The organism is Amycolatopsis sp. NPDC003865 (assembly GCF_053605345.1).
In genome coordinates this window covers 1-57,671 of the sequence record NZ_JBSGJA010000013.1, presented here as the reverse complement: position 1 = coordinate 57,671, position 57,671 = coordinate 1, and the positions used below count along the sequence as shown (strand labels likewise).

The window sequence follows — 57,671 nt, the reverse complement described above, 5'->3', positions numbered from 1 at the left end:
CTCGTTCGAGAGCGCCGCGGGGAGCCACTTCGTGAGCGGCGCTCTCGAATCCGAACGCTGATCGCGGACAGGCGAGAGCGGTGCTCTCGAAATTGGCGGTGCTCGCCTGTGATCGGAGAGCGGCGCTCTCGACAGAGAGCACCGCTGCCGCTGGCGGGAGAGAGCGGTGCTCTTGGCTGTGAGCGGCGGCCGCTGGCGGGGAAGAGCGGTGCTCTCGACCGTGAGCACGGGCCGCGAGCGGGGAAGAGCGGTACTCTTGGCTGTGAGCGGCGGCCGCTGGCGGGAGAGAGAGCGGTGCTCTTGGCTGCGAGCACCTCACGCGAAGGTGCGGGAGCGGTGCTCTCGTGCGAGAGCGTCGCTCACCCCTTTGTCGCCCCGCCGGTCAACCCCTTCACGAACTGCTTCTGCAGCGCCAGGTAGAAGATCAGCACCGGCAGCGTCGCCAAGAACATCAACGCGAACACGCTGCCCAGATCGGCCTGGTACTGGCCGATCGACCGGTAGATCCCCGTCGTGATCGTGGTGCCCTGGCTCGGGCCGAGGATGATCAGCGGGTCGATGAAGTCGTTCCAGATCCACACTCCCAAGAAGATCAGCACCGACGCCGTCGCCGGGCGCAGGAGCGGGAACACCACCCGCCAGAACACCTGCGTGCGGCTCGCGCTGTCGAGCAGGGCCGCCTCCTCCAGCTCCACCGGCACCCCGCGGATGAACCCCGTGAACACGAACACGCCGAACGGCACGTAGTACCCGACGTTGAACAGCACCAGCCCCTGCAGCGTCGCCATCAGGTGCGTCACCCGCAGGACGTCGGTGATCGGGATCAGGATCACCTGCGGGGGGATCATCAGCCCGGCCAGCAGCACCAGCGTCAGAACCTTCGTCCACCGCTTGCCCGAGCGCGCCAGGTAGTGGCCGAGCATCGCCGACAGCACCGTCAGCACCAGGATCGACAGCACCGTCACCACGACGCTGTTGGCCAGGCTGACCCAGAACAGGCCGTCGGGGCGGGTCAGCACGGCGTGGAGGTTGGCCAGCGTGGGCGGCAGCGGCAGCGCCGCCGGCTCCTTCGCGATCAGGTCGCCTTGCTTGAAGACGTTGGCCAGCACCAGGTAGAGCGGCACGAAGAACACCGCGCCGACCAGCAACGCGACCGCCGGCCGCAGCCACGACCGGGTCACAGGTCCACCTCCCGGCGGCGCAGGAAGCCGAGCACGACCGTCGTCACGACCGCGACGATCACCAGCATCAGCACCGCCATCGCCGACGCGTAGCCGACGTGGTTCGAGTCGAAGCCGGTCTGCAGGACGTCGAACGCGATCGTCGCCGTCGCCCCGGACCCGGGGCCGCCGTTGGTGATCACCTTGACGTAGTCGTAGGTCTTGAACGCCGAAATCAGCAGCACGACCGTGGTGATCGTCAACGACGGTGCCAGCAGCGGCCACGTGACGGCCCGGAACCGCCGCAGCGGCCCGGCGCCGTCGATCTCGGCCGCCTCCAGCAGCTCCGGCGGCACGCCCTGCAGCCCGGCGAGGTAGACGACGACGCAGAACCCGAGCATCTGCCAGCACACGATCGACGCCACCGAGTACGGCGCGACGTCCGGATCGGACAGCCAGCCCGGCGGGTGCGCCACCCTCAGCGCGCGGAGCAGGGTGTTCAGCGGCCCCTGGTCGTCGAGCAGCCGCGACCACACGATCGAGACGACGACCGAGCTGAGGATCACCGGCGTGAAGAACACGCTGCGCAAAGCGTTGTACAGCCAGCCTTTCCGGTCCAGCAGCAGCGCGACGCCGAGACCCAGCACGTTCGGCACGACGACCACGATCAGCGTCAGGATCGTCGTGACCTTCAGCGCGGTGAGGAACTGCTCGTCGGCGAAGAGCAGCCGGTAGTTGTCGAGGCCGGTGAACTTCACCGGCGGGTTGAACGGGTTGTAGTTCGTGAGGCTGTACCCGAAGCTGATCAGGATCGGCGCCAGCACGAAGCACAGGTAGACGAGCACCCCCGGGGCACCGAACGAGGCGAAGTGCCAGACCCGCGGCAGGATCGGCTTGCGCCGCCGGCGGTGCGCGGGGGAGCGGCGTGCCCTCGGCGGCGCGGGCGGGGAGACGACGGCGGCCAAGGTCGTCAGCCCGCCTTCGCCCACTCGGTGTCCAGGAAAGCGCACGCGTCGGCCACGGACTTGCGGCCGGTGATGACGTCCTGGGCAGCCTGGTCGACCTTGTCCTTCATGCCGGGCAGCAGCCCGTCGTCGGCGGTCTCCCAGCGGAACGCGTGCACCACGGCGTTCTTCTCGACGGCTCGGGTGTAGAGGTCGTAACCGGCCTTGAAGGTCGGGCCGACGTCCGCGGGCGGGGTGTAGCCCTTGATCGCCGGGAACAGGCCGTCGGCCTTGACCGACGCGTCGAGCTGGTCCTTGTCCAGCTGGAAGCCGAGCGCGAACTTCTTGGCGGCGTCGAGGTTCGCGGCCTTGGCGCTGACGATCATGCCGCCGCCGGTGTAGGCGGGGACGACGAGCTTGCCGTCCTCGGTGGGGAAGTCGAACACGCCGATTTCGAAGTCGTGCTTCTTGCTGTCGGCGTTGGCGGCGAACCAGTTGCCCATCGGGTACATCGCGCTCTTGCCGTCGAGGAAGGCCTGCTCGGTCGCCGCGTAGTCGCGCGACACGCTCGTCTTGTCCACGTACCCCTTCGACGCGAGGTCGGCCAGCTTGGCGAACGCCTTCTGGAAAGCGGGATCGGCGAACTTGACCTTGTCCTGCCGCCGCTGCGTCAGCCAGTCCGGCATCGTGTTGTAGACCTCGGTGCTGACCAGCCCGGAAAGGATCATCGACGACGGGAAGCCGTCCTTGCCGCCGCCGATGGTGAACGGCGCGTAGCCCTTGTCCTTGAGCTTGCCGGCGTCGGCGACGAGTTCGTCCCACGTCTTCGGTGCTGCCGCGATGCCCGCGTCGGCGAACATCTTCTTGTTGTAGTAGATCGGCGGGATGGTCTGGGTGTTCGCCGGCAGCTGGTAGTACTTGCCGCGGACCGGGTTGGCCTCGGGGAACTGGAAGTCCTCGAGCTCCGCGGGCGTCCAGGCGTAGAGGTTGCCCGCCTCGGCGAAGCCCGCCGAGTCGACGGCGATCATCACGTCCGGGAACTGGCCGGACTGCAGGAGCTGCTTCGCGTACGACGTCCGGCCGTCCGCGGTCGGCGCGACGAGCTTCTTGACCTTGATCCCCGGGTTCTTGTCGGTGACGCGCTTGATGGCCGCGTCCCAGTAGGCCGGGGTGAGGTTCGGGGTTTCGAAGGTCAGGAAGGTGATCTCCGCGTCGCCGCCGCTGCCGGTGTTCGAGCCGACCGAGCACGCGCTCACCGCCAGGAGCGCCGCTGCCCCCAACGCCAGGAACCTTCTCATCGAGCCTCCCACCATATGTGATGTATGACGCATTTGATCTGACGTCTGACGGGCTGTCAAGCGCGATATGCGCGCGAAAGCGTCGATGGATGGCCGATAGATCCGATCTCTATCGTGAGATTCGGCTCAGCCGGATCACCGTGCTCGCGAAGTCGCCGGTCGGCAGGGTGAGCGGCAGCCCGTGGGCGAGCAGAACGGCTCCGCGGTGGACCGTCCCGGCCGCCGAATCGAGGTACCGGTCAGCGGGATCCAGGCCCTCGAGACGCAGCGGGCGCTCCGGCGCGGCGAAGTGCGCGGCCTGGCGGTAGGCGAAGACGACCACGCGGTCTTCGTGGACGTACTGCAGCGCGGTGACGCCGTCGTCGACCGGCGGCCGCAACCGGTGCAGCGCGCCGTGCTGGACCACCGGCCGGATGTCCTGGTACAGCGCGATCAGCTCGCGGGCGAGCGCGAGGTCGTCCTCGGGCCACCGCACGATGTCGCCGCCGATGCCGAGCACACCGGCCATGGCGACGTGGAACCGGAACCGCAGTGGCACCGATCGCCCGGTGACGAAGCTGGGGTTGTCGGTGACCCACGCCGACATCGCGCCCGCCGGGTAGAGCTGGCTGTAGCCGTGCTGGATCCGCAGCCGGTCGAGCGCGTCGGTGTTGTCCGACGTCCAGACCTGGTCGGTGCGCGACAGCATGCCGAGGTCGATCCGCCCGCCCCCGCCGCTGCACGCTTCGATCCGGAGCCCGGGGTGGTCGGCGCGCAACCGGTCCACGAGGGCGTAGACAGCGCGCGTGTGCTCGACCCACAGACGGTCCGGGTCGGCGTCACCCGGCCAGCCCGCCTCGCTGAACGGGCGGTTCATGTCCCACTTGAGGAAGTCGACGCCGTGGTCGCCGACGAGCCGGTCGAGCCACTCGTGGGCCCACGCGGCGACGTCCGGCCGGGCGAAGTTGAGCACGAGCTGGTGGCGCAGCTCCGACCGGCGCCGGTGCGGGTGGTGCAGCACCCAGTCCGGGTGCGCGCGGTAGAGGTCGCTGTCGGGGTTGACCATTTCGGGCTCGACCCAGATGCCGAACCGCATACCGAGTCCGTGCACGGCGTCGACCAGGGGCTTGAGGCCGTCGGGGAAGCGCGCGCGGTTGACGTGCCAGTCGCCGAGCCCGGCGTGGTCGCCGGTCCGGGCGCCGAACCAGCCGTCGTCCATGACGAACAGCTCGACACCCAGCGCCGCGGCCTGCTCGGCGAGGGCGCGCTGCCCTCTCTCGGAGACGTCGAAACCCGTTGCCTCCCAAGAGTTGTAGAGCACCGGGCGCAGCTCACGGCCGTGCTCGAGGACGCCGTCGCGGACGTAGGCGTGCCAGGCGCGGCTGGCGGCGCCGAAGCCTCCGGCGGTGTAGAGGCCGGCCATCACCGGCGTGGTCAAGGGCTTGCCCGGGCCGACCCGGTGCACGACGCCGTCCTGGCCGAAGCCGCCGCTGATCGTCAGGCGTCCGGTCGACGACCGCGTGGTGGTCAGCCGCCACGAGCCGCTCCAGGCGAGCGCGACGCCGTAGACCTCGCCGTGGCCTTCGGTGGCGGTGCCGTCGTCGGCCATGACCCACGGGTTGGCGTGGTGCCCGGTGATCCCGCGGCGGCTCGCGAAGACCGTCTCGCCGTGCGCCGCGGGGGTGCGGTGCAATTGGGTTTCCGCCGCCCAGCGGCCACTGACGTGGCTGAGGCGGTAGTCGTCGCGGAGCGGGAGGCACCAGGTCGCCGAGTCGGCGCGGACGACTTCGACGGCCGTGTCCGCGGTGAGTTCGGTCCAGCGTTCGAGGACGCCGGCCGCCAGGCGGTAGTGGAGGGCGATCCGGAGGGGGTAGTGGCGGTCGGTGAAGCGGAGTTCGAGGTGGTCGCCCGAGATCTCGTGCGTGTCGTAGCGCCATTCGAGGGCCCGCGTGCCGTCTTCGAAGCGGACTTGCAGCGCGGGGGTCCAGTAGCGGGTGCCGCCGTCGGCGGCCAGTTCGTCCCGGCCTTCGCCGGGGTCGTTGAACCCGTCCCACCACGGCAGCGTTCCGGTGACGAGCTCCTCGACGGCGTCCGCGGGGAGGGCGGGGCCCCAGTAGAGGTGGGTCGGGACGTCGTCCTCGTTCAGGCGCAGGGCGTAGGTGCTCGACTCGCCGGTGAGCGCCCACGCGCGGTGACGTTCGAGGTAGCTGATCTCGCCCATGCGGGACATCCTGGCGCCGGGGGGACCGGCGGCCAAGAGTTGTTCCGCTCATCGGTGAATTCGGCCGTTCGGGTGGCCTTGGCCCCCGGCATTGCTGTGTTCGGGCGGCCGCCGTGACAATGGGTGATGGGAGGGTCGGCCACGAAAACGGTGGTCGTCCGTGAGGGGAGATCACCATGGTGGTCAGCGGAAGGAAAATCGCGGCACTGGCGGGACCGGAGGCGGTACCTCGGATCATCCGCCCGTCCGTGCACGATCTCATCGACGCCCGCCGGGAATCGGCCGAGCGATTCGCGATGGTGCGCGAGCAGTACGAAGCGGGCCAGGGAAAGATCGAGGACGACTGTTTCGCGCTCAATTTCGCCGCGGCGCTTCTGCTCGTCGTCGAAACCGAGGGGCAATCGGACCGCGACGCGAAGAAGGTCTACAAACTGCGGCTCGTCTACGACCCGGGCGAGGCCACCCCGGACGTCGACGACGTGTTCCGGTCGGCCCGCCGGGTGGAACGGAAGTACTCGGTGCTGCTCGACGGCCGGGCGCAGGAGATCCTGGCCAGGGGCCTCTACACGGCGGTCGCGGCGCTGCTGACCGTGCTCGACGCGATGGTCGAGTCCGACCAGAAACGCCAGCGCGTGGCCGCCGCCGTCCTTTCGGCCCGGAAGGAAATCCGCCAGATCGAGCAGAACGCCCGTGAGGCGGCGCTCGACCGGGCGCTCGTCCGCTACCTCGGCGGGCTCGCACTCGGGGTGCTGGCGGCCGCCGCCGTCGCCGTCGGGGTGTCGTTGCTGCCGCTGCCGTCCGGAATCCGTTCGGAACTGGTCATCTGCGTGGTGTCCGGGGCCATCGGGGCGATTCTCAGCGTCATGACGCGCACGGCGAACCGGGAAAGGGTGCGCGTGAGCCTCGACCAGAGCTGGCTCGTGATCGCTCTTTCCGGGTGTTTCCGGCTGATCATCGGCGCGGTTTTCGGGGCGGCGATGCTGGTGCTCGTCCGCGCCGGGTTGCTGCCGATCGCCGTTCCGGAACCGGGCCAGCAAGTGACGTTGTTCTTCGCCGGTCTGGCGTTCCTGGCGGGGTTCAGCGAACGCCGGGCGCAGGACACGATCGTCCGCACCCTGCCCGGCGCCGTCGAGCAGAACGTGACCGAACCGGCGCGGGGCAAGGAGGACTGAACTCAGGGGCGGTCGGTCAGGTAGCCGCCCATGGTCGTGAAGTATTCGGTCGCCGCGAAGTCGGTCCCGTCGGCCGTGCGGACGCGCTCCACCACCAGACCGGGGGACTGGCCGCGCCGCGCGTCCGGCCCGGCCACGATCACCACGCCGTCGCCTTCGCGGATGAAGATGCGGCCCGGCGTGCCTCCGTAGTGACCTCGGGACACCGAAGCCTTCAGGATCCGCAGCCGCTCGCCGCGGTGGTAGGTGAACGCGTTCGGGTACGGGTCCGGCAGTGCGCGGACGAAACGCTCGATGTCCGACGGCGGCGAGGTCCAGTCGATGAGGCTGTCGCGCGCCGCGCGCTTGTGGAAGAAGCTCGCTTTCGAGCGGTCCTGGGGTACCGGCGTGTAGCCGGTCTCGATCTTCGCGATGGCTTCGGCGGTGATCGGCGCGATCAGGTCCACCGTGCGGTGGAACAGGTCCGTCGTGGTGTCGGCCGGCCCGACCGGGATCGCGCGCTGCAGGACGATGGCGCCCGCGTCCAGCTCGCCGTCCATCATGTGGGCGGTGACGCCGACCTCCGGCTCGCCGTTGATCATCGCCCAGATCAGCGGCGAGAAGCCCGCGTAGGACGGCAGCAGCGAGTCGTGGATGTTCAGCGTGCCGTGGCGCGGCAGCTCGAAGATCTCCGGGGGCAGCCACGTGCGCCAGTTGTTGGCCACGATGAGGTCGAGGTCCGCGGTCTTGAGCTCGGCCAGCAGCTCGGCGTCGTCCGGGCGGGTGCGCAGCAGCACGGGGATGCCGTTGGCCTCGGCGAGGTCGGCGACGGAGTCCGCCCAGATCCGCTCGTAGGCGTGGTCGCTCTTCGGGTGCGTGACCACGAGGGCGACCTCGTGGCCGGCGTCGATGAGCGCCTGCAGGGTCCGGTGCCCCCAGGTCTGGTAGCCGAACATCGCCACGCGCATTCGAGAGTGCCCTTTCGTGATCGGGGGACGAACATCACCACGAACGTACTAGGCGAGGCTCGCCTAAGTTAGGTTAGGGTTCCCTGAACCGTACCGGAGCGCGCGAGGGAGCAACATGAGTGCAGAGGTCCCGATCTACGACATCGTCGGCGTGGGCTTCGGACCGTCGAACCTGGCCCTCGCGATCGCCCTCGCCGAGCACAACGCCGGCGCCGCGGAGCCGGTGACCGCGCACTTCCTCGAGCGGCAGCCGCGCTTCGGCTGGCACCGCGGCATGCTGATCGACACCGCGACCATGCAGGTGTCGTTCCTGAAGGACCTGGTTACCATGCGGAACCCGACCAGCGAGTTCAGCTTCCTGAACTACCTGCACGCGGCGGGCAGGCTGGTCGACTTCATCAACCACAAGAACCTCTTCCCGCTGCGCGTCGAGTTCCACGACTACTTCGAGTGGGCGGCCGCGAAGGTCGACGACGTCGTTTCCTACGGCACCGAGGTCGTCGCCGTGAAGCCGGTGTACGACGGCGCCGAGGTCGCCTACTTCGACGTCGAGGCCTCGGACGGCTCGTCCCTGCGCGCCCGGAACCTCGTCGTCGGCACGGGTTTGCGGCCCCAGCTGCCCGATGGCGTCACCGCGGGCGACCGGGTCTGGCACAACAGCGAGCTGCTGTTCCGCGTGGACGCCCTGCGCGGCACCTCGCCCCGGCGGTTCGTCGTCGTGGGCGCCGGGCAGAGCGCGGCCGAGGTGGCCGCGCTGCTGCACGAGGAGTTCCCGCGCGCCGAGGTGTGCGCGGTGTTCGCGCGCTACGGCTACAGCCCGGCCGACGACAGCTCGTTCGCGAACCGGATCTTCGACCCCGAGGCCGTCGACCAGTTCTACGCCGCGGGCGAGCCGGTCAAGGACCGCCTGATGCGCTACCACGGCGCGACGAACTACTCGGCCGTCGACGTCGCCCTGATCGACGAGCTCTACCGCCGGGTCTACCGCGAAAAGGTCCTCGGAGTCGAAAGGTTGCGGCTGTTCAACGTCTCGCGGCCGGTCGGGGTGACGCCGTCGGGCACGGTGACGATCGAGTCCCTGACGACCGGCGCGCAGACGGTGCTGGAGGCCGACGCGGTCGTGTACGCGACGGGCTACCGGCCCGCGGACCCGACGCCGCTGCTGGGTGAGCTCGGCGCGCGCTTCCTGCGCGACGAGTCCGGCCGCCTGCGCGTCGAGCGCGACTACCGGCTCACGACGGACGCGCCCCTGCGCGGCGGGATCTACCTGCAGGGCGGCACCGAGCACACGCACGGCATCACGTCGTCGCTGCTGTCGAACACCGCCGTGCGGGTGGGGGAGATCCTGCGGTCCATTGTGGACCGGCGCGTGGTCGCCGAGCCCGCGGGGGAGTACGCGGTCAGCGCGCGCTGAGCTGCTCGCGCAGGATGTCGCCGTGGCCGGCGTGCCGGGCGAAGTCCTCGATCAGCAGCAGGTGGACGAACCTGAGGTTCACCTCGCCGAGGACCTCGTGGGTCCACGTGTCGTCGAGACCGAAGCCGGCGGCGATTTCGCGGGACCGCGCGCTCGCCCGCTCGAAGTCGGCGATCACGTCGGCGAGCGTTTCGCGCTCGCTGACGACGAAACTGGCGTCGCCGGGGGTGGTGGGGCCGTGGCACTCGGACTCGGCCAGCCCGAGCAGGAAGAGCTGGAACCACCGGCGCTCGGCCATGGCGGCGTGCTTGACCAGGCCGATCGGCGTGGTCAGCGACGTGACCAGCCGCGCCCGGGCGGCGGACTCGGAAAGGCCGCGCGCGGTGTCGATCACCGCGCGCCGGTTGCGGTCCATCGTCGCCTCCAGCAGGCGGCGTTCGGGTCCGGTGGTGGTTTCGGGCAGCACGAACACAAGGATCAGCTCCAGAAGTGGGGTGGTGGCCGGACGGACCTCGGGACGGCACGAGGCGGGCCACGCCCAGGATAGCGCTAGTCGGCCGGCGCCGGGTGGTGGCGGCTGATCGGGATCACCATCGGCGTCCCGCTCACCGGGTCCGGGGTCACCTGGCAGCGGACGTCGAACACCTCGTCGACCAGCTCCTCGGTGATCACCTCCACCGGCTTGCCCGACGCCACGATCCGGCCGGCCTTCATCGCGATCACGTGGTCGGCGTAGCGGCAGGCCTGCGGCAGGTCGTGCAGCACCATGACCACCGTCCGGCCTTCGCCGCGGTTGAGGTCCACCACGAGGTCCAGCACGTCGATCTGGTGGGCCAGGTCGAGGTACGTCGTCGGCTCGTCCAGCAGCAGCACCGGCGTGCCCTGCGCGACCGCCATCGCGATCCACGCGCGCTGCCGCTGGCCGCCGGAGAGCTCGTCGACCGGGCGGTCGGCCAGGTCGGTCATCGAAGTCGCCGCCAGCGCGGCGTGCACCGCTCCTTCGTCCGATGTGGACCACTGGCGCCACCAGCTCTGGTGCGGGGCGCGGCCGCGGCCGACGAGGTCGGCCACCGTCATGCCCTCGGGCGCCACCGGGGACTGCGGCAGGATGCCGAGCCGCTGGGCGACCTGGCGCGTCGGCAGGTCGTGGATCGAGCGGCCGTCCAGGTAGACCCCGCCCGACTTCGGCGTGAGCAGCCGTGCGAGGGTGCGCAGCAGCGTCGACTTCCCGCACGCGTTGGGCCCGACGATCGCGGTGATCTGCTCCGCGGGGACGTCGAGGTCGAGGCCGTCGATGACGACCCGGTCGTCGTAGGCGACGCGCAGGTCCTGCACTTTGAGAGTCATGTCAGCCTCCGGAACCGGATCGGTTGGTCCTGGCCAGCAGCCAGAGCAGCAGCGGCGCGCCGAGCACGCCGGTCACGATGCCGACCGGCAGCGCCGACGCGGTCAGCGAACGGGCGAGGATGTCGCTGCCCAGCACCACGACCGCGCCGGTGAGCGCGGAGGCCGTGATCGGCGGTGACGACAGCCGGGCGAGCCGTTGCGCGATCTGCGGTGCGGTCAGCGCGACGAACGAGACCGGGCCCGCCGACGCCGTCGCGAACGCCACCAGGCCGGCGCCCGCCAGCAGCAGGCCGAGCCGCACCGGCTGGACGGGTGTGCCGAGCCCGGCGGCCACGTCGTCGCCGAGCAGCAGCGTCTGCATCCACCGCGACAGCGCCAGCACCAGCGGGAAGAGCACCAGCAGTGCGAAGAACAGCGGCACCACGTGTTCCCAGCCGCGGTTGGCGAGGTTGCCGACCAGCCAGCCGATCGACGCCTGCGCCTCGGTGATCTGCGCCTTGCTCAGCAGGTAGTCGGTGAGGCTGGTGCACATCGCGAAGATCCCGATGCCCACCAGCAGGATCCGGTAGCCGGTCGTGCCGCGCCGCCACGCGAGCCCGTACACCAGCAGCGCCGTGAGCAGGCCGCCGAGGAGGCCGAGCGTGGTGGTGCCGAGCCCGCCGCCGAAGCCGAACGCGATGCCCGCGACGACGAAGGTGGCCGCGCCCGCGTTGATGCCGATCATGTCCGGACTGGCCAGCGGATTGCGCGTGATGGTCTGGAAGACCGCGCCGGACGCGCCGAACGCGAACCCGGCCAGCAGTCCGGTGAGCGCCCGCGGCAACCGCAGTTCCTGGACGATGTAACCGTTTCCGCTGTCACCGCCGCCGAAGAGGCCGGAGAGCACGTCGGACACGCTCATCGGGACGTCCCCGATCGTCATGCCCACGCAGAAGAGCGCGAACGCGAGCACCGCGAGGACGACCGAGACGAGCAGCAGCCGGGGCCGGAAGCGGCCGGACACCGGGCCGGCGCGGAAGGTGACCCGGTCACGCCGGATCTGCAGCAGGCTCACGTCACGACTCCACGAGCTTGCGGCGGCGGACCAGGTGGATGAAGAACGGCGCCCCGAGGAACGCGACGATCACACCCGCGCGGATTTCGCCCGGCCGCGCCATGACGCGGCCGAGGATGTCGGCGGCGAGCAGCAGGCAAGGGGCGAGCACGGCGGTGTAGGGCAGCAGCCAGCGGTGGTCCGGGCCGAGCACGAACCGCACCGCGTGCGGCACGATCAGGCCGAGGAACACGATCGGGCCGGCGACGGCGACGGCCGCGCCGGTGAGCAGGGTGATCGCGAGCGCGCCGCGCAGCCGCAGCGGGCCGAGCCTGCGCCCGAGCGCGATCGCGACGTCGTCGCCGAGGGCGAGGCTGTTCAGCGCCGGCCCGCTCGCGATCGCCAGCACCACGCCGACCACGAGGAACGGCAGGACCTGCAGCAACGCCGTCGCGTCGACGCCGGAAAGCGAGCCGGCGGACCAGAAGCGGTAGCGGTTGAGCGCCACCGGGTCCGACAGCACCATCGCGCTGGTGAAGGAAGAGAGCAACGCCGTGACGGCGGCACCGGCGAGCGCCAGCTTGACCGGGCTCGACCCGGCCCGGCCGCGCGTGCCGAGGTAGTAGACGACGGCCGTCGCGGCGAGTGCGCCGGCGAAGGCGAACCAGATGGAGCCGTACAGCGAGCCGACGCCCAGCACGGTGATCGAGAACACGATGGCGAACGCGGCCCCGGCGCTGACGCCGAGCAACCCCGGATCGGCGAGGGGATTGCGGGTCAGCGCCTGCATCACCGTGCCGGCCAGGCCGAGGCCGGCCCCCACGAGCACCGCCAGGAAGGTCCGCGGCATCCGGACACTGTGGATGATCACGGCGTCCGCGGAGCCGTCGTCGTGCAGGAGCACCTGCCAGACCGCGCCGAACGAGATCTCCTTCGACCCCAGCCAGATGCTCAGCAGGCACAGGAAGACCAGCAGGGCGAAGGCGGCCAGCAGACCGAGGGCGCGGCCCGTGTGTGGCGGGCGTCGCGTGAGAGCGATCCCTCCGGGGTCTGTTCGCACCGCACCTCCGACTGGTACTGATTTAGGTAAGGCTAACCGATGGTACAGCAGTGCACTCTCACCCTCGGTTTGTTAGGTTGCCCTAAGTCCGCGTCCCGCCCGGGGCGTCTTGAGCAGCGGGAGGCTGGTCTACCGGTGAGCAACGGTGACGCTGTGCAGCAGGTGGCGGAGCTGGGATTCTGGCGTGACCGCCTCGCCTCGGCACCGAAGGAGCTCGCGCTGCCGGCCGACCGGCAGCACCTCGCTTCGCCGGTGCTGGCCCGGCTCTCGCGACCGTTGCCCGCGACCGACGAGCTGACCCTGCTGGCCGCGTTCGCCGTGCTGCTGTCCCGGTATGCGGGAACCGCCGACGTCGTGCTCGGCATCGGTTCGCTGGTTCCGCTGCGGGTCGACCTGGGTGGCTCGCCCGGTTTCGCCGACGTCGTCGCGCGCGTACGTGACGCACGGGAGGAAGCGCTGGCGCACGAGGTTCCGTTCGCCGACCTGGTGGCCGCGCTCGAGCCCGAGCCCGGCCGTGGGGGATCGGTGCTCGTCAACGTCGGCTTCGGCGCCGAGACGGACCTCCCGCTCGACCTGAACCTGATCGAGGGCGGTGTGCGCTACCGCGCCGACGTGTTCGACGAGTCCACTGTGGACCGCATGCTGGCGCACCTGGAACGCCTGCTGGCCCACGCTTCGGTGGATCCGCGGTGTCCCGTCGCGCGGCTGAGCCTGATGGCGGAGCCGGAGCTGCACCGGATCCTCGAAGAGTGGAACGACACCGGCCTCGCACCGCCGCTGTCCACCCTGCCGGAGCTGTTCTCCGCCCGCGTCCGGGAGGCTCCGGACGCGGTGGCGCTCGTCTTCGAGGACCGGGAACTGACCTACGCGGAGCTGGACGCGCGGGCGAACCGGCTCGCGCACGTCCTCATCGGACGCGGCGCCGGACCCGAGCGCGTCGTCGCACTCGCCGTGCCGCGGTCCCCGGACATGATCGTCGCCGAGCTGGCCGTCCTCAAGGCCGGCGCCGCGTACCTGCCGCTGGACCCGGACTACCCGGCCGAACGGATCGGGTTCATGGTCGGCGACGCCCGGCCGGTGTGCGTGCTGACCACCGGTGACCTGGCGGAGCACTTCGAAAGTCCGGTCCTGCTCGAGGAACTCGACCTCGCGGCGGCACCCGAAACGGACCCGGGCGCCGAGATCGTCCCGGCGAACGCGGCCTACGTCATCTACACCTCGGGTTCCACCGGGCGGCCCAAGGGTGTCGTGGTGTCCCACGCCGGGGTCGCGAAGCTCGTCGCGACGCAGGCGCGGCGGTTCGGGGTGGGCCCGCACAGCCGGGTGCTGCAGTTCGCCTCGCCCAGCTTCGACGTCGCGTTCTGGGACCTGTGCCTCGGTCTGCTGTCGGGCGGGCGCCTGGTGGTCGTGCCCGCCGAGCGCCGGGTGCCCGGACCGGAACTCGCCGAGTACGCCCACACCCACGGCGTCGACTTCATGATCCTGCCGCCCGCCCTGCTCGCCGAGTTCCCCGAGGACTGCGACCTCCCGCGCGACAGCGTGCTGCTGGCGGGCACCGAGCGCGTGTCGCCGGAGCTCGTCCGGCGGTGGGCGCCGGGCCGCCGGATGTTCAACGCCTACGGCCCGACCGAAGCCACGACCAACTCGACGCTCGGGCTGTGCGACCAGGAGATCGCACCCGGCTCGGCCGTGCCGATCGGCGTCCCGGACCCGGGGACGCGCGCGTACGTTCTCGATGCGTCGCTCGCGCCCGTCCCGGTCGGTGTCGCGGGCGAGCTGTACCTGGCCGGTTCGGGCCTCGCGCGCGGCTATCTCGGCCGGCCCGGCCTGACGTCGGAACGGTTCGTGGCGGACCCGTTCGGCGACGGTGGCCGGCTCTATCGCACGGGTGACCTGGTGAAGTGGTTGCCGGACGGGCGGCTGGTGTTCCTGGGGCGCGCCGACGACCAGGTCAAGATCCGCGGCTACCGCATCGAACCGGGCGAGATCGAGTCGGTGCTCGACGAGCACCCGCGCGTGGGCCAGTCGGTCGTCGTCGCCGACGACGGCCGGCTCGTCGCCTACGCCGTGCCCCTGCCCGACCGCGACCAGGCGGCCGAGCAGGGCCACGTCGAGGAGTGGCACGCCGTCCACGAAGAGATGCTGGCCGGCTCCACCGGCATCGAAGAGAACTTCGCGGGCTGGAACTCCAGCTACGACGGCTCCGACCTCCCCCTGGAAGAGATGCGGGAGTGGCACGCGGCGACGATCGAGCGGATCCGTTCCCTCGCGCCGAAACGGGTGCTGGAGATCGGCGTCGGGAGCGGGCTCATCCTCTCGCGGATCGCCCCGGACGCCGAAACGTATTGGGGCGTCGACCTTTCCGAGAGCGCGATCGAGAACGTCCGGCGCGAGGTCGCCGCGACGTCCTACGCCGGCCGGGTGCACCTCGCCGCCCGCCCCGCCCACGACCTGGGCGAGCTGCCGGCCGAGCCGTTCGACACCGTGATCGTCAACTCGGTCGCGCAGTACTTCCCGAGCGCCGACTACCTCACCGAGGTCGTCCGGACCGCGGCCGGCCTGCTGGCCCCCGGCGGGACGATCTTCCTCGGCGACATCCGCAACCTCCGTTCGCTGCGCGCGTTCCGCACCGCTGTCGAGCTGCGCCACGGCCGCGCCGACGTGGCGGGAGTCGACCAGGCGATCGCGCGCGAGGGCGAGCTGGTGCTCGACCCGGACTTCTTCCCGGCCCTCGCCCGCGGTCTCGACGGCCTCGGCGACGTCGACCTGTGGGTGAAGCGCGGCCACGCGCACAACGAACTGACCCGGCACCGCTACGACGTCGTCCTGCGCAAGGCGCCGAAGCCGGAGCCGGTCGACGAGCAGGTCGTCGCGTTCGGCGATCTCGGCGCGGTGGAACGGTTCCTGGCCGCCGAGACGCCGGACCGGCTGCGGGTCACCGGCATCCCGGACGCGCGGCTGTCCGGCGAGCTGGCGGCGGCGCGCGCCCTCGACGAAGGGGATGCCGAGGCGGCACTGGCTGCACTCGACCGACGCGACGGCGTCGAACCGGAGGATCTGCACCGGCTCGGCGACACCGCCGGTTACCGGGTCGCGGTGACCTGGGCCGCCGAGGGTGGCTTGCTGGAGGCCGTCTTCTCGAGGGGGGAGGACGGCCCGGCCTACCGCCCCGGGCGGCAGTCGGGCACCCCGGCGTCCTACGCCAACAACCCGGCGGCGCGGCGGGACACCGGCGCGCTGGTGGCGTCGCTGCGGGCGTACGTGCGCGACCGGCTGCCGCTGTACATGGTGCCCTCGGCGTTCGTCGTGCTCGACAAGCTGCCGGTGCTGGCTTCGGGCAAGCTCGACCGGAAGGCCCTGCCGCGGCCCGAGCGGTTCGCCGCCGGACCGGGTCGCGCGCCGCGCAATCCCGTCGAACAGCTGCTGTGCGAGCTGTTCGCCGACGTCCTCGGCGTGCCGCAGGTGGGTCCGGACGACGACTTCTTCGCCCTCGGCGGGCACTCGCTGCTCGCGACCCGGCTGATCCAGCGCATCCGCGCGGCCGCCGGCGCCGAGGTGCCGGTGCGGGCGGTGTTCGACGCGCCGAGCCCGGCCGCGCTCGCCGACCTCCTCGCCGGCCCGGTGACCGGCACCGAACGGCGGCCGCTCACCCGCGTCGCCGACCGGCCCGAGCGGCTCCCGCTGTCGTTCGCGCAGCAGCGGCTGTGGTTCCTGCACGGCTTGGAAGGCGGCTCGGCGACCTACAATGTCCCGCTCGTGATGCGGCTGGCCGGTGAGCTGGATGTCGAGGCGCTGCGGACGGCGCTGCACGACGTCCTCGGCCGGCACGAGGCCCTGCGGACGGTCTTCCCGACCGCCGACGGCGTGCCGTACCAGGAGATCCTGGCCGAAGCGACGGTCGAGCTGACCGTCCGCGAGGTTCCCGGGTCCGCAGTGGACGATGTGGTGGACGGCCTGGTCCGCGGGGTGTTCGATCTCGGCGCCGGCGTCCCGGTGCGGGCGGCGCTGCTGACCGTCGACCCGCGGCGGCACGTGCTCGTCCTGGTCGTGCACCACATCGCCGCCGACGGCTGGTCGCTCACCCCGCTCTGGCGGGACATCGCCACGGCCTACCGCGCCCGGCTCCGCGGTGGTCGTCCACAGTGGACGCCACTGCCCGTGCAGTACGCGGACTACACGCTCTGGCAACGAGAACTCCTGGAAGCCGAAGAGGCCGCGCAGCTCGACTACTGGCGCCGCGCCCTCGACGGCCTGCCCGAGCGCATTCCGCTGCCGCTGGACCGGCCGCACCCGGCGGTGTCCGCCTACCGCGGCGGGTTCTTCACCTTCGCCTGGGACGCCGGCCTGCAGGCCGGGCTGACCGACCTGGCCCGCGCGTGCGGCGCGAGCCCGTTCATGGTCGTGCACGCCGGCCTGACCGCGCTGCTGTCCCGGCTCGGCGGCGGAACCGACATCCCGATCGGCACGCCGATCGCCGGCCGGACCGACCCCGCGCTGGACGACCTCGTCGGGTTCTTCGTCAACACCCTCGTCCTGCGCGTCAGCACCGGCGGCGATCCCTCGTTCCGCGACCTCGTGGCGCGCGTGCGCGACCGCAGCCTCGACGCCTACGCCCACCAGGACGTCCCGTTCGAGCGCCTGGTCGAGGCGCTGAACCCGGCGCGGTCGCTCGCGCACCACCCGCTGTTCCAGACCATGCTCGCCTGGCAGAACACCCCCGGCGCCGGGGTCGAGCTGCCCGGGCTGACGGTCACCGAGCGGCCCGTCGGCACCGGCACCGCCAAGTTCGACCTCTGGTTCTCCTTCACCGAGCGCGCCGACGGAATCCACGGGCAGGCCGAGTTCAACGCCGAGGTCTTCGACCGCGCCACCGTGACCGGCCTGCTCGACCGCCTCGAAGTCCTGCTGCGCCAGGTCGTCGCCACCCCGGACCGCCGCCTGGGCGCGCTGGACGTGCTCACCCCGGCCGACCGCGACGGGCTCGAAAAGGCCTGGTCCGGCGCGGTCGGAGACGTCCCCGCGGTCACCGTGCCCGAGCTGTTCGCCGCCCAGGTGGCGAAGACGCCGGACGCGACGGCGCTCGTCTTCGAGGACGAAAAGCTGACGTACGCGGAGCTGGACGCGGTCTCGAACCGCCTCGCCCGGGCGCTGGCCGAGCGGGGCGCCGGGCCCGAGCGAGTCGTCGCGCTGGCGCTGCCGCGCTCGACGCACCTGGTCACGGCCATCCTCGCCGTGCTCAAGACCGGCGCGGCCTACCTGCCGCTCGACCCGGGCTACCCGGCCGAGCGCCTCGCGTTCATGCTCGAAGACTCGGCGCCGGCACTGGTCGTGGCCACCGCCGACGACCTGCCACCGCTCGACGGGGTATCGGACGCGCCGCTCGACGTCGTGCTCCGGCCGGAGAACCCGGCGTACGTCATCTACACGTCCGGTTCGACGGGCCGGCCCAAGGGCGTCGTCGTGCCGCACGAGGGCATCGTCAACCGGCTGCTCTGGATGCAGGACGAGTACGGCCTGACCGGCGACGACCGGGTCCTGCAGAAGACGCCGTCGAGCTTCGACGTCTCCGTGTGGGAGTTCCTCTGGCCGCTCGTCACGGGCGCGACCGAGGTCGTGGCCCGCCCCGGCGGCCACCAGGATCCCGCCTACCTCGCCCGGCTGATCCGGGACCGCGGGATCACGACCGTCCACTTCGTCCCCTCGATGCTCCAGGTCTTCCTGCAGGAGCCCGCGGCGCGGGAATGCACGAGCCTGCGCCGCGTCCTGTGCAGCGGGGAAGCGCTCCCGCTCGACGCCGTCACCCGGTTCGGCCAGGTCCTCGACGCCGAGCTGCACAACCTCTACGGCCCGACCGAAGCGTCGGTCGACGTCACCTCCTGGCGGACGTCCACCGAGGACACGAGTGTCCCGATCGGACGTCCGGTGTGGAACACGCGGACCTACGTGCTCGACGCCGCCTTACGGCCGGTGCCGCCGGGCTCCGCGGGGGAGCTGTACCTCGCCGGCGTCCAGCTGGCCCGGGGCTACCTCGGGCGACCGGGACTCAGCGCGGAGCGGTTCGTCGCCGACCCGTTCGGCGCGCCGGGGGCCCGGATGTACCGCACCGGCGACCTGGCCCGGTTCCGCCCCGACGGCGTCCTCGAGTTCCTGGGACGCGGCGACGAACAGATCAAGATCCGCGGTTTCCGCATCGAGCCGGGGGAGATCGCGGCCACCCTCGCCGCGCACGAAGACGTGGCCCACGCCGTCGTCGTCGCACGGGAGGACCGGCCGGGCGACGTCCGCCTCGTCGGGTACGTCGTGCCCGCCGACACCGCGGCCACGGCGGACGAGCCGGCGCAGGTCGGCGAGTGGCGCGAGCTGTACGACTCGATGTACGCGGCCACCGACGACGAGTTCGAGGGCTGGAACTCCAGCTACACCGGCGAACCGATCCCGCGGGCCGAGATGCGGGAGTGGCGGGACGCGATCGTCACGCGCCTGCGCGGCCTGAACCCGCGCCGCGTGCTGGAGATCGGCGTCGGCACCGGCCTGCTGCTGACCGAGCTGGCTCCGGGCTGCGAGGCCTACTGGGGCACGGACTTCTCCGCCGAGGTGATCGCGTCGCTGGGCCGCCGGGTCGAGGCCGACCCCGCGCTCGCCGATCGCGTGCGGCTGCGCACCGGCGACGCCGCCGATCTGTCCGGCCTGCCGTCCGGATTCTTCGACACCGTCGTGCTCAACTCCGTCGTCCAGTACTTCCCGAGTGGGACGTACTTGCTGGAGGTGCTGCGCGGAGCCCTCGAGCTGCTCGCTCCGGGCGGGTCGCTGTTCGTCGGCGACGTCCGCGACCTCCGCCAGGTCCGCGCCTTCCACACCGCGGTCGTCGCAGCGCGCGGCGGCGACGTCGAGCAACACCTTCTGCGGGAAAAGGAACTCCTCGTCGCACCCGAGTTCTTCGCCGGGCTCCCCGGGGTCACCGCGGACATCCGGGTCAAGCGCGGCCGGGCGGTCAACGAGCTGACCCAGTACCGCTACGACGTGGTCCTGCGCCCCGGCTCCGCCGCGGCGCCCGAGGTCCCCACGTTCGTCTGGGGCACGGATCTGTCCACGGTGGACGAGGTGGCCGGCCCCAGCCGGATCGAACGCGTCCCGAACGGCCGGACCGCGCCGGGCGGGGTGGACCCCGAAGACTGGTACGCGTTCGGGGACGCGCACGGCTACCGCACGGTCGTCACGTGGTCCGCCTCCGGCGACGGCTCGGTGGACGTCCTCTTCACGACCGGGGACCCCGCCGGCGCCTTCCGGCCCGGCACCGGCCCGCTGCTGTCCTACACCGGCAACCCCGGCCGCTTCCGCCGGATCAGCACGCTCACCGCGGACCTGCGGACCCTCGCGGCCGGCCGGCTGCCCGACCACATGGTGCCCTCGGCGATCGTCGTCCTCGACGCCCTCCCGGTGACCGCCAACGGCAAGCTCGACCGCCGCGCCCTGCCCTCGCCCGACCCGGTCGCGCCGACCTCGGAACGCGAGCCGCGCACCCCGGTGGAACGGCGGCTGTGCGAGCTGTTCGCCGATGTCCTGGGCCTGCCGCGGGTCGGCCCGGACGACAGCTTCTTCACCCTCGGCGGCCATTCGCTGCTGGCCACGCGGCTGATCGCCCGCATCCGCACGACGCTGGACGCCGAGCTGGAAGTCCGTTCGGTGTTCGAGACGCCGACCCCCGCGGGCCTGGCCGTGCTGGTGGGCGCGGGCACCGGCGCGGCGCGGCCGCCGCTCGTCCCGGTGGAGCGCCCGGAGCCGGTGCCGCTGTCCGGCGCGCAGCGGCGGCTGTGGTTCCTGCACCACCTCGAAGGCCCGTCGGCCACCTACAACGTCCCGCTGGTCATGCGCCTGGAAGGCGCGGTCGACGTCGGGGCGCTGCGCACCGCACTGTCCGATGTGGTCGCCCGCCACGAGACCCTGCGGACGCGGTTCCCGCAGCGCGACGGCGTGCCCTACCAGGACGTCCTCCCGGCCGGCGAGGTCGGCCTGCCCGTGCACGAGGTCACCGACCTCGACGCCGAGCTGACCCGGCTCGTCCGCGGCTCGTTCGACCTCGAGCGCGAAGCGCCGATGCGCGCCGAGCTGCTGCGGCTCGGCGAGCGCGAGCACGTCCTGGCGCTGGTGTTCCACCACATCGCCTCCGACGGCTGGTCGATGGCCCCGCTGTGGCGGGACATCGCCACCGCCTACGCCGCCCGCCGCGCCGGCAAGCCTCCACAGTGGACGCCGCTGCCGGTGCAGTACGCGGACTACACGCTGTGGCAACGAGATCTGCTCGGCAGCGAGGACGACCCGGACAGCGTCCTCGGCACGCAGCTGGACTACTGGCGCGACACCCTCGACGGTCTGCCCGACCGCATCGAGCTGCCGCTGGACCGGCCGCACCCGGCGACCGCGACCTTCCGCGGCGAGCTGCACACCTTCACCTGGGACGCGCGGCTGCACGCCCGCCTCGCCGAGCTGGCCCGCGAGTCCGGCGCGAGCGTGTTCATGGTCGTGCACGCGGCGCTCGCCGCCCTGCTCACCCGGCTCGGCGCGGGGACCGACGTCCCGATCGGCTCGCCCATCGCCGGCCGCACCGACGCCGCGCTCGACGACCTCGTCGGGTTCTTCGTCAACACCCTCGTCCTGCGCGTCGACACCGGCGGCGAGCCGACGTTCCGCGACCTCGTCGCCCGCGTCCGCGAACGCAACCTCGACGCCTACGCCCACCAGGACGTCCCGTTCGAGCGCCTGGTGGAGGTGCTCAACCCGGCGCGTTCGCTGTCCTACCACCCGCTGTTCCAGGTGATGATCGCCGGCCAGAACAACGCTCGCGCCGAAGTCACGCTGCCCGGCCTCACCGTCACCGAGATCCCGGTGACCACCGGGACGTCGAAGTTCGACCTGGCGATCTCGCTCACCGAACGCGAGGCCGGGATCGCCGGCGTGCTGGAGTTCAACGCCGACGTCTTCGACCACGCGGGCGCGGACGCGATCCTGCGCCGCCTCGAAGTGCTGCTGCGCGCGGCGCTCGCCGAGCCGGACCGCCCGGTCGGCGCCCTCGACCTCCTCACCGGCGACGAGCGCGACCGGGTGCTGACCGAGTGGGCGGGCTCGCTCGAACCGGCGGGCACCGAGACGTTCCCCGGCCTGTTCGCGCGCCGCGTGGCCGAAGCGCCCGACGCCGTGGCGCTCGTCTACGAGGACGTCGAGCTGACCTACGCCGAGGTGAACGCCCGCGCGAACCGCCTCGCGCACCTGCTGCGCGACCGGGGTGCCGGGCCGGAGCGCGTGGTCGCGCTGGCCGTGCCGCGCTCGGTCGGCATGATCGTGGCCGAGCTGGCCGTGCTCAAGGCCGGGGCCGCCTACCTGCCGGTCGACGTCGACTACCCCGGCGACCGCATCGCCTACATGATCGAGGACGCGCGCCCGGTCTGCGTCGTGACGACCCGGGAGATCGCGGCCAAGCTCCCCGCGGACGTTCCCCGCGTGCTCTTGGACGAAGCGGACCTCGACGCGCTGTCCACCACGGACCCGGACGTCGCGGTCAGGCCGGAGAACGCGGCCTACGTGATCTACACGTCCGGCTCGTCCGGGCGGCCCAAGGGCGTCGTGCTCCAGCACTCGGGCGTCGCCAAGCTCGTGGCCACCCAGGTCGAGCGGTTCGGGATCGGCCCGCACAGCCGGGTGCTGCAGTTCGCGTCGCCGAGCTTCGACGTCGCCTTCTGGGACCTCTGCCTCGGCCTGCTCTCCGGCGGCCGGCTGGTCGTCGTCCCGGCCGAGCGGCGCGTCGCCGGGCCCGCGCTGAGCGAGTACGCGCACCGGCACGGCGTCGACTTCATGATCCTCCCGCCCGCGCTGCTCGACGCCATGCCGGCGGACTGCGACCTCCCGCGCGACAGCGTGCTGCTGGCCGGCACCGAGCGCGTGTCGCCGGAACTGATCAAGCGGTGGGCGCCCGGGCGGCGGATGTTCAACGCCTACGGCCCCACCGAGGCGACCACCAACTCCACGCTCGGCGAGAGCGACCCCGTCGAGCTGGCGGACGCGACGGTCGTCCCGATCGGCATCCCCGACCCCGGGACCCGGGCGTACGTGCTCGACGCCGGGCTGCGGCCGGTCCCGCCCGGCGTGGTGGGGGAGCTGTACCTGGCCGGGTCGGGCCTCGCGCGCGGCTATCTCGGCCGGCCCGGCCTGACGTCGGAACGGTTCGTGGCGGACCCGTTCGGCGACGGTGGCCGGCTCTACCGCACCGGTGACCTGGTGAAGTGGCTGCCGGACGGGCGGCTGGTGTTCCTGGGCCGCGCCGACGACCAGGTCAAGATCCGCGGCTACCGCATCGAACCGGGCGAGATCGAGACCGTCATCGCCGAGCACCCGGCGGTCGGCCGGTCCGTGGTGATCGCCCAGGACGGGCGGCTCGTCGCCTACGCCGTCCCGGCGGCGAGCCGCGACGAAGCCGCGGAGCTCGACCACGTCGGCGAGTGGCGCGAGCTGCACGAGAACGTGTTCACCGAAGCGGCTTCCGGCGGGCTGGAGGAGAACTTCACCGGCTGGAACTCCAGCTACGACGGTTCCGAGATCCCCCTCGACGAGATGCGCGAGTGGCACGCGGCGACGATCGACCGGATCCGGTCGCTCCGGCCGGAGCGGGTGCTGGAAATCGGGGTCGGCAGCGGCCTGATCCTGTCCCGGATCGCGCCGGACGCCGAGGAGTACTGGGGCGTCGACCTTTCCGAGAAGGCGATCGCCAACCTGCGGCGCGAACTCGCCTCGACGTCGTACGCGGCCAAGGTCCACCTCGCCGCCCGCCCGGCGCACGACCTCGGCGAACTGCCGCCCGAGCCGTTCGACACCGTGATCGTCAACTCGGTGGCGCAGTACTTCCCGAGCGTCGAGTACCTCGCCGAAGTGATCCGGACCGCCGCGGCCCACGTCCGCCCGGGTGGCGCGATCTTCCTCGGCGACATCCGGAACCTGCGTTCGCTGCGGGCGTTCCGGACCGCGACCGAGCTGCGCCACGGCCGGCGCGACCAGGCCGCGGTCGACCAGGCGATCGCCCGCGAGGGCGAGCTCGTGCTGGACCCGGACTTCTTCGCGGCGCTGGCCCGTGAGCTCGATGGCTTCGGTGATGTGGACCTCCGGATGAAGCGCGGCCACGCGCACAACGAGCTGACCCGGCACCGGTACGACGTCGTCCTGCGGAAGGCGCCCCAGCCGGCCGCGGTCGCGGAAACGGTCGTCCCGTTCACCTCGCTCGACGAGCTGGTGGCGCTGCTGGCCGAGCCGCCCGCCCGGCTCCGGGTCACCGGGGTGCCGGACGCGCGGCTGTCCGGTGAGCTGGCCGCCGTCGCGGCGCTCGCCGAGGGCGACGCCGACGCCGCACTGGCCGCTTTGGCCGCCGAGCCGTCCGGGGTGGACCTCGAGAAGCTGCACGACCTCGGCTACGGCGGTTACGCGGCACCGGCGCGGCAAGGCTTCCTGGAGGTCGTGTTCACCACCGGCAAGCCGACCCGCATCCACCGCGCCCGTCCGGCGCGAGCCGCACTGGCCGCGCTGGGCAACCACCCGGCCGGGCAGCGGGACACCGGCGCCCTGGTCTCGGCCCTGCGCGCCCACGTCCGCGACCGGTTGCCGCAGTACATGGTGCCGTCCGCGTTCGTCGTGCTCGACCGGCTGCCGCTGCTCGCCTCGGGCAAGCTCGACCGCCGTGCCCTGCCGAGCCCGGACACCCACGCCGGTACCGCCGGCCGCGCGCCGCGGACCCCGGTCGAGGAAGTCCTCTGCGGACTGTTCGCCGAGGTCCTCGACACCGCGTCGGTCGGAGTCGAGGACGACTTCTTCGCGCTGGGCGGGCATTCGCTGATGGCGACGCGGCTGGTCGCGCGGCTGCGCGGGGTGTTCGGCGTCGAGCTGCAGGTGCGGTCGGTCTTCGAGGCACCGACGGTCGCCGGGCTCGCCACCCTGCTGTCCACTTCGGACACCGCCGCCGCGCGGCCCGCGCTGACGCGTGCCGAACCGCGTCCGGACGTGCTGCCGCTGTCGTTCGCCCAGCAGCGGCTGTGGTTCCTGCACCGCCTCGAAGGCCCGTCGGCGACGTACAACATGCCGGCCGCGGTCCGGCTGACCGGCGACCTCGACGTCTCCGCACTGCGGCGGGCCCTGTCCGACGTGGTCGGCCGCCACGAGGCCCTGCGCACCGTCTTCCCGGAGGTCGACGGCGAAGCCCGGCAACGGATCCTCACCGACGTCACGATCCCGCTGCCCACGCTCGCGGTCACCGAGGCGACGCTCGCCGACGCCGTGTCCGAAGTGGCGCACACGGTGTTCCGGCTGGAGTCGGAGATCCCGCTGCGGGCGCACCTGCTGCGGCTCGGGGGCCGCGAGCACGTCCTGGTGCTGGTGTTCCACCACATCGCCTCCGACGGCTGGTCGACCGCGCCGCTGTGGCGCGATCTCGCGACGGCCTACACCGCGCGGCAAGCCGGTGCGGCTCCCGCGTGGACGCCGTTGCCGGTGCAGTACGCGGACTACACCCTGTGGCAGCGGGACGTCCTCGGCGAGCCGGTGCTCGAGCCGCAGCTGGCCTACTGGCGCGAAACCCTCGCCGGCCTGCCGGAGCGGATCGAGCTGCCCACCGACCGGCCGCACCCGGCCGAAGCGTCCTACCGCGGTGAGCAGTTCGCCTTCGGCTGGGACGCGGAACTCCACAGTGGACTCGTCGAGCTGGCCCGCACGTGCGGTGCCAGCCTGTTCATGGTCGTGCACGCCGGGCTCGCCGCCGTGCTGACCCGGCTCGGCGCGGGGACCGACGTCCCGATCGGCACGTCCGTCGCCGGCCGCACCGACGCCGCGCTCGACGACCTCGTCGGGTTCTTCGTCAACACCCTGGTGCTGCGCGTGGACACCGGGGGCGACCCGTCGTTCCGCGACCTCGTCGCCCGGGTGCGGGACCGCGGCCTCGACGCCCACGCCCACCAGGACGTGCCGTTCGAGCGCCTGGTGGAGGCGCTGAACCCGGTCCGGTCGCTGGCGTACCACCCGCTGTTCCAGACGATGCTGGCGTGGCAGAACAACGCCGTCGCCGACCTCACGCTGCCCGGCCTGACCGTCGCCGAGGAACCGGTTCGCACCGGCACCGCGCGCGCCGACCTGACGTTCTTCGTCGGGGAACGACCCGGCCACCGGGCCGGGATCCGCGGCACCGCCGAGTACAACAGCGACGTCTTCGACCGCGCGAGCGTCGAAGCCCTCCTGGACCGGCTCCGGATGCTGCTCGAGGCCGTCGTCGCCGACCCCGGCACCCGGATCGGCGCGGTCGACCTGCTCACCGCGGCCGAGCGCGAGCGGCTCGCCGCCGAGCCCGCCACCCCGCTGCCCGCGGAGACGACCGCGGACCTGTTCGCCGCCCAGGTGGCCCGGACTCCGGACGCCCCGGCGCTGGTGTCCGGCGGCGAAAGCCTCACCTACGCCGAACTGGACGCGCGGGCGACGGCACTCGCCCGTGCCCTGCTCGCGCGGGGCGCCGGGCCGGAACGGGTGGTGGCGGTCGCGTTGCCGCGCTCGGCCGGGCTGGTCGTCGCGCTGCTGGCGGTCCTCAAGACCGGCGCCGCCTACCTGCCCCTGGACCTGAACCACCCGGCCGGACGCGTCGAGCTGATGCTCGCCGAGGCCGGCCCGCACCTGGTCGTGGCCGAAGAGGGCTTCGGCGACCGGCTGGTCCGGCCCGGCGACACCGGGCCCGAACCGGCGTGGCCGTCGATCCACCCGGACCACCCGGCCTACGTGATCTTCACGTCCGGCTCGACCGGCCGCCCGAAGGCGGTCGCCGGCACCCAGCGCGCGCTGGCCAACCGGCTGCACTGGGGGCGCGGGATCGCCCGGGGCGTCCGGGTCGCGAAGAGCGCGCTGACCTTCATCGACGGCTCGACCGAGCTGCTCGGCGGGCTCGTCGCGGGCGACCCGGTCATCCTCGCCGACGACGCGACGGCCACCGACCCGATCGCCCTGGCCGGCTTCGTCCGCGAGTCCGGCGCGCAGGTGCTCACCGTCGTCCCGAGCCTGCTGGACAGCTTCGCCGAAGACGGCCCGGCCGGCGCGTTCGACACCGTGACGACGTGGATCACCAGTGGCGAGCCGCTTTCGCCCGTGCTCGCGGAAAAGGTGCGGCGGCGGTGGCCGTCGGCGAAACTGGTCAACCTCTACGGCTGCTCGGAGGTCGCGGGGGACAGCCTCGCGCAGGAGTGCGGGCCGGTCGCCATCGGACGGCCGGTCGCGAACACCCGCGCCTACGTCCTCGACGCGGCGCTGCGGCCGGTGCCGCCGGGCGTCCGCGGCGAGCTGTACCTCGCCGGCGCCGGGCTCGCCCGCGGCTACCTCGGCCGTCCGGCGCTGACCGCGGAACGGTTCGTCGCGTCGCCGTACGACCCGGGCGAGCGGATGTACCGCACCGGTGACCTCGTCCGCCGCCGCCCGGACGGCGCGCTCGAGTTCGCCGGACGCGCGGACCAGCAGCTCAAGATCCGCGGCTTCCGCGTCGAACCGGGCGAGGTGGAAGCGGCGCTGACCGCCGACGCCTCGGTCGCCCGCGCGGTCGTGATCGCCCGGTCCGGCTCCCTGGTCGCCTACGTCGCCCCCGCCGGGGATCCGGCCGCGCTGCGGGCGCGGCTGGCCGACCGGCTGCCGGACCACCTGGTGCCGTCGACGATCGTCGTCCTGCCGGAGCTGCCGCTGAACGCCAGCGGCAAGCTCGACCGCGCCGCGCTGCCCGACCCGGAGGTCCGGACCTCGGGCCGCGTCGCGCGAACCCCGGCCGAACAGGCGCTCTGCGACCTCTTCGCCGACGTCCTCGGCGTGCCGCAGGTGGGCCCGGACGACGGGTTCTTCGCCCTCGGCGGGCATTCGCTGCTCGCGACGCGGCTGGTCGGCCGGATCCGCGCACTGCTCGGCGTCGAGGTCCCCATCCGGGCGGTGTTCGACGCGCCGACCCCGGCGCGGCTGGCCGGGCTCCTCGACCCGGGCCGGGAAAGCCGGCCCGCGCTGGTGCCGGCCGAACGGCCCGGGGTGGTGCCGTTGTCGTTCGCCCAGCAGCGCCTGTGGTTCCTCGACCGCCTGGACGGCCCGAGCGCGACCTACAACATCCCGTGGGCGTGGGAGCTGACCGGACCGGTCGACACCGGCGCCTTGCGGGCCGCGCTGGGTGACGTCGTGGCGCGCCACGAGGTCCTGCGCACGATCCTGGCCGAGGACCACGGCACCCCCCGGCAGGTCGTCCTGGATCCGGCCGACGCCCGTGCGCGGCCGGTGCTGATCACGGAGACGTCGACCGACCTCGACGAGCGCGTCACCGCGGCGGCGTCGTACCGCTTCACCCTGGACGCCGAAATCCCGGTCCGCGCGACGCTCGTCTCGGCCGGGCCCGAGCGGCACGTGTTCGTCCTGCTGGTGCACCACATCGCGGGTGACGGCTGGTCCCTGCCGCCCTTGAAGCGGGACCTCGACACCGCCTACGCCGCCCGGCTGCGCGGTGAACGTCCACAGTGGACGCCGCTGCCGGTGCAATACGCGGACTACACGCTCTGGCAGCGGGAGCTGTTCGGCCACGCCGGTGACCCGGGCAGCATCCTCGGCCGGCAGGCCGCGTTCTGGCGGGAGACCCTCGCCGGGCTCCCGGACGAGCTGGCGCTGCCGGCGGACCGCCCTCGCCCCGCGCGCTCCACGAACCGCGGTGCGGCCGTGCCGTTCACCGTGCCCGCCGAAGTCCACAGTGGCTTGCGCGCGCTGGCGCACGGCAGCGGCACCAGCACGTTCATGGTGCTCCAGGCCGCGCTCGCGGCCTTGCTCACCCGGCTCGGCGCGGGCACCGACATCCCGCTCGGCACGCCCGTCGCCGGCCGGACGGACCCCGCGGCCGACGACCTCGCCGGGTTCTTCGTCAACACCCTGGTCCTGCGCACCGACACCGGCGGCGACCCGACGTTCCGGGAGCTGCTGAAGCGCGTCCGGGAGGCCGACCTGGCCGCCTACGCCCACCAGGACCTGCCGTTCGAGCACCTCGTCGAGCTGCTCAACCCGGCCCGCTCCCTGGCCCGGCACCCGCTGTTCCAGGTCATGCTGGCCGTCTACCACTCGGGTTCGGAGCCGGAGCGGCTGCTCGGCCTCGACGCGGCCTACCGGGACACCGGGCTGCGGCAGGCGAAGTTCGACCTGTCCTTTGACCTCGTCGAAACGCCCGCCGGCATCGAAGGCGACCTCGGGTTCAGCCTCGACCTGTTCGACGAGCCGACCGCCCGGACGCTCACCGAGCGCCTGGTGCGGCTGATGACGGCCGTCGTCGCGGACCCGGACCGGCCGCTCAGCCGGCTCGACGTCCTCGCCCCCGCCGAGCGGCACCGGATCCTGCGCGGCTGGGGCGCGGGTGAGCCGCTGACGACGTCGGCCCCGACCGTGGTCGACCGGCTGGCCGCGCAGGTGGCCGCGACGCCCGGCGCGACCGCGCTGAGCGACGCTTCCCGCAGCGTCACCTTCGCGGAGTTCGGTGCCCGGACCGACCGGCTGGCCCGGTGGCTGGCCGCGCAGGGGGCCCGCCCGGAGAAGATCGTGGCGCTGGTCCTGCCGCGGTCGGCGGCGGTCGTCGAGGCGATCTTCGGCGTGTTCAAGACCGGTGCGGCCTACCTTCCGGTGGACCCGGACCAGCCCGCCGAGCGGATCTCGGCGATCCTCGCCGACGCCGGGGCGACGCTGGTGCTGACGAGCCGTTCGCTGCCGACGCCGGTCGCCGGGGCGCTGTTCGTCGAGGACGTCGTGGACAGTGACACGGCGTTGACCCCGCCGTCGCCCGCCAATCCGGCGTACGTGCTCTACACGTCCGGCTCCACCGGCAAGCCCAAGGGAGTGGTGGTTCCGCACTCCGGGCTGGTGAACCTGTTCCACAGCCACCGAGAGACGCTCTACCGCCCGGCGGTCGCGGCGGCGGGCGGGCGGCGGCTGCGCGTCGGGCACGCCTGGGCGTTCTTCTTCGACGCCTCCTGGCAGCCGCAGCTGTGGCTGCTGGACGGGCACGAGGTGCACGTCGTCGACGACGACACCCGCCGCGACCCCGGCCGGCTCGCCGCGGTGGTGCGCGAGCGCGGGCTCGACTTCCTCGAACTCACGCCGTCGCACTTCGCGCAGCTGGCCGCGGCCGGCGTCGTCGAAGACGGCAAGTGCGCCCTCGGGGTCGTCGGTGTCGGCGGCGAGGCCGTGTCCCCGGCACTGTGGGAACAGCTGCGGTCGATGCCGGGCACCGAGGCGTACAACCTCTACGGCCCCACCGAGGCCACTGTGGACGCTCTGGTCGGACGGTTCGCCGATGCCGACCGCCCGGTGGTCGGGCGCCCGGTGCACAACGCCCGCGCGTACGTCCTCGACGGCGGCCTGACCCCGGTTCCGGCCGGCGTCCCCGGCGAGCTGTACCTGGCGGGTGCCGGGCTGGCCCGCGGCTACCACGACCGGCCCGCGCTGACCGCCGGCCGGTTCGTGGCCGATCCGTTCGGGCCGCCGGGGGAGCGGATGTACCGCACCGGCGACCTCGTGCGGTGGCGGCCGGACGGGCAGCTGGAGTACCTCGGCCGCACCGACGACCAGGTCAAGATCCGCGGCTTCCGGATCGAGCCGGGCGAGATCGAGGCGGCACTGACGCGCCACGACGACGTGGCGCAGGCACTCGTCGTCGTCCGCGGGGACCGGGACAAGCGCCTGGTCGCCTATACGACCCCGGCGACGGCGGATCCCGCGCGGCTGCGGGAGTTCGTGGCCCGGTCGCTGCCCGAATACATGGTGCCCGCGGCGATCGTCCCCCTCGACGCGTTCCCGGTGACGTCCAACGGGAAGCTCGACAAGGCGGCGCTACCGGTGCCCGGGTTCGAAACCCGGGGCCGGGCCCCGGAAACCCCGCTGGAGAAGACCCTTTGCGAGATCTTCGCGGAGGTACTGGACGTCGGCGCCGTCGGTGCCGACGACGACCTGTTCGCCCTCGGCGGGCATTCGATGCTGCTGGTGCTCCTGCGCGCCCGGATCGCCGAGCGGCTCGGGACCGAGCTCCCGATCGCCGAGTTCTTCCGCACCCCCACGGCGGCCGGCCTGGCCGCGGTGCTGACCCAGGACGAGAGGCAGACGTGCACCGCACCCTGATGAACGCCAAGATCCACCGCGCCACCGTCACCCAGGCCGACCTGCACTACGTCGGCTCGTTGACCATCGACGCCGACCTGATGGCCGCCGCGGACATCGTCGAGGGCGAGCGGGTCCAGGTCGTCGACATCACCAACGGCGCCCGCCTGGAGACCTACGCCATCACCGGCGAGCCGGGCACCGGGGTCATCGGCGTCAACGGCGCGGCCGCGCACCTGGTCCACCCCGGCGACCTGGTCATCATCATCACCTACGCCCAGGTCGACGAAGCCGAGCGCGCCGGCCACCGGCCGCGGGTGGTGCACGTGGACGCCGGCAACCGCCAGGTCCACCTGGGACACGACCCGGCCGAGCCGGTGCCCGGGGCCGTGGCGCAGCTGTCCGGCCGAGGTGGGCGCTGACACAGTTGCTTTTGGCAGGCTGCCCTAAATAAGGTGTGCCTATCCTAAAAGCTGGCGAGAGGTTCACATGTCCGTGTTTCAAGGCGCTGCTGGGCTCAGCCGGCGCGGATTCCTGATCGGGGCCGGCGGCCTCGCGGCGACCGTGGCTCTCACTGCCTGCGGCAGCGGCGAGGACAAGCCCGCCGCGTCCTCCGGGCCGTGGGAGTTCACCGACGACCGCGGGCAGAAGATCTCCCGTGACCAGCGTCCGACGCGCGTGGTGGCGTACGTCAGCTCCGCGGCCGCGCTGTGGGACTACGGCGTCCGCCCGGTCGGCGTGTTCGGCCCGCAGAAGACGGCCGACGGCGGCAAGGAGATCCAGGCGGGCAACATCGACCTGAACTCCGTCACGTCGATCGGCAACGCCTGGGACGACTTCAGCATGGAGAAGTTCGCCGCCACCAAGCCCGACCTGGTGATCACCGGCCTCACCGGCGCCAAGCCGACCGACCTGTGGGTGCTCAAGGACGATCTCGGCCCCAAGGTGCAGCAGGTCGCGCCGATCGTCGCGCTCTCGGAGTACAAGGTCACGCTGCCGAAGGTGATCGAGCGCTACGAGCAGCTCGCCGTCGCGCTCGGCGGCGACGCGAACTCCGACGTCATCAAGAAGGGCAAGGACGACTTCCGGAAGGCGTCCGACGACCTCAAGGCGGCGATCCAGGCCAAGCCCGGCCTCAAGGTCCTGGTCGTCTCCAGCGACAAGGACAACCTGTACGTCTGCAAGCCGGAGTTCTTCGCGGACCTGGCCTACTACCGCGACCTCGGCCTGGACATCATCACCGGCGCCGGCTCCGACGACTACTTCGAGACGCTCAGCTGGGAGCAGGCCGGCAAGTACCCGGCCGACCTGATCCTGACCGACAGCCGCACCTACGCGCTGTCGCGCCGGCAGCTGGCCGCGATCCCGACGTGGGCGCAGCTGCCCGCGGTCAAGGCGAACCAGCTCGCCGACTGGTCGACCGAACCGCGGTTCAACCCGGTGCTCGCGGCCCCGGTCATCCGGAAGCTGACCGAAGTCGTCACGGGTGCCCGTACGGACATCACTGCCTGAGGAGGCCCGCGTGACCAACCCGTTCGAAGACCCCGACGGCACCTACCTGGTGCTGGTCAACGCCGAGAACCAGCACAGCCTGTGGCCGGAGTTCGTCGACGTCCCGGCCGGCTGGACGGTCGCGTTCGGCCCGGCCGGCCGCCAGGACTGCCTGGACCACGTCGAAGCGAACTGGACGGACATGCGGCCCAGGTCCCTGGCCGAAGCCATGGACGACTGAGGTCCCGCCGGGAGCCCACGGGTTCCCGGCGTTTTCAGCGCCGGACGTGGTAGCGCAGGTGCGTGACCGACTTCGCCGCTCTCGCCTCGACCTGCTCGAGATCCAACGGCGGGACGCCGTCGAACAGCCGCGAGCCGGCGCCGAGCATCAGCGGGACGACGTGCAGCCGGATCTCGTCGATCAGCCCGGCGGCGAGGTACTGGTTCACGGTCCGCGCGCCGCCGTGGATGGAGATGTCCCCGTCGCCGGCCGCTTCGCGGGCGCGGGCGAACGCGGCGTCGATCCCTTCGGTGACGAAGTGGAACGTCGTGCCGCCGTCCATCGGCTGCGGTTCGCGAGGGTGGTGCGTCAGCACGAAAACCGGGCCGTGGTACGGCGGGTTGTCGCCCCACCACCCCTTCCACTGCCGGTCCCAGCCGCCGCGCACCGGGCCGAACATGTTGCGGCCCATGATGAACGCCTTCGCCGTCAGCATCCGCGCGAACTCACCGGGGTGCTGCTCGGCCCCTTCGCCGTACCAGGCGTGCAGCTTGTCGCCCCAGCCGTCGCCGCCGTCGTCGCCGAACGGGCGCTGCTCGGTCTGGTTGTCGCCGGCGGCGTAACCGTCGAGCGAGATCGTGAGGTCGCAGGTCACCTTCGTCATGGGGACAGCTTGCGGCCGCGGACGCATGACGTCCAATGCCAGATCCGTCCAGGACACATTGATAACGTTGATGAATGCTGAACCTGGTCCACCTCAAGGTGCTGGTCGCGGTGGCGCGGCACGGATCGGTGACCGAAGCGGCGCGCGAGCTGCACTATTCGCAGCCGTCGGTGAGCCACCACCTGTCCCGGCTGGAGGCGGCCACCGGGGCCCGGCTCGTCCAGCGGATCGGCCGCGGCATCCGGTTGACGCCGGAGGGACGGCTGCTGGCCCACCGGGCCGCGGAGATCGTGGGCCGGGTCGACGCGGCGGCCACCGAGCTGGCGGCGCAGGTGGGCCTGCAGGCGGGCGTGGTCCGGCTGGCCGCCAACGCGTCGACGTTGGCCACGATCGTCCCGGAAGCCGCGGCGGCGCTGGCGCGGGAGCACCCGGGACTGCGGCTGAGCCTGGCCGACGAGCACCCGGCGGAAGCGCTGCGCATGCTGCGCCACGGCGAGATCGACGTCGCCGTCGTCTTCGGCCGCGCCGAAGCCCCGGTCGAGGAGGGCGTCCGCCTGCACCACCTCGGTGCCGACCCGGTCCACCTGATCAGCCGGGAAGCCGGTGACCGCATCGAGGACCACCGGGACTCCGGGTGGGTCGGCGGCTGCGCCCGGTGCCGGGAGGAACTGGGCGCGATGTGCGCCCGGGCGGGCTTCAGCCCTCGCATCGCCGCCCTCAGCGACGACATGGTCGTCGTGCAGTCGCTGGTCGCCGCGGGGGTGGGGGTCGCGATCCTGCCCGGCCTCGCGCTCCGGGCCCATCGCCGGGCCGGGGTGCAGGCGACCGAGACCGGGTTCAGCCGCCAGATCCACGCGGCCACCTACGGTGAGCCGCCGGACCCACCCGCCGTGGCGGCGGTGGTGGCCGCGCTGGGCGAGGCGGCGTCGGTCGCGCTGGCGTGAGGAGGTGGCCGCTCGTTCGCGCTGGGTCGTGGCCGTGCTGGGGGAGGTGCGTCGGTCGCGCTGGTGTGAGCAGGTGGCCGCTCGTTCGCGCTGGGTCGTGGCCGTGCCGGGGAGGCGGCGCCGATGGTGCTCCCTCCCTGGCAGCTTGCCCGCGTCAGGCGCGCTGGCCTGACCAGGCCGCCCACAGCGTCGCGTACTGACCTCCCGCGGCGACCAGTTCTTCGTGGGTGCCGGACTCCACCACCGCGCCGGCGTCGAGGACCACGATCCGGTCGGACGCCGCCGCCTGCGTCAGCCGGTGGGCCACCACCAGCGCCGTGCGTCCCTCCAGGGCCGCGGCGGCCGCCGACTCGAGGACCCGCGAGCCCGCGCTGCCCGCCTCCGCCGTGGCCTCGTCGAGGATCGCGATCGGCGGGTCGGCGAGCACCAGCCGCACCAGGGCGAGCTGCTGGGCCTGCGTCACCGTCAGCCGGTGGCCGCCCTCGCCCACGACCGTGGCGAGGCCCTCCGGCAGGCTGTCCACCCAGGACAGCGCGCCGGCTTTCGCCAGCGCCGCCCGGAGCTCCGCGTCGGTCGCCGTCGGGCGCGCGAGGCGGAGGTCGTCGGACAGCGGCCCGGCGAAGACGTGGACTTCCTGGCTGATCAGCGCGACCGTCCGGCGGGTGGCCGCCGGGCCCAGCTCGTCCAGCGGGACGCCGCCGAGCGTGACCGAGCCGGTGGCGGGCGGGTGGATCCCGGCGATCAGCTTGGCGAGCGTGGTCTTGCCGGCCCCGCTCGCGCCGACCAGCGCCACCCGCTCGCCGGGTGCGACGGCGAGGTCGATGTCGCGCAGCACCGGGTGACCGTCCACATAGGAATAACCGGCCGCCGCCGTCTTCACCGACGCGTCCACCGGCCGGGCCGCCCGCGCGGGCGCGGCTTCGGCGGGCAGGTCCGCGACGCCGATCAGCCGCGCGAGGCTGGCCGCGGCCGCCTGCGCGTCGTCGACCAGGGCCAGCGCCGTCGTGATCGGGCCGAAGAGGCTGTGGAAGTACAGCGCCGCGGCCGTCGCGACGCCGACCGTCACCGCGTCCGCCCCGACCAGCAGGAAACCCATGGCCAGCACGGCCGACAGCCCGACGAACTCCGCCAGGTTCAGCCGCGCGTAGAACCGCGTCACCAGCCGGATCCCGCGCAGGGCCAGGCCGACGGCGGCGTCCGACCGGTCGCGCACCCGGTCCAGGTGCGCGTCAGCCAGCCGGAACGCGCGGACGGTCTTCGCGCCGCCGATGGTGTCGAGCAGCTGCTGCTGTTGCGCCCCGACCGCTTCGCGCTGGCTGGCGTACAACGGTTTCGCGCGCGGCACGTACCAGCGGACGGTCCACAGCTGGATCGGCACGGCGACCAGCGCGGCCAGCAGGAACCGCCAGTCCAGCACGGCCAGCGCGCCGAGGGTGAGCACCACGGTCAGCACCGAGCGGCCCAGCTCCGGCAGCGCCTGCCGGACGGCTTCGGCGACGACCGAGACGTCGTTCGTCACCCGCGTGGTGAGGTCGCCGGACCCGGCGCGCTCCAGCTGGTCGAGCGGCAGGCCGAGGGCCCGTTCGACGAACCGTTCGCGCAGCTCGGCGAGGATCGTCTCGCCCAGCCGCGCCACCAGTGACACACCGATGGCCGTCGCGACCGCTTGGGCGAGCGCGACGAGCACCAGGCCGACGACCGGGGTGACGAGGTCGGCCGCCGGCCGGCGCGTCGCGACCAGGTCGACGACCCGGCCGAGCAGGGGAGCGGTGAGCAGCCCGATCGCCGTCGCCGCGACGAGCGTCGTGAACGCGGCGGCGGCCCGGCCCTTCGACCGGCCGGCGAGTTCGCCGACGACGGCGCGGATCCGGCGGCCGTCGGCCACGGGGAGGAGTTCACGGGTCACGAGAGCACCGCCGCTCGGTAGTCGGCGCGACCGGCCAGGTCGGCGTGGCTGCCTTCACCCGCGATGCGCCCGTCGTCGAGGAGGACGACGCGGTCGGTCGCGGCGAGCAGCGCCGGGCTGGTGGTCACCAGGATGGTGGTGCGGCCACGCCGCAGTTCGGCCAGGCCCGCGGCGATCCGGGCCTCCGTGACGGTGTCGACGGCGGTCGTCGGGTCGTGCAGCACGAGCACCGGCGCGTCCGCGGCGAGGGCGCGGGCGAGCGCGACCCGCTGCCGCTGCCCGCCCGAGAGCGATCGGCCGCGTTCGCTGACAACGGTCGCGACGCCGTCGGGCAGGGCGCCGGCCACCTCGTCGACGGCCGCGGCGGTCATCGCCGGTCCGGCCAGCGGCCCGGTGCCGCAGTTCTCGGCGACGGTGCCGGCGAACAGGTCCGCGTCGTGCGCGGCCACCAGCACCACCTCGCGGACCCGGCTGGGGTCCACAGTGGACAGGTCGACCGCGTCGACCGTCACCGAGCCGGTCACGGGGTCGGCGGCGCGGCCGAGGCAGTCCAGGAGGTCGGTCGCGGCGGCCGGGTCGGTGGCGACCACGCCGAGCAGCTCGCCCGGGTGGGCTTCGAAGTCGACGTTCCGCAGCGCGCCGCGGCCGAGCGCGGAGAGCCGGACGTGCCCCGCGGCCGGCGTCGGCAGCGTGGCGTCCCCGGCGCCGACGGCGGGCGGTGCGTTGAGGACGTCGGCGATGCGTGCCGCCGACGCGCGGCCCTGCGCGAGTTCGCCGTTGACCCACGAGAAGATCGAGAACGGCGTGATCAGGTACTGCGCGAGCCCGACCGCGGCGACGAGGTCGCCGACGCTGATGGCCCCCGCGGCCGCGAGGTTCCCGCCGACGAGCGCGACGACGGCGAGGAAGATCCCGGTCAGCGCGAGCAGCGCGCCGTTGTGCCAGGCCTGGGCGCGCGCCGCCCGCAGCGTCGCCTCGAGCGAGTCCTGGCTGGTGCGGCGGTAGCGGTCGACGGCGGCGCGTTCGGCGCCGACGCCCTTCAGCACGCGCAGGCCGGCGACGAGGTCGGTGGCGATGCCGGAGGCGAACGCGGAGCGTTCCTGCTCGGCCTCGCTGCGGCGTTCGAGGGGCTTGCCGATCAGGTGCGCGAGGTAGAGCATCGGCGGCGTCCCGAGCAGCACCAGCAGGCCGAGCGGCACGCTCATGGTGAGCAGCACGATGGCGCTGACCAGCAGCCCGGCCAGCCCGGCGACCCCGAACGGCAGGACACCGTTGACCTGGCCGACGCGCTTCGCGTCCGACGTCCCGACGCTGACGAGCTCGCCCGCGAGGGACTCCGCGCCGCCGCCGGGGTGCAGGACGCGGCGCCCGACGTCGAGGCGCAGGTCGTGGGCGGCGCGTTCGGCGGCGCGCTCGCCGAAGCGGGCGCCGAGGCGGTAGCTGGTCGACAGCACGGCGAACAGCACGCCGAGCAGCGCGAGCCAGAAGAGGAGCGTGCCCACCGATCCGCCGGCGACGGCCTGGTCGATCACCACGCCGATCACCACCGGAACCAGTGCCTCACCGCCTTGGTGGCACGCGGTCAGCAGCGCCGCGAGACCCACCGATCGTCGTTGTCCGGTGATCGAACGGCGGAGGACTTCCCGTCCGGTCGTGCTCACCCGCGCCTCCCTGTCCTGGTCGTGGGATAGGTAAGGCTAGTCTAAGTAAAGAAGTCACGGGGACACGGTCGGCTTCGTCTCACTCGTGTCCGGCTCCCCGAAGCGGGCGAGGGCGAGCGCGGCGGCCACGGCGAGGACGAACCCGGCACCGGCGACGGCCACGAACCCCGGCCGGGTGCGGTCGCCGAGCACGAGCACGCCGACCAGCGACGGGAAGACCGTCTCGCCGAGCACCATCATCGCGGTGCTCGTGGTGACGCTGCCGCGCTGCAACGCCGTGGCGTAGAACAGCATCGCCATCCCGCCCGCGACCGCGACGGTGTAGGTGGCCGGGTCGGTGAGCAGGGCCGACGGGGCGAGGCTGGGGATGATCCGGCCGGCGATGGCGACGACGCCGAAGCTCAGCCCGGCGACGAGCCCGAGCGCGGGTGTCCGCACGCGGCGGCTCGCCTTCCCGGCGGCGATCCCGGCGGCGGCCAGGACGGCCACGGCCCCGATCAGCCCGAGCCGGAAGCCGAGCCCGACGGGATCGGACCCTTCGCTCTCGGCGGCGGCCCCGAGCAGCGCGAGCCCGGCGCACACGACGGCGACGGCGGCCCACTCCCGCTTCCCGAGCCGGACGCCGAGGAACCGCGCGGCGACGGCGGTGACGGCGAGGCTGGCGGCGAGGGCCGCCTGCACGACGAAGAGCGGCAGGACGTGCAAGGCGGCGATCTGCGCGACGAACCCGAGGACGTCGAGGGACAGGCCGAGCACGAACTTCCACTGCTTCAGGACGCGGACGAGGAGCTTCGGATCGACGCCCGGTTTGTCGCCGTCGGTGTCGGTCGCCTGGGCGGCGACCGACTGCATCACCGAAGCCACGCCGTACGCGATCGCCGCGCCGAGGGCGCAGAGCAGTCCCCACCACATGGCGATCACTCTATTTTGTCGGACCGGTGGGGTACGTTGCGGTCATGTCGAACACGAGTTCGAAGACGCACCGGTCGTGGCCGGCCCGCCTGGCTGCCGACGAGCTGCGCCTCCAGCTGGACTTCCTGCAGTTCCTCCGCGCGACGGCGGTGAACAAGCTGGCGGGGCTGCCGCTGTCGTCGGCGGCGGCCACGCCGTTCCCGTCGTCGCCGCGGTTGAGCGCGCTGGGGGTGGTGAAGCACCTGACGGCGGTCGAGCGGTGGTGGTTGTCGATCGAGGCCGGGGGAGCGGATCTGCCTTCGCTGTGGGCGGGGTCGCCGGACCCGAGCTGGAACGTGACGGCCGACGACACGCCGGCCTCGGTGGTGTCGGCGTACAAGGCGGAGTGGGCGCGGGCGGAGAAGTCCCTGCGGCGGCTGGGGCCGGATGACCGGACCCGGCGGCGGGGGGAGTTCACCGTGCGGTGGGTGGTCGCTCATGTCGTTCAGGAGACCGCGCGGCATGTGGGGCATTTGGATTTGCTGCGGGAGTTGGCTGATGGGGAGGTGGGGGAGTAGGGGGTGGGGTTGGCCGCGATGAGGTGGGGTGCCGGTCTGGTGTGGATGGTCGGCTTTCCGGGCCGGGCCGGGCCGCGCCGGGCAAGCCGAGCCGAGCCGAGCCGAGCCGGGCGGGGCCGGGTCAAGCCGCAGGCCGAGTCGAGCCGCGCGGGGCCGCGGCGGGCCGCGCCGTGCCGGGTCGGGTCGGGCCGCAGGCGGAGTCGAGCCGCGCCGGGCCGGGTCAAGCCGCAGGCCGAGCCGCGCCGGGCCGCGCCGGGCCGGGCCAAGCCGCAGGCCGAGTCGAGCTGGGCCGCGTGGTGGGCTGGTCCGAGTCGGGCCTGGCTCAACTGGGCCGGGCAGGGCCGGCGGTCCGGCTGGTGCGGCCGGGCAACCGGCCCGCCGCGCGGCCGAACCCACCAGCCCCGCCGTGGCTTGTCCACGCCCTCACCTCGCGCGCCGGGCGGGAAATTCGCGTGACACCTCCGGCTAACCTGGGTTCGTGGCCGTCGTTGCGGGGTACCGCCGATTTACCGGCCCCCTGGCCCTTCGCGGGCGCCAGTGGGGTTCCGGGGTCATGCCCGCCGCCGTCTGAAGCTGCGTCGCGTCACCGACCCTCGCCGGGTGTCCGGGCCAGGGGGAGCTCCTTCGCTCACCCGTCCCGCTCACCCAGGAGGCTCCGTCATGCCCGCCCGGCTCACCGCCGCCCAGCTCACCCGCGACCTCGCCGTCCGCGATCTCACCGATCCGGCCGCCGGGCCGCACGCCCTTCAGCTCGTCGTCGACCTGGCCGTCTCCGCCGTTTCCCGCCCCGGTCTCGAAATCCGGCGGTGGCCGGGCGATCGGATCGTCACTGTCGCCGACAACTACGACCACCTCGGCTACGACCCCGCCGACGTCACCCGCGACGCGCGCTATACCCGCTACGTCGACGACACTCATGTGCTGCGCAGCCACTCCAGCGCGCTGATCCCCGCCGCGCTCCGCGGGCTCAAAGCCCGCCCCGCCGACGACGTCCTGCTCGTCTGTCCCGGCGTCGTCTACCGGCGCGACAGCATCGACCGCCTGCACAGCGGCACCCCGCACCAGCTCGACCTCTGGCGGATCACCCGCGGCGCCACCGGCAGAGCCGACCTCGAGCAGCTCGTCGAATCCCTCGTCGGAACCCTCCTGCCGGGACGCCGGTGGCGGCTCGAACCCCGCCGTCATCCGTACACAGTGGACGGTGCTCAGCTCGACGTCGAGCACCGGGGCCACTGGATCGAGGTCGCCGAATGCGGGCTCGCCCACCCGGACGTCCTCGCGCGGGCCGGGCTCGGAGGCGGCTGGTCCGGCCTCGCCCTCGGCATGGGGCTCGACCGGATGCTCATGCTCCTGAAGGGAATCCCCGACATCCGCCTGCTGCGCTCGGCCGATCCGGCCGTCGTCGCGCAGCTCGCCGATCTCGCGCCCTACCGTCCGGTCTCGGCGCTGCCGCCCGTCCGTCGCGACCTCTCGATCGCCGTCGCGGCCGGTGACCGGGCCGAGGACCTCGGTGACCGCGTCCGCACCGCCCTCGGCGACGACGCCGACCTCGTCGAGTCGGTCGAGATCCGGCGGGAAACGCCGTGCGCGCGGCTCCCGCCGCAAGCCCTGGCCCGCCTGGGCGCGGCGGAACACCAGAAGAACCTCCTGGTCCGCCTCGTACTCCGGCCTCTCGACCGGACGCTGTCCGACGCCGAGGCCAACGTCCTGCGCGATCGTGCCTACGCCGCCCTCCACCAGGGCACCACACACCAGTGGTCAGGCCCGGAGCCCTCGGAGCGCGAGAGCGGCGAAGCGTCGCGAAGCCGCGACGCGCGCGGCGGGTGACGCGGCCCGGATCCCGCTGTTGGCCATGAGGACCAGCACGAGGTCGTCTAGGACGACATCGGCCCGCACCGCCCCCGCTTCCCGAGCGCGGCGGATCAGCTCCGCGATCGAGCGCAACGCCCGTTCGCGGTCCGCGGTGAAGTCGATCGCGTGCGGGAACGCCGACGTGAACGCCGCCGTGAAGCCTTGGTCGCGCGCCTGGACTTCGCACAGCCTCTCGACCACCAGGGAGAGACCGCGCCACGGGTCGGGGTCGGCCAGTCCTTCGTCCACGACGGCGTAGCACGCTCGCATCTGGTCGGTGAACGCTTCGGTGACCAGCAGTTCCTTCGTCGGGAACCGGCGGTACAGCGTCGCCGGCCCGACCCCGGCCCGCCGGGCGATCTCGCGCATCGGCACGTCCAAGCCGTCGGCCGCGAACACCTCGCGGGCCGCGTCGAGGATCCGGGCGCGGTTGTCGCGCGCGTCCGACCGGAGGTTGTGAGGCAAAAGAACGACCACGCTCTCAGTTTAGCCAAGTGGACGCCGGCGTCCACTACCGTCGGACGCATGAAAGCAGTTGCTGTGCAATCGTTCGGCGGTCCCGACGGGCTCGCGGTCGTCGACCTCCCGGACCCCGAACCGGGCCCCGGACAGGTGCTGGTCGCCACCGAGGCGATCGGTGTCGGCGGGGTCGACGCCGTGATCCTCAGCGGTGCCGTCGCCGCGTACGGGTTCAAATCCGGACACGTTCTCGGCGGCGAGATCGCGGGCACCGTGGCGGCGGCCGGTGCCGGCGTCGACCCGTCGTGCCTCGGCCGGCCCGTGTGGGCGTTCGCCGGCACAGGCGGTGGCTACGCCGAGCAAGCCGTCGCCCCGGCGGAGACGCTCGTTCCCTTGCCGGAAGGTCTGTCGCCCGTCGACGCGGTGACGCTCGGCGGTTCCGGCGTGGTGGCCCACTTCGCCCTGCGTCACGCCCACTTCGCCCCGGGCGAATCGGTCCTGTTCCGTGGCGCGGCGGGCGGGATCGGGGTCATGGCCGTGCAGCTCGCGGCCGGCGCCGGCGCGATCGCGGTCACGACGTCGTCGCCCGAGCGCGGGCAGCGGCTGCGCGAACTCGGCGCGACGCAGGTGCTCGACCGCGCGGCCGGCGGCCCGGACACCTACGACGTCGTCCTCGACGTCGTCGCGGGCCCGGAGCTGCCCGGCTTCTTCGCCAAGCTGAAGCCGAACGGCCGGATGGTGGCGGTCGGCGTGATCGCCGGGATGCCGCCGGCGGACTTCGGCAAGGAACTGCTCACGGCGTTCCGCAGGTCGCTGTCGTTCGCGACGTTCAGCGCCGACACGATCCCGTGGGCGGACCGCCGCGCGGTGGCCGCCGACCTCTTCGCGGCGGCGACCCGCGGCGAGCTGACGTCGGTGGTCCACGAGGTGCTGCCCTTGGCGGACGCGGTGACCGCGCACCGGAAGATGCGGGACGGCGAGGTGTTCGGGCGGATCGTGCTGACCCCGGAAAGCTGACCCGTAGGGTGGGGCCATGGCAGATCGGCTCTACTTCCGGCAGCTGCTCGCCGGGCGGGACTTCGCCGTCGGCGATCCCGTCGCGACGCAGATGGTGAACTTCGCCTACCTCATCGGTGACCGGGACACCCGGGAAGCGGTCATCGTCGACCCCGCCTACGCCGTGCAGGATCTGCTCGGGGTCCTCGAAGCCGACGGCATGCGGCTCACCGGGGTGCTCGCCACCCACCACCACCCCGACCACGTCGGTGGCGAGATGCTCGGCTTCGACCTCCCCGGCATCGCCGAACTGCTCGCCCTCCAGCCGGTGCCGATCCACGTCAACGGCGCCGAGACCGAGTGGGTCCGCCGGGTGACCGGCGTCGAAGACAGCGATCTGCGCGCCCACGACCACGACGACGTCCTCGAGGTCGGGTCCGTCCCGATCCGGATGCTGCACACCCCCGGGCACACGCCCGGCAGCCAGTGCTTCCTCGTCGAGGACAAGCTCGTCTCCGGCGACACGCTCTTCCTCGAAGGCTGCGGCCGCACCGACTTCCCCGGCGGCGACGCCGAGGAGATCTACCGCAGCCTCCAGGCCCTCGCCGGACTGCCCGGCGACCCCGTCGTCTACCCCGGGCACCAGTACTCGGCCGAACCGTCGGCCGCGCTGTCGGAGGTCAAGCGCACCAACTTCGTCTACCGGCCGCGGTCGCTCGACGAATGGAAGGTCATGTTCGGCGGCTGAACCAAGCCGTTCCAGGGGCTGGAACGGCCGGCGTTCACGGAGTGGGCGCGGATTGACTTCCCTTCCCAGGGACCGGAAGGTCGGGGCCACGCAAGCGAAAAACCCCCCGTCCCCGGGAGAAATCCGTGTCGATTTCCACCACGGGCGTGCTCCCGCGCGTCCGGAAACACGCCGACGCGCCACCGCGCAAGAGGTGGCGGCCCGACCTGCGGCGCTGGATCAGCCCGGTGGTGCTCGTCGCCGCCTGGCAGGTCTTCAGCGCCACCGGCGTCCTGCCGCCGGACAAGCTCAGTTCCCCGTGGACGGTCGTCCGGGCCGGTATCGAAGTCGCGCGCAGCGGCGAACTCGGCGACGCGTTCGCCGTGTCGCTGGGCCGCGTCGGCGCCGGGTTCGCCATCGGCGCGGTCGTCGGGGTGGTGCTGGGCATCGTGTCCGGGCTGTCCCGCTGGGGCGAGGTGCTGGTCGACCCGCCGGTGCAGATGCTGCGCACGCTGCCCTTCCTCGGCCTGATCCCGCTGTTCATCCTGTGGTTCGGCATCGGCGAGGAAACCAAGATCGTGCTGGTCGCGCTCGGCGTGGCCTTCCCGCTCTACCTCAACGTCCATTCGGGTATCCGCAGCGCCGACCCGAACCTCGTCGAGGCGGCGCGGGCGCTGGGGTTCAGCCGCGCGGAACGGCTCTGGCACGTCGTTCTCCCGGGCGCGCTGCCGCAGGCGCTGGTCGGGCTCCGGCAGTCGCTCGGCATCGCCTGGCTGGCGCTGATCGTCGGCGAGACGGTCAACGCCGACGCCGGTGTCGGGTATCTGATCAACAACGCGCGCGAGTTCCTGCGCACCGACGTCGTGGTCGTCGGTCTCGTCCTGTACGCCCTGCTCGGCCTGGTCACCGACGCGCTGGTCCGGCTGCTCGAACGGAGGGCACTGCGGTGGCGAACCCGGTAGCGGAGGTCCGCAACCTCACGAAGAAGTTCGGCGACCGGACGGTCCTCAGTGGACTGGATCTCACGGTGGAGCGCGGTGAGTTCGTCGCGTTGCTGGGCCGCAGCGGCTCGGGCAAGTCGACGCTGCTGCGCGTGCTCGCGGGCCTCGACGGCGACGTGGACGGCCGGGCGACCGTGGCCGGGACCGTCTCGGTCGCCTTCCAGCAGCCGCGGCTGCTGCCGTGGCGGAAGGTCTGGCGCAACGTCGTGCTCGGCCTGCGCCAGGACGGCGTCTCGAAGGCCCGCAACCGTGCGCTGGCCGGGAAAGCGCTGGCCGAGGTGCACCTGGCCGAGCACGCCGACGACTGGCCGCTGACGCTGTCCGGTGGCGAGGCCCAGCGCGTCTCGCTGGCCCGCGCCCTGGTCCGCGAGCCCGGCCTGCTCCTGCTGGACGAGCCGTTCGGCGCGCTCGACGCGTTGACGCGGATCGCGATGCACGGCCTGGTCGTGGACCTGTGGCGCCGGCACCGGCCGGGCGTGCTGCTGGTGACCCACGACGTCGACGAGGCCCTGCGGCTCGCCGGCCGGGTCCTGGTCCTCGACGGCGGCCGGATCGTGGCCGAGCACCGGCCGCGCGGAACCGATCACGACGATCTTCGCCGGCGCGTGCTGGCGGACCTGGGGGTGACCGAAGATGCGGTGGCGTAACGGAATCGCGCTCGTCGCGGCGGCGCTGGCGCTGGCCGGCTGCGGCTCGGCGACCGGGACCGATCAGGCAGCGGTGCCGGGCCCGGTGAGCGCGGCGGACCTGGCCAAGGTGACGCTCAAGGTCGGCGACCAGAAGGGCGGCCTGAAATCGCTGCTCACCGCCGCCGGCCGGCTCGACGGGACGCCGTACAAGATCGAATGGTCGACGTTCACCTCCGGCCCGCCGCTGCTCGAAGCCGCGTCGGCCGGCGCGATCGACGTCGGCCGGGTCGGCAACACCCCGCCGATCTTCGCGGCCGCGGCGAAGGCCAAGATCAAGGTGATCAGCGTGGCACGCAGCAACGTCGAGCGGGAGGCCATCCTCGTCCCGCCCGATTCGACACTGCCGGACGTCGCCGCGCTGAAGGGCAAGACCATCGGCGTCGCCAAGGGCTCGTCGGCCCACGGCCAATTGCTCAACACGTTGCACAACAACGGGCTGTCCACGAAGGACGTCAAACTGAGCTTCCTGCAGCCGTCCGAGGCCTACGCGGCCTTCACCCAGCACACGATCGACGCCTGGGCGATCTGGGACCCCTACACCGCGCAGGCCCAGCTCGAAGCGCACGCCCGGGTGCTGGCCGACGGCCGCGGCGCCTCGAACGGGCTCGGCTTCCTGACCGCGGGCACGGCCGCGCTGGCCGATCCCGGCAAGAACTCGGCGCTGCGCGACTTCGCCGTCCGGGTCGTCAAGGCGCAGAAGTGGGCCGACACGCACCGCGCGGAGTGGGCGCGGGCGTGGGCCGAGGAGACCGGGCTGAAGCTCGAGGTCGCGCAGAAGGCCGTCGACGCGGGCCGCGACCGGCCGATCGCGCTGGACGACTCGGTGATCGCGTCCGAGCAGCAGCTCGCGGACGCCTTCACCGAGGAGAAGACTCTGCCGGGCAAGGTGGACTTCGCCGCGTTCGCCGACCGGCGGTTCGCCCCCGACCTGGATCAGGCGAGGAGCAACGGATGACCATCACGCTGCACTGGTTCCTGCCCACCAGCGGCGACGGCCGCACGATCGTGGAACGCTTCCACGCCAACCGGTCCCAGGGCCCGTCGGCGCAACGCCCGCCGGACCTGGACTACCTGGCCCAGGTCGCCCGCGCGGCCGAGCGCCAGGGCTTCGAAGGCGTCCTGACCCCGACCGGCACGTGGTGCGAGGACGCGTGGCTGACCACGGCCGCGCTCATCCGCGAGACGACCCGGCTGAAGTTCCTCGTCGCGTTCCGCCCCGGCGTCATCTCGCCGACGCTGGCCGCGCAGATGGCGGGCACTTTCCAGCGTCTGTCGGACGGCCGGGTGCTGCTCAACATCGTCACCGGCGGCGACGCGGTCGAGCAGCGTCGCTTCGGCGACTGGCACGACCACGACGCCCGGTACGCGCGCACCGACGAGTTCCTGACCATCGTGCGCGGCGTCTGGTCCGGGCAGCCGTTCGACTTCGAAGGCGAGCACCTGCGCGTCGAAGGCGCGACGACGCTGGCCGCGCCCGACCCGGTGCCGCCGATCTACTTCGGCGGCTCGTCGCCGGCCGCGCTGCCGGTCGCGGCGCGGCACGCCGACGTCTACCTGACCTGGGGCGAGCCGCCCGCTCAGGTCGCGGAGAAGATCGGCAAGGTGCGCGAGCTGGCCGGGGACCGCCCGATCCGGTTCGGCGTCCGGCTGCACACCATCTCGCGCGACACGTCGGCCGAGGCGTGGGCGGAGGCGCAGAAGCTGCTGGACGCGCTGAGCCCGGAGCAGGTCGCCCAGGCGCAGGCGCAGCTGGCCGCGAGCGAGTCGGTCGGGCAGCAGCGGATGGTCGCGCTCCACGGCGGCCGGACCGATGGCGGCGTGCGCGGGCTGGAGATCCACCCGAACCTGTGGGCGGGCGTCGGCCTGGTCCGCGGCGGCGCGGGCACCGCCCTCGTCGGCAGCCACGAAGAGGTCGCGGACCTGATCGAGGAGTACCACAGCGTCGGCGTGAGCGAGTTCGTGCTGTCGGGCTACCCGCACCTGGAGGAGGCGTACTGGTTCGGCGACGGCGTCCGGCCCGAGCTGGCTCGGCGCGGGCTGCTCAAGGAGTACTAGGCCCAGCGTGTCGAGGCGTAGACGACGATGTTGTCCCGATAGGACCGTTTGGCCGCGTCGAAGCTGCCGCCGCAGGTGATCAGCCGCAGCGCGCTGCCCGGCGCGGGCCCGTACACCGCGTCGGTCGGGAACGCGTTCTTCGGGTAGCGCTGGACCGCGTCCACGACGAACCGGGTCTCCTGGCCGTCCGACCGCGCGACGAACACCTCGTCGCCGTCGCGCAGTTCGCGCAGCCGGAAGAACGGCGCCGGGCCGGACCGGGAGTCGACGTGCGCGGCGATCACCGCCGGCCCGGGGTCGCCCGGCACCGGACCGGCGGCGTACCACCCGACGTCCTCGAACCGCGCCGGCGCTTCGAGCTGGTGGTCCGCACCCAGCCCCAGCGGGACGAGCGCGGGCGCGTCGACACCGATCGCGGGGATCCGCAGCCGCACCGGGCGGACTTCGGCCGCGGCGGGCAGCGGCTTCGGCCCGGTCGCCGTCCCGGTCGTGGTCTCCGCCGCCGGTGGCACGGCGGGCGGCGGCGGAGCCGGGGCACAGCCCGCCGCGACCACCGCGGCGACGAACAGAACTCCGAGGTCAGCGCGCACGAGCCGCCCGGCGTCCCACGACGAGCGCGGCCAGCAGCGCCACCACCGCGAAAGCCGGCCAGAGCGGTGCCCCGGACGGCGCCGCCGTGCCGCCGCCACCGGTCTCGACGCCCAGCTTCGGCGGCTCGGGCAGCGAAGCGCCGTCGGAGATCGGGTTCGCCTTCAGGACGCCGTTGTTCTCGAGGACGAACACGGTCGTCGAACTGCCGGCCTTCACGTCGATCTCCGGGCTCGTCTTCGCCGTGCCGCTGCGCAGGGCCAGCGGCCAGCGTCCCTCCGGCACGTCGACGTAGGGCGAGGTGAAGCCGTAGGGCGCGTCCTTGGCGAGCAGGACGCCCGGGCCGTCGACGGAGACCGGTGTGATCGCCGCCGACCCTTCGACGATCCGCAGCCTGCCCTTGCCCGCGGCGGGCGCGGTGAGGTCGTCGGTGACCAGGGTGCCCTTGAGCGTGCCGCCCGGGCCGTTCGCGAAGACCAGCAGCGAGTACGCGGACCGTTCGGCGATCTCGATCGTCGCCGACAGCGCGGGCGGAGTGCTCGACGCGGCGTCGGCGGGCCGCATCGACAGCGTGTACTTGCCGGGGTCGAGCGAGGAGTACGGCGTGACGGCGCCGTAGCCCGCCTTCCGGATGACGACCTTCTCGGCCTGGCCGAACGGCGCGAAGGAGATGTCCACCGGCGGGACCTCGGGGGAGAGGTGGCCGATCCGGATCCAGCCGACGCCCGGGCCGGGGGCGGTCGCGGCCTCGGCCGTGACCGGCGTCAGCGCGACGAGCAGGAGGGCCGCGGCGGTCAGCCCGCCGGGTCTGAGCAGGAGCTGGGGGAGAGCGCGCATCGGTGGGCCTCTTTCGCCGTCAGGGGGAGGAGAACGGGACGAGCAGTCCCGGGGGTGCGAACAGCGGGTAGGTGACCAGCACGCCACCGCCGGTCCGGGTGACCGACGAGGGGCGGAACAGGTCGCGCTGACCGGTGTAGAACGCGGCCGCGCCGTCTTCTCCGCCGGTCAGCAGCACCCGGCGGCGGGGTTGCCCGGCGGGGTCTTCGCCGGGGACTTCGGGGAACGCCGCGACCCGCACCGGCTGCAGCGCCGCGAGCGCGGCGATCGTCGCGATCAGCCGGGGGTCGACGTGGCCCGCGCGCAGCGGGACGGCGGCGTCGGGGGTGACCGCGATCCGGGCCGAGGCCAACAGGGCTTCGCCCGCGTGGGCGCGGGCGGAGGCTTCCGAGGGCGCGGCCGGGTCGGCGGGCGGCAGCCCGAGGCGCGAGACGGTGACGCGGTCGTCGCCGGCGCCGAACACCGCGGTCGCGGCGGCGGTCTCGAACGCGGCGCCGATGTCGGGGTACCGGTGCCGCAGGCCGGTCTCGCCGGCGGTGAACACGGCCCACTCGGCGGGCGGGCAGCGGTCGGCGCACGCGGCGGACCCGACGAGCATGCCGGTCGGCCAGCCCGCCTTCGCGAGCTCGGCCCAGGCGGCGTCGCCGACCAGCACGCGGGAGCCGGAAGCGTTGACCCGCAACCAGTCCCGCGCCTCGGCGAGGGGTCCGTTCGCCTCGGCCGCCGGCCGCAGGGCGGGGTAGCCGTACGCCCAGCCGGCGGCGATCGTCACGGCCAGCACGACCGCGGCCAGCGCGGTCCCGGTGCCGCGCCGGGCTTCCCACCGGTGGGCCGCGCCGCGCTGCCGGGTCACGGCCTGGACGACGCCGGCCAGCAGCAACGGCGTGACCGGCAGCAGCAGGGCGAGCACGGCGGTGTCCGGTACCCCGGGGACGAGCAGGGTGGCGGCGAGCAGCAGCCCGGACACCGCGAACGGCCGCAGCGGCGTCACGGCCGGCGCCGCCACGAGCGCGACCGTCGAAAGCACCACCCACGCCGGGTCGAGCGAGACCCAGTCGGCGGCCGAGGGATGGCCCGCGGCCGCGAGGTGCGGCCGCAGGATCCCCGCCGCCGGGCCGAACGCGATGCCGAGCCCGAGGTTGAGCAGCACCGCCACGAGCGCGGCGCGCACGGGCGCGCGCCGCACCAGCAGCCAGCCGGCCGCGGGCAGGAAGACCAGCGCCAGCGGCGAAGTGAGCACGGCGGCCAGCAGACAGAGCGCGGCGAAGACGTCGTGCCGGATCCGCGCGCCGGGCCGGGTGAGCAGCACCAGCGCACCCAGCGCCCACACCGCCGCCAGGTGCTCGACGACGACCAGCCGCTGCAGGCCCAGCGCCAGCGGGGACGCCGCGAGCAGCAGCACCGCGGCGGCCGCCGCCCACCGCGTCAGGCCGAGCCGCCGGGCCAGGATCCACAGCAGCAGGGCGCCGATCACCGCGACGACGAGCATCGCCTCGCGGACCGCCGCGAGCGCGGTGGCCGAACGCCCGAACGCGTCGAGGAGCATCGTGTACGCCGAAAGCTGCCACCAACCGAACGGGCTGACCCCGGCGCCGCCCGCGTCGGTGAACGCCGTGAAGTGCCCGAGCGCGTAGGCGTGGGCGACGTTCGCGGCTTCGGCGGGCAGGGCCGGCGCCGGGGCGGCGAGGTAGAGCACCCGCAGGCCGCCCGCCAGCGCCAGCAGCGCGAGCACGATGTCGAGCGACAGCAACCGGTGCGCGGCCGCCGGTTCGGAGAGCGTCGCGGGGGAGCGGCCCGAGACCGTCGTCCCCCGGCTGTGCTGGGCCATTGGACGGATCGTAGCCGCTCCCGATCACCCGTCCAGCTCGGGAGGGTTACGTCAGCCGGTCGGCCCAGTCGCCGGGAAAGCGTTGCCGCGCAAGATTATTTCCGACTGTCCGGAGTGGATCCGGAGAGTGTCCGGGTCAACGCGAGCGCGACCGTCCGGACGGCGGGCGCGACCCGTTCGGTCCGCATCCGGTTGGCCCAGCCGGAAATCGAGACCGCGGCCACCGCGTCCCCGCGCGCGTCGAGCAGCGGGCTGGCCGCGCACACGACGCCGACGCCGGATTCTTCGCGCTCCAACGCGATCCCGTCCTCGCGGACCCGCGTCAACTGGCGGCGCAGCAGGCCGGGTGCGGTGATCGTCTTCGGGCTCATCCTGGGTAATCCGGCGTCGATCACCTTCTCCACTACGGATTCCGGAGAGAACGCGAGGATCGCCTTGCCGACGCCGGTGGCGTGCGCGGGGAACCGGCCGCCGATGCGCGACGGCAGCGTGGGCGCGTCCGGGCCGCGCAGCACGTCGAGGTAGACGACCTCGGTGCCTTCGAGGATCGCGAGGTGGACGGTGTTGCGCGTCGCCTCGCGCAGGTCCGCGAGGTACGGCCGCGCCGCTTCGACCAGTCCACGGCGGGGCGAGGCCAGTTGGCCGATTTCGAACAGCCGCAGCCCCAGCCGCACGGCACCCCCCTCGCGGGTGAGCAGGCCCGTGTCGGCGAGGTGACCCGCCAACCGGTGCACCGTCGTCTTCGCCAGCCCGGTCCGGCGGGCCAGCTCGGAGACGCCGAGGGCCTCGTCGCCCGGGCGGAAAGCTTCCAGGAGCGCGGCGAGCCGGGCCGCGACGAGACCGTCGCCGCTCGCGCCGTCGTTCCGCCCAGCGGTACGCATGGGTTGAGTGTGCCCGATCCGCCGCGCGACTGTCACCAGGTCGGCAAGGAGGTGGACGTCAGTGGTCGTCGGCGCCGAGCACGAGTTTCACGCAGTGGGCGACGAGCCGCTCGCGCGAGACCTTCAGCGAGCCGTCGAGGTAGGCGATGAAGACGTTGCTCAGCGCGCCGACCAGCCCGACGGCGATCATCTGGCGTTCGGTCTCGTCGCCGTGGGACAGCTGCTCGCCGACGAGCGCGGCGAACACCGGCAGCAGGTGCAGGCCGCGGCGGGTCAGCGCCGGGTCGGTCAGCGGGGCGAGCAGGAGGATCCGGCCCTGGCGGGGGTCGTCGACGATCAGCTCGACGAACGCGCGCACGGCGTGCTCGGCGCGCAGCGCGGGGGTCGGCGCGTCCCGGACCGCGGCCACGAGGGCTTGGCGGGCCTGCTCGCCGACGTGCTCGTAGACCGCGGCGACGAGTTCCTCGCGGTCGGTGAAGCTCTCGTAGAAGTAGCGCTCGGTGAGCTTGGCGTGCCGGCACACCGCGCGGACGCTCGTCCCGGCCGATCCCTCGGTGCCCAGCAGCTCCAGGCCCGCGGAGACGAGCTGCGCGCGCCGCTGCGCCTTGCGGTCGTCCAGGGTCGTGCCCGCCCACGTGCGGCCCGGCATGATCACTCCTCGGTTGACTACGTGTGTTGTCAGATCCTAGCCTGACAACAGCCGTGGTCAGTTGGACTCGACGAGGAGCGCCGATGGAACCCCCCGAACCCCTGGGGCCCGACTCGCTGACGTGGAAGTACTTCGGCGACTGGCGCGGCCTGCTCATCGCGCTGTGGGCCGGGTCGATGCAGAACATGCACCCGGGCCTCGGCGCCGGCGTCGAGCAGCACTCGCGGTTCTTCGAGGAGCGCTGGCAGCGGCTGTTCCGGTCGCTCTACCCGATCGGCGGGGTGGTCTACGACGGCCCGCGCGCGCACGCGACCGCCCTCGAGGTCCGCGGCTACCACGACCGCATCAAGGGCGTCGACGCGCAAGGCCGCCGGTATCACGCCCTCGACCCGGACACCTACTACTGGGCGCACTCGACGTTCTTCGTCAGCACGATCCTCATCGCCGACCGCTTCATGGGCGGCATCGGCGAGGCGGAGAAGCGGCGGCTGTTCGACGAGCACGTCACGTGGTGGCGGATGTACGACATGACCATGCGCCCGGTGCCCGGAAGCTGGGAGGACTTCCAGCGCTACTGGAAGCACATGTGCGCCGAGGTCCTGGAGGACAACAAGGCCACCAGGGACGTCCTCGACCTGCGGGGCATCGCCAAACCGCCGTTCCTGCCCTGGCTGCCCGGCGTGCTCTGGCGGCCGGTGAGCGCGCTGGTCGCGAAGAACTTCCGCTGGCTGACCGTCGGGCTCTACGACCGCGAGGTCCGCGACCTGCTCGGCTTCCGCTGGTCCGAGCGGGACGCGCGCCGGCACCGCCGGGTGGGCAAGCTGATCAACGCCGTGTTCAAGCTCGTCCCGCACGACCGCCGCTACCACCCGCGGGCGCGCGCCGGCTGGCGCCGCGCGCGCGGCGAGGTGGCTCCGGGCGCGCCCTTGGTCGAGACTCCACCCAGGAACCTGCCGCCGCTGTCCGAGCGGGGCAAGCCGGAGCACTACGCGCCGAACGTCGGTCGAAACACCTAGGAGGCATTCGTGAAGCTGGGATTCCACGTCGGGTACTGGGGCAGCGGCCCGACGCCGGGCGCGCTGGAAGCCGTGGTGAAGGCCGAGGAGCTCGGTTTCGACTCGGTGTGGACGGCGGAGGCGTACGGCTCGGACGCGTTCACGCCACTGGCCTGGTACGGCGCGTCCACCAGCCGGATCCGGCTCGGCACGAACATCGTCCAGATGTCCGCGCGCACCCCGACCGCGACGGCGATGAGCGCGATGACGCTGGACCACCTCTCCGGCGGCCGGATGGTGCTCGGGCTGGGCGCCTCCGGCCCGCAGGTCGTCGAGGGCTGGTACGGCCAGCCGTACCCGAAGCCGCTGGCGCGGACGCGCGAGTACGTGGACATCGTCCGGCAGGTGATCGCCCGCGAAGCGCCGGTGACCCTGGACGGCCAGCACTTCCAGCTGCCGCTCAAGGGCGGCACGGGGCTCGGCAAGGCGCTGAAGCCGACCGTGCACCCGCTGCGCAAGGAGATCCCCATCCACCTGGCCGCGGAGGGCCCGAAGAACGTCGCCCTCGCGGCCGAGATCGGCGACGGCTGGCTGCCGCTGTTCTTCTCCCCGAAGAGCAACGCCTTCTACAAGGCGGCCCTGGAAGAGGGCTTCGCCCGCGAGGGGGCCCGGCACACCCTGGAGACGTTCGAGGTGCCGTGCTCGATCCCGGTGATCGTGCACGACGACGTCGAGGAGGCGGCGAGCTGGATCAAGCCGTCGCTGGCGTTGTACATCGGCGGCATGGGTGCCAAGAGCGTGAACTTCCACCACGACGTCTTCGCCCGCCTCGGCTACGAGGACGTCGCCGACAAGGTCCAGGAGATGTACCTGGCCGGCCGCAAGGACGAGGCGACCGCGGCGATCCCCACGTCGCTGGTCGAGGACACCTCCCTGATCGGGCCGCCGGCGAAGATCCGCGACGAGCTGCAGGCGTGGGAGGAAACGGTCGTCACGCAGCTGCTCCTGCGCGGCGACGCGGCGACCCTGGAGAAGATCGCCCGCGCGCTCGGCTAGCGCGGGCCCGTGAGTGGCCTTGGTCACGACGATGGCACGATTCCCCTCGATCCCTACCGGGTGCTCGCCGAGATCGAATACTCATGGCCTGCACCCGGTACGCCGTTTCGAGGAGGACCATGGCGACGCTGTCCGGCCGGACGAGGTTCCGCTATTCGCTCGGCTCGTTCGTCACCGGGTCCTTCGGCACGGTGCCCGGCCTGGTCCTGGTCAAGTACCTGACCGACACGATGGCCGTGCCCGCCGGCTGGGCCGCCGCGATCGTGTTCGTGCCCAAGGCCTGGGACTTCTTCTTCAACCCGGTCGCCGGCCGGCTCTCCGACGCCGACCTGCTCAAGACCGGCAGCCGGCGCCGCTTCCTGCTGCTCGGCGGTGTCGGCGTCGCGGTCCTGTTCGCGGCGATGTTCGCCCACCCCGGCTTCGGCGACCCGCTGCCGGACGCGCTGTACGTGGCCGTCCTGTTCGCCGCGTGCGCCACGGCGTACGCGCTGTTCCAGGTGCCGTTCAACGCGCTGCCCGCCGAGCTGACCGAAGACGCGACCGAGCGCACGAAGCTCACGAGCGTCCGCATCGGCGTGCTGGCCGTGACGATCCTGATCTGCGGCGGCGGCGCCCCCGCGATCACCTCCGCGATCGAAGGCGTCGCCGGCTACCGGATCATGGCCGTGGTGATCGGGCTGATCGTGCTGGCCGCGACGCTGCTGGTGTACTTCGGGCTCAAGGACGCCCCGGTCGGCTCGCTGCGGCCGAACACCGTGAGCCTGAAGGAACTCGTCAGCACGCTCGCCGGCTGGCGGCCGTTCCGGTGGCTGCTCGGCACGTACTTCATCCAGGCACTCGGCATCGGGACCGTGCTCGCCGCGATCCCGTTCTTCGCCCAGCGCATCCTCGGCGACGACGCCTACGGCACGATCCTGTTCGTCATCTTCGTCGGCCCGGCGCTGGTCACGATGCCGCTGTGGCCGCGCCTCGGCGACCGCGTCGGCAAGCTGAACGGCTTCCGCCTGGCGACCGGGGCGTTCGCGGTCGGCCTGCTCGGACTGGTGTTCGCGCAGTCGATCCCGCTGGTCCTGACGTTCGTCTTCGTGGCGCTGTGCGGGGTCGGCTACGCCGGGATCTCGGTGTTCCCGCTGGCCATCCTGCCCGACCTGATCACCGCCGAGGAGGAGCGCACCGGCGAGACCCGCGCGGGCATCGCGGCCGGTGTGTGGACGGCGGGGGAGACGCTCGGGCTCGCCTTCGGCGGTGGGTTGTGGGCGCTGATCCTCGAGTTCGGCGGGTACGTGTCCAGCACGGACGCGACGGCGTTCCAGCCGCACAGCGCGATCGTGGCGATCCTGATCGGGGCGTCGATCATCCCCGGCCTGCTCATCGCGCTGGCGCTGCCGCTGCTGCGGCGCAAGGTCCTGGAGCCGCGGCATGAGCCGGCCTGAGGACGTTCTCGCGCAGCTGCGTGAGCTGCGCGCGGGCGACCTGCCGACGCACGGCGGCCGCACCCTGGCCTACGTCTACGACAGCGGGCTGTCCGAAGTGGACTCCCTCGGCGCGGCGGCGCACGCGCTGGCGTCGTCGGCCAACGGCCTCGACCCGACGGCGTTCCCGAGCCTGCTGCGCATGGAGAACGACCTGGTCGCCGCGGCTTCCGCGGTGCTCGGCGACGTTCCCGGCGTGGTCGGGTCGGTGACCTCCGGTGGCACGGAGTCGTGCCTGCTGGCGGTGCTCGCGGCCCGCGACGCGCGGCCTTCGGTGGAGTCGCCGTCGATCGTGCTGCCGACGACCGCGCACGCGGCGTTCCACAAGGCGGCGCACCTGTTCGGGCTGCGCCGGATCGACGTCCCGGTCGACCCGGTGACCTTCCGCGCCGACCCGGCGGCGATGGCCGCCGCCATCGACGACTCGACTGTCCTCGTCGTGGCGAGCGCGCCGTCCTACGCGCACGGCGTCCTCGACCCCATCACTCCGATCGCGGCCGCCGCTCAGGAGCGCGGCGTCCGGATGCACGTCGACGCGTGCATCGGCGGCTGGGTGCTGCCGTACTTCGCGCGCCTCGGCGCGGACGTGCCGCCGTTCGACTTCCGCGTCCCCGGTGTCACGAGCGTTTCGGTGGACCTGCACAAGTACGCCTACTGTCCGAAAGGGACGTCGGTGCTGCTGCACGCGTCGGCGGAACTGCGGCGGTCGCACTACTTCGCCAGCGCGGCCTGGCCCGGCTACACGATGCTGAACACGACGATCCAGAGCACCCGCTCGGGCGGCCCCCTGGCGGCGGCGTGGGCGGTGGTGCGCCACCTCGGCGACGACGGCTACCTCTCCCTCGCGGCTTCGACGCAGTCGGCCGTCTCGCTCATCCGGGCCGGGATCGCCGGAATCGACGGCCTGCGGGTGCTGGGCGACCCGGTCTCGACGCTGATCGCGTTCACCGGCGACGACGGCTTCGACCTGTTCACGGTGGCCGACGAGATGAAGGCGCGCGGCTGGTACGTCCAGCCGCAGTTCGCTCACCTGTCGTCCCCGGTGAACCTGCACCTCACGGTGACGGCGGCGAACCACGGCAGCGAGAAGGAGTTCCTGACCGACCTCGCGGCTTCGGTGGACGCGGCCCGCGCGGCGGGCCCGGTGGTCGTCGATCCCGCTGTGGCCGAGTTCGTCGCCGCTCTCGACCCGGCGACGCTGACGTCGGAGCAGTTCGCGGGTCTGCTCGCCGCCGCGGGCTTGGGTGGCGCTTCGGGCCTCCCGGACCGGATGGCCCCGATCAACGCGCTCCTCGCAACGGCACCGGCGCCGTTGCGGGAGCGGCTGCTGCTCGAGTTCCTCGGCGCGCTCTACACGCCCTGAATCACTGGTTGCGGGAGGCCAGGCCGGCCGGCGCCGACTTGACCGCGGCGTGGATCGCGTCCGCCAGGGCCAAAGCGTCTTCTTCGGTGAGCTCCAGCGCGACGCGGGCCGAAGCGCCCAAGCCCGGGTTGCGGAAGTCGATGTTCACCGTGTGCGCGTACGGCGCGTGGACCGGGTGGTCGACGTAGACGGTTCCCTCGTTGAGCCGGAACCACCCGCGGGCGCCCTTGCCGCTGCCCTCGAGCTCGAACTTCTCCGTCAGGTAAGTGCACATGTGCGGGGTCCTCTCAGGCGGTCAGCGTGCGGGCGTAGAAGTCGAGGATGCGTTCCCAGCCGTCCTTCGCGGCTTCCGGCCGGTAGCTCGGGCGGTCGACCGCGAAGAACGCGTGGCCCGCGTCCGCGTACGTGTGGAACTCGTGCTCCTTGCCGAGCTTCTCCAGTTCCGCCGCCAGCACGGCGACCTCGTCCGGGCCCGGGAACTGGTCGTCCGCGCCGAAGATCCCGAGCAGCGGGCACGACAGCTGCGGCGCCAGGCCCAGCAGCGGCTTCATCTGCTTCATGGCCTCCGGCGGATCGTTGACGACGAAGGCGCCGTAACAGTCGACCGCCGCGTCGAGGTCCAGGGAACACGCGGACAGGAACGCGTGGCGCCCGCCCGAACAGTGCCCGATGACGCCGACGCGGCCGTTGGCGTTCTCCAGGGCTCGGAGGTAGTCCGCCGCCCCGGAGACGTCGCCGACCAGGCGGTCGTCCGGGACTCCGCCGGCCGCGCGGACCGTCGCCGCCGCGTCGTCCGGGTCCGCGCCCGGGGCTTCGCGCGTGTACAGGTTCGGGCAGAGCGCGTTGTAGCCCTCGACGGCGAAGCGGCGCACCATCTCCTTCGTCGCGGCGTCGTAGCCAGGCAGGTGGTGGATCACCACGACGCCGCCGCGCGGGGTGTCGTCGGTCGGTTTGGCCAGGTACGCCTCGAGCTCGTCCCCGCCGTGGCCGGTGATGGTGACGGTCCCGGCGACGATCTCGTCGGTCATCGGTTCTCCATAAGATTGTTGGTGTTCAGGACGGGTTGTTCTGGATGCCCAGGGCGACAGGGTGTGGCTGATCGGTTCTTGCCCCGGTTGGGTGGCTTCTGAGGAGTGGC

Annotated in this window: 40 protein-coding genes; 19 read left to right on the top strand and 21 right to left on the bottom strand. The window is 72.8% G+C overall.

Features of this window, described 5'->3' with window-relative positions; translation table 11 throughout:
- Nucleotides 1-359 precede the first annotated feature (359 nt).
- The 4 genes from ACWEVP_RS28520 to ACWEVP_RS28505 form a co-directional block, all read right to left on the bottom strand.
- The gene (locus ACWEVP_RS28520; RefSeq protein ID WP_452065644.1) at nucleotides 360-1,181 is read right to left on the bottom strand and encodes a carbohydrate ABC transporter permease; all 822 of its coding nucleotides are present in this window, start codon (nucleotides 1,179-1,181) and stop codon (nucleotides 360-362) included.
- Entirely contained in the window at nucleotides 1,178-2,149 is a 972-nt protein-coding gene (locus ACWEVP_RS28515; RefSeq protein ID WP_452065643.1) for a carbohydrate ABC transporter permease, read from the bottom strand. Before ACWEVP_RS28515 ends, ACWEVP_RS28520 begins: the two co-directional genes overlap by 4 nt.
- On the bottom strand, nucleotides 2,131-3,402 hold the full coding sequence (locus ACWEVP_RS28510) for an extracellular solute-binding protein (RefSeq protein WP_452065642.1): 1,272 nt from the start codon (nucleotides 3,400-3,402) through the stop codon (nucleotides 2,131-2,133). Before ACWEVP_RS28510 ends, ACWEVP_RS28515 begins: the two co-directional genes overlap by 19 nt.
- Nucleotides 3,403-3,511: 109 nt before the next feature.
- On the bottom strand, nucleotides 3,512-5,602 hold the full coding sequence (locus tag ACWEVP_RS28505; protein WP_452065641.1) for an alpha-galactosidase: 2,091 nt from the start codon (nucleotides 5,600-5,602) through the stop codon (nucleotides 3,512-3,514).
- A gap of 248 nt (nucleotides 5,603-5,850) precedes the next feature.
- On the opposite strand from ACWEVP_RS28505, the gene ACWEVP_RS28500 reads away from it, so the two are divergent.
- The gene (locus ACWEVP_RS28500) at nucleotides 5,851-6,774 is read left to right on the top strand and encodes a hypothetical protein (RefSeq protein WP_452065640.1); all 924 of its coding nucleotides are present in this window, start codon (nucleotides 5,851-5,853) and stop codon (nucleotides 6,772-6,774) included.
- 2 nt (nucleotides 6,775-6,776) lie between these two features.
- On the opposite strand, the gene ACWEVP_RS28495 is transcribed toward ACWEVP_RS28500, so the two are convergent.
- Nucleotides 6,777-7,721 carry a methionyl-tRNA formyltransferase gene (locus ACWEVP_RS28495; protein ID WP_452065639.1) on the bottom strand — a complete coding sequence of 315 codons (945 nt, stop codon included), beginning with the start codon at nucleotides 7,719-7,721 and terminating at the stop codon, nucleotides 6,777-6,779.
- A 115-nt stretch (nucleotides 7,722-7,836) separates the two neighbouring features.
- On the opposite strand from ACWEVP_RS28495, the gene ACWEVP_RS28490 reads away from it, so the two are divergent.
- A complete protein-coding gene (locus tag ACWEVP_RS28490; protein WP_452065638.1) occupies nucleotides 7,837-9,135 on the top strand; it encodes a lysine N(6)-hydroxylase/L-ornithine N(5)-oxygenase family protein in 1,299 nt (432 codons plus the stop codon).
- On the opposite strand, the gene ACWEVP_RS28485 is transcribed toward ACWEVP_RS28490, so the two are convergent.
- From ACWEVP_RS28485 to ACWEVP_RS28470, 4 genes are all read right to left on the bottom strand, one after another.
- Nucleotides 9,122-9,607: a DinB family protein gene (locus tag ACWEVP_RS28485; protein WP_452065637.1), complete on the bottom strand. Its 486-nt coding sequence runs from the start codon at nucleotides 9,605-9,607 to the stop codon at nucleotides 9,122-9,124. The genes ACWEVP_RS28490 and ACWEVP_RS28485 overlap by 14 nt on opposite strands.
- A gap of 77 nt (nucleotides 9,608-9,684) precedes the next feature.
- Complete coding sequence (locus ACWEVP_RS28480; RefSeq protein ID WP_452065636.1) at nucleotides 9,685-10,482, bottom strand: ABC transporter ATP-binding protein; 798 nt, start codon at nucleotides 10,480-10,482, stop codon at nucleotides 9,685-9,687.
- A 1-nt stretch (nucleotide 10,483) separates the two neighbouring features.
- Nucleotides 10,484-11,536 (bottom strand): FecCD family ABC transporter permease, encoded by a 1,053-nt coding sequence (locus ACWEVP_RS28475; RefSeq protein WP_452065635.1) that lies wholly within the window; start codon nucleotides 11,534-11,536, stop codon nucleotides 10,484-10,486.
- Nucleotide 11,537: 1 nt separating this feature from the next.
- On the bottom strand, nucleotides 11,538-12,575 hold the full coding sequence (locus tag ACWEVP_RS28470) for a FecCD family ABC transporter permease (RefSeq protein ID WP_452065634.1): 1,038 nt from the start codon (nucleotides 12,573-12,575) through the stop codon (nucleotides 11,538-11,540).
- A 135-nt stretch (nucleotides 12,576-12,710) separates the two neighbouring features.
- On the opposite strand from ACWEVP_RS28470, the gene ACWEVP_RS28465 reads away from it, so the two are divergent.
- From ACWEVP_RS28465 to ACWEVP_RS28450, 4 genes are all read left to right on the top strand, one after another.
- Complete coding sequence (locus tag ACWEVP_RS28465) at nucleotides 12,711-30,752, top strand: amino acid adenylation domain-containing protein (protein ID WP_452065633.1); 18,042 nt, start codon at nucleotides 12,711-12,713, stop codon at nucleotides 30,750-30,752.
- On the top strand, nucleotides 30,737-31,153 hold the full coding sequence (gene panD, locus ACWEVP_RS28460) for an aspartate 1-decarboxylase (RefSeq protein WP_452065632.1): 417 nt from the start codon (nucleotides 30,737-30,739) through the stop codon (nucleotides 31,151-31,153). Before ACWEVP_RS28465 ends, panD begins: the two co-directional genes overlap by 16 nt.
- Before the next feature lie 67 nt (nucleotides 31,154-31,220).
- Nucleotides 31,221-32,243: an ABC transporter substrate-binding protein gene (locus ACWEVP_RS28455; RefSeq protein WP_452065631.1), complete on the top strand. Its 1,023-nt coding sequence runs from the start codon at nucleotides 31,221-31,223 to the stop codon at nucleotides 32,241-32,243.
- A 10-nt stretch (nucleotides 32,244-32,253) separates the two neighbouring features.
- A complete protein-coding gene (locus ACWEVP_RS28450; protein ID WP_452065630.1) occupies nucleotides 32,254-32,463 on the top strand; it encodes an MbtH family protein in 210 nt (69 codons plus the stop codon).
- A gap of 34 nt (nucleotides 32,464-32,497) precedes the next feature.
- Here ACWEVP_RS28450 and ACWEVP_RS28445 read toward each other — a convergent pair whose 3' ends face one another.
- Nucleotides 32,498-33,106, bottom strand: coding sequence for a dihydrofolate reductase family protein (locus ACWEVP_RS28445; RefSeq protein WP_452065629.1), 609 nt, complete (start codon nucleotides 33,104-33,106; stop codon nucleotides 32,498-32,500).
- Nucleotides 33,107-33,180: 74 nt separating this feature from the next.
- Between ACWEVP_RS28445 and ACWEVP_RS28440 the strand changes: the two genes are divergently transcribed.
- Nucleotides 33,181-34,050 (top strand): LysR family transcriptional regulator, encoded by an 870-nt coding sequence (locus ACWEVP_RS28440; protein ID WP_452065628.1) that lies wholly within the window; start codon nucleotides 33,181-33,183, stop codon nucleotides 34,048-34,050.
- A 154-nt stretch (nucleotides 34,051-34,204) separates the two neighbouring features.
- On the opposite strand, the gene ACWEVP_RS28435 is transcribed toward ACWEVP_RS28440, so the two are convergent.
- Genes ACWEVP_RS28435 through ACWEVP_RS28425 form a run of 3 tightly spaced genes read right to left on the bottom strand, consistent with a single transcriptional unit; the run spans nucleotide 34,205 to nucleotide 38,529 of the window.
- Nucleotides 34,205-35,956 carry an ABC transporter ATP-binding protein gene (locus tag ACWEVP_RS28435; RefSeq protein WP_452065627.1) on the bottom strand — a complete coding sequence of 584 codons (1,752 nt, stop codon included), beginning with the start codon at nucleotides 35,954-35,956 and terminating at the stop codon, nucleotides 34,205-34,207.
- Nucleotides 35,953-37,617, bottom strand: coding sequence for an ABC transporter ATP-binding protein (locus ACWEVP_RS28430; protein WP_452065626.1), 1,665 nt, complete (start codon nucleotides 37,615-37,617; stop codon nucleotides 35,953-35,955). The genes ACWEVP_RS28435 and ACWEVP_RS28430 overlap by 4 nt, the downstream gene beginning before the upstream one ends.
- A 54-nt stretch (nucleotides 37,618-37,671) precedes the next feature.
- On the bottom strand, nucleotides 37,672-38,529 hold the full coding sequence (locus ACWEVP_RS28425; RefSeq protein ID WP_452065625.1) for a DMT family transporter: 858 nt from the start codon (nucleotides 38,527-38,529) through the stop codon (nucleotides 37,672-37,674).
- A gap of 44 nt (nucleotides 38,530-38,573) precedes the next feature.
- On the opposite strand from ACWEVP_RS28425, the gene ACWEVP_RS28420 reads away from it, so the two are divergent.
- Complete coding sequence (locus ACWEVP_RS28420) at nucleotides 38,574-39,086, top strand: DinB family protein (protein WP_452065624.1); 513 nt, start codon at nucleotides 38,574-38,576, stop codon at nucleotides 39,084-39,086.
- 660 nt (nucleotides 39,087-39,746) lie between these two features.
- Nucleotides 39,747-40,913 (top strand): PheS-related mystery ligase SrmL, encoded by a 1,167-nt coding sequence (gene srmL, locus ACWEVP_RS28415; RefSeq protein WP_452065623.1) that lies wholly within the window; start codon nucleotides 39,747-39,749, stop codon nucleotides 40,911-40,913.
- On the opposite strand, the gene ACWEVP_RS28410 is transcribed toward srmL, so the two are convergent.
- Nucleotides 40,845-41,414 (bottom strand): TetR/AcrR family transcriptional regulator, encoded by a 570-nt coding sequence (locus ACWEVP_RS28410; RefSeq protein WP_452065622.1) that lies wholly within the window; start codon nucleotides 41,412-41,414, stop codon nucleotides 40,845-40,847. The genes srmL and ACWEVP_RS28410 overlap by 69 nt on opposite strands.
- 48 nt (nucleotides 41,415-41,462) lie before the next feature.
- Between ACWEVP_RS28410 and ACWEVP_RS28405 the strand changes: the two genes are divergently transcribed.
- The 6 genes from ACWEVP_RS28405 (at nucleotide 41,463) to ACWEVP_RS28380 (ending at nucleotide 46,864) form a co-directional block, all read left to right on the top strand.
- Nucleotides 41,463-42,413: a zinc-binding dehydrogenase gene (locus tag ACWEVP_RS28405; RefSeq protein WP_452065621.1), complete on the top strand. Its 951-nt coding sequence runs from the start codon at nucleotides 41,463-41,465 to the stop codon at nucleotides 42,411-42,413.
- Nucleotides 42,414-42,429: 16 nt separating this feature from the next.
- The gene (locus ACWEVP_RS28400; RefSeq protein ID WP_452065620.1) at nucleotides 42,430-43,140 is read left to right on the top strand and encodes an MBL fold metallo-hydrolase; all 711 of its coding nucleotides are present in this window, start codon (nucleotides 42,430-42,432) and stop codon (nucleotides 43,138-43,140) included.
- Between the two features lie 125 nt (nucleotides 43,141-43,265).
- A complete protein-coding gene (locus ACWEVP_RS28395) occupies nucleotides 43,266-44,081 on the top strand; it encodes an ABC transporter permease (protein WP_452065619.1) in 816 nt (271 codons plus the stop codon).
- Nucleotides 44,066-44,767 carry an ABC transporter ATP-binding protein gene (locus ACWEVP_RS28390; protein WP_452065618.1) on the top strand — a complete coding sequence of 234 codons (702 nt, stop codon included), beginning with the start codon at nucleotides 44,066-44,068 and terminating at the stop codon, nucleotides 44,765-44,767. Before ACWEVP_RS28395 ends, ACWEVP_RS28390 begins: the two co-directional genes overlap by 16 nt.
- Nucleotides 44,754-45,764 carry an ABC transporter substrate-binding protein gene (locus ACWEVP_RS28385; protein ID WP_452065617.1) on the top strand — a complete coding sequence of 337 codons (1,011 nt, stop codon included), beginning with the start codon at nucleotides 44,754-44,756 and terminating at the stop codon, nucleotides 45,762-45,764. Before ACWEVP_RS28390 ends, ACWEVP_RS28385 begins: the two co-directional genes overlap by 14 nt.
- On the top strand, nucleotides 45,761-46,864 hold the full coding sequence (locus ACWEVP_RS28380) for an LLM class flavin-dependent oxidoreductase (protein WP_452065616.1): 1,104 nt from the start codon (nucleotides 45,761-45,763) through the stop codon (nucleotides 46,862-46,864). The genes ACWEVP_RS28385 and ACWEVP_RS28380 overlap by 4 nt, the downstream gene beginning before the upstream one ends.
- On the opposite strand, the gene ACWEVP_RS28375 is transcribed toward ACWEVP_RS28380, so the two are convergent.
- The 5 genes from ACWEVP_RS28375 to ACWEVP_RS28355 form a co-directional block, all read right to left on the bottom strand.
- Nucleotides 46,861-47,454 carry a class F sortase gene (locus tag ACWEVP_RS28375; RefSeq protein WP_452065615.1) on the bottom strand — a complete coding sequence of 198 codons (594 nt, stop codon included), beginning with the start codon at nucleotides 47,452-47,454 and terminating at the stop codon, nucleotides 46,861-46,863. The two genes, ACWEVP_RS28380 and ACWEVP_RS28375, sit on opposite strands and share 4 nt — an antisense overlap.
- Nucleotides 47,444-48,289, bottom strand: coding sequence for a DUF4397 domain-containing protein (locus ACWEVP_RS28370; RefSeq protein ID WP_452065614.1), 846 nt, complete (start codon nucleotides 48,287-48,289; stop codon nucleotides 47,444-47,446). Before ACWEVP_RS28370 ends, ACWEVP_RS28375 begins: the two co-directional genes overlap by 11 nt.
- A 19-nt stretch (nucleotides 48,290-48,308) precedes the next feature.
- Nucleotides 48,309-50,117 carry a glycosyl transferase gene (locus ACWEVP_RS28365; RefSeq protein WP_452065613.1) on the bottom strand — a complete coding sequence of 603 codons (1,809 nt, stop codon included), beginning with the start codon at nucleotides 50,115-50,117 and terminating at the stop codon, nucleotides 48,309-48,311.
- Between the two features lie 95 nt (nucleotides 50,118-50,212).
- Nucleotides 50,213-50,998 carry an IclR family transcriptional regulator gene (locus ACWEVP_RS28360; RefSeq protein ID WP_452065612.1) on the bottom strand — a complete coding sequence of 262 codons (786 nt, stop codon included), beginning with the start codon at nucleotides 50,996-50,998 and terminating at the stop codon, nucleotides 50,213-50,215.
- 58 nt (nucleotides 50,999-51,056) lie between these two features.
- The gene (locus tag ACWEVP_RS28355) at nucleotides 51,057-51,647 is read right to left on the bottom strand and encodes a TetR/AcrR family transcriptional regulator (protein ID WP_452065611.1); all 591 of its coding nucleotides are present in this window, start codon (nucleotides 51,645-51,647) and stop codon (nucleotides 51,057-51,059) included.
- Between the two features lie 83 nt (nucleotides 51,648-51,730).
- Between ACWEVP_RS28355 and ACWEVP_RS28350 the strand changes: the two genes are divergently transcribed.
- From ACWEVP_RS28350 to ACWEVP_RS28335, 4 genes are all read left to right on the top strand, one after another.
- Nucleotides 51,731-52,663 (top strand): oxygenase MpaB family protein, encoded by a 933-nt coding sequence (locus tag ACWEVP_RS28350; protein ID WP_452065610.1) that lies wholly within the window; start codon nucleotides 51,731-51,733, stop codon nucleotides 52,661-52,663.
- Between the two features lie 9 nt (nucleotides 52,664-52,672).
- Nucleotides 52,673-53,698, top strand: coding sequence for an LLM class F420-dependent oxidoreductase (locus tag ACWEVP_RS28345; protein WP_452065609.1), 1,026 nt, complete (start codon nucleotides 52,673-52,675; stop codon nucleotides 53,696-53,698).
- A gap of 119 nt (nucleotides 53,699-53,817) precedes the next feature.
- Nucleotides 53,818-55,131 carry an MFS transporter gene (locus tag ACWEVP_RS28340; protein WP_452065608.1) on the top strand — a complete coding sequence of 438 codons (1,314 nt, stop codon included), beginning with the start codon at nucleotides 53,818-53,820 and terminating at the stop codon, nucleotides 55,129-55,131.
- Entirely contained in the window at nucleotides 55,118-56,533 is a 1,416-nt protein-coding gene (locus tag ACWEVP_RS28335) for a pyridoxal phosphate-dependent decarboxylase family protein (RefSeq protein ID WP_452065607.1), read from the top strand. The genes ACWEVP_RS28340 and ACWEVP_RS28335 overlap by 14 nt, the downstream gene beginning before the upstream one ends.
- A gap of 1 nt (nucleotide 56,534) precedes the next feature.
- Here the strand turns inward: ACWEVP_RS28335 and ACWEVP_RS28330 are convergent, their stop codons facing one another.
- Complete coding sequence (locus ACWEVP_RS28330) at nucleotides 56,535-56,807, bottom strand: DUF6295 family protein (RefSeq protein WP_400873157.1); 273 nt, start codon at nucleotides 56,805-56,807, stop codon at nucleotides 56,535-56,537.
- Nucleotides 56,808-56,820: 13 nt separating this feature from the next.
- A complete protein-coding gene (locus ACWEVP_RS28325) occupies nucleotides 56,821-57,561 on the bottom strand; it encodes a dienelactone hydrolase family protein (RefSeq protein WP_452065606.1) in 741 nt (246 codons plus the stop codon).
- Nucleotides 57,562-57,671: the final 110 nt, after the last annotated feature.

Excerpts from the sequence above, each read along its gene's own strand:
- ACWEVP_RS28510 (WP_452065642.1), bottom strand. The coding sequence starts at position 3,402 with ATGAGAAGGTTCCTGGCGTTGGGGGCAGCGGCGCTCCTGGCGGTGAGC.
- ACWEVP_RS28505 (WP_452065641.1), bottom strand. The coding sequence starts at position 5,602 with ATGGGCGAGATCAGCTACCTCGAACGTCACCGCGCGTGGGCGCTCACC.
- ACWEVP_RS28495 (WP_452065639.1), bottom strand. The coding sequence starts at position 7,721 with ATGCGCGTGGCGATGTTCGGCTACCAGACCTGGGGGCACCGGACCCTG.
- ACWEVP_RS28490 (WP_452065638.1), top strand. The coding sequence starts at position 7,837 with ATGAGTGCAGAGGTCCCGATCTACGACATCGTCGGCGTGGGCTTCGGA.
- ACWEVP_RS28480 (WP_452065636.1), bottom strand. The coding sequence starts at position 10,482 with ATGACTCTCAAAGTGCAGGACCTGCGCGTCGCCTACGACGACCGGGTC.
- ACWEVP_RS28455 (WP_452065631.1), top strand. The coding sequence starts at position 31,221 with ATGTCCGTGTTTCAAGGCGCTGCTGGGCTCAGCCGGCGCGGATTCCTG.
- ACWEVP_RS28445 (WP_452065629.1), bottom strand. The coding sequence starts at position 33,106 with ATGACGAAGGTGACCTGCGACCTCACGATCTCGCTCGACGGTTACGCC.
- ACWEVP_RS28440 (WP_452065628.1), top strand. The coding sequence starts at position 33,181 with ATGCTGAACCTGGTCCACCTCAAGGTGCTGGTCGCGGTGGCGCGGCAC.
- ACWEVP_RS28425 (WP_452065625.1), bottom strand. The coding sequence starts at position 38,529 with ATGTGGTGGGGACTGCTCTGCGCCCTCGGCGCGGCGATCGCGTACGGC.
- ACWEVP_RS28420 (WP_452065624.1), top strand. The coding sequence starts at position 38,574 with ATGTCGAACACGAGTTCGAAGACGCACCGGTCGTGGCCGGCCCGCCTG.
- srmL (WP_452065623.1), top strand. The coding sequence starts at position 39,747 with ATGCCCGCCCGGCTCACCGCCGCCCAGCTCACCCGCGACCTCGCCGTC.
- ACWEVP_RS28405 (WP_452065621.1), top strand. The coding sequence starts at position 41,463 with ATGAAAGCAGTTGCTGTGCAATCGTTCGGCGGTCCCGACGGGCTCGCG.
- ACWEVP_RS28400 (WP_452065620.1), top strand. The coding sequence starts at position 42,430 with ATGGCAGATCGGCTCTACTTCCGGCAGCTGCTCGCCGGGCGGGACTTC.
- ACWEVP_RS28385 (WP_452065617.1), top strand. The coding sequence starts at position 44,754 with ATGCGGTGGCGTAACGGAATCGCGCTCGTCGCGGCGGCGCTGGCGCTG.
- ACWEVP_RS28380 (WP_452065616.1), top strand. The coding sequence starts at position 45,761 with ATGACCATCACGCTGCACTGGTTCCTGCCCACCAGCGGCGACGGCCGC.
- ACWEVP_RS28370 (WP_452065614.1), bottom strand. The coding sequence starts at position 48,289 with ATGCGCGCTCTCCCCCAGCTCCTGCTCAGACCCGGCGGGCTGACCGCC.
- ACWEVP_RS28365 (WP_452065613.1), bottom strand. The coding sequence starts at position 50,117 with ATGGCCCAGCACAGCCGGGGGACGACGGTCTCGGGCCGCTCCCCCGCG.
- ACWEVP_RS28360 (WP_452065612.1), bottom strand. The coding sequence starts at position 50,998 with ATGCGTACCGCTGGGCGGAACGACGGCGCGAGCGGCGACGGTCTCGTC.
- ACWEVP_RS28355 (WP_452065611.1), bottom strand. The coding sequence starts at position 51,647 with ATGCCGGGCCGCACGTGGGCGGGCACGACCCTGGACGACCGCAAGGCG.
- ACWEVP_RS28350 (WP_452065610.1), top strand. The coding sequence starts at position 51,731 with ATGGAACCCCCCGAACCCCTGGGGCCCGACTCGCTGACGTGGAAGTAC.
- ACWEVP_RS28340 (WP_452065608.1), top strand. The coding sequence starts at position 53,818 with ATGGCGACGCTGTCCGGCCGGACGAGGTTCCGCTATTCGCTCGGCTCG.
- ACWEVP_RS28335 (WP_452065607.1), top strand. The coding sequence starts at position 55,118 with ATGAGCCGGCCTGAGGACGTTCTCGCGCAGCTGCGTGAGCTGCGCGCG.
- ACWEVP_RS28330 (WP_400873157.1), bottom strand. The coding sequence starts at position 56,807 with ATGTGCACTTACCTGACGGAGAAGTTCGAGCTCGAGGGCAGCGGCAAG.
- ACWEVP_RS28325 (WP_452065606.1), bottom strand. The coding sequence starts at position 57,561 with ATGACCGACGAGATCGTCGCCGGGACCGTCACCATCACCGGCCACGGC.